We start from the raw sequence: 57,671 nt of genomic DNA, 5'->3' as shown, positions 1-57,671 counted from the left end.
GGGCACGCCTACGAGTACATCTCGGCCGACGCGCTCGCCCGCTTCAAGCGCCTGGACGGCTTCGACGTCCGGTTCCTCACCGGGACCGACGTGCACGGGCAGAAGATGCAGCAGACCGCGGCATCCGAGGGTGTTCCGACGGCGGAGTTGGCGAAGCGCAACTCCGATCGGTTCCAGACACTCCAAGAACATCTGGGCTCGAGCTTCGACCGTTTCATCCGGACCTCCGATGCCGACCACAAGGTCGCGTCCGAGGCCATCTGGCGTCGGATGACCGATGCGGGCGACATCTACCTCGACAAGTACTCCGGCTGGTACGACGTCCGCGACGAGACGTTCTACGCCGAGTCCGACACCACCGTCGACGACAACGGCAACCGCATCGCATCCGACTCCGGGCATGTCCTGACGTGGACGGAGGAGGAGACCTACTTCTTCAAGCTGTCCGCCTATCAGGAGAAGTTGCTCGACCTCTACGAGACGCAGCCCGACTTCATCGGCCCCGATGTGCGCCGCAACGAGGTCGTCAGCTTCGTCAAGGGTGGGCTCACCGATCTGTCGATCTCGCGGACCACCTTCGACTGGGGTGTCCCGGTCCCCGACCATCCCGATCACGTCATGTACGTGTGGGTCGATGCGCTCACGAACTACCTGACCGGCGTGGGGTTCCCCGACGACACGGAGACCTTCGCGAAGTACTGGCCTGCCGACCTGCACATCATCGGCAAGGACATCATCCGGTTCCACTGCGTGTACTGGCCCGCGTTCTTGCTGAGTGCAGGCATCGAACTGCCGAAACGTGTGTTCGCCCATGGCTTCCTGTTCAACAAGGGCGAGAAGATGAGCAAGTCGGTCGGCAACGTCGTCGATCCGGAGACCCTCATCGACGAGTTCGGACTCGATCCGCTGCGATATTTCTTGCTGCGTGAGGTCTCCTACGGGCAGGACGGCTCGTACTCGACCGAGGCCATCATCAGCCGGGTGAACGCCGACCTCGCCAACGAGTTCGGCAATCTCGCACAGCGCACCCTGTCGATGATCGGCAAGTACTTCGACGGCGCGGTACCCACCCCCGCCGCCTTCACCGCCGACGACGAGACCCTGCTCGACCGGGCGGCCGGCCTCCTCGACCAGGTGCGAGGCCACTTCGACACCCAGGCCATTCACCTGGGCATCGACGCCATGTGGTCGGTCCTCGCAGACACCAACCGCTACATCTCGGCGCAGGAACCGTGGAAGCTGGCGAAGACGGATCTCGACCGGACCGCCACCGTGCTGTACGTGTGCGCCGAGGTCGTCCGCACGGTCGCACTGCTCGCACAGCCGGTGATGCCCGACGCGACCAACCGCCTGCTCGATCTGCTCGCCGTCGATCCGAACCGTCGACAGTTCAGCGCCGTGGACGAACGGCTCGTCGCAGGCACCACCCTCCCCAAGCCGTCGCCGGTCTTCCCCCGCCACGAGGCGTGACCACTTCCGCGCTCGACGTCCTGCGCGCACTGCGCGCGCACACCACCGCGGCCGGGTTGCCCGGCCCGGCGGCCCTGGTGGGCGACTGGTGGGGCGCCGACGCGGTGATCGCGCCGTCGGTGCAGTTGCGCCCGGGCTTCGCCCCACCCGACGATCCGGATCGTTTCTGGATCGGCTATCTCGGGTTCCCGGTGCGCGCCGACGAATCGCGGATGCCGCCCGCCGTGGGTGGGCTCACCGGGGCGATCCTCACCCTGCGCGACGGGCGCTGGGAGTACGAGGACGTCGACGGCGCACCGTGTCCGGCCTGGATCGTCGAGGCGTTGGACACGCAGGAATCCACATCCGAGACCGGTTGGTCGGCGGACTGGGAGGCTCCTCGACGGGAGCCCCACGAGGACGCGATCGCACAGTGCCTCGACGCGATCCGAGCCGGCGAGGTCTACCAGGCGTGCGTGTGCACGCGGTTCACCGGAACCGTCTCCGGTGATCCACTGGAGTTCTACGCGTCGATCACGGCGAACACCATGCCGGCGAAATCTGCTTACCTGCACGGCGATTGGGGCACGGTGGCCAGTTTTTCACCGGAGACCTTCCTGCGGCGCACGGGCAACCTGATCTCGTCGTCACCGATCAAGGGCACCGTCGGCGCGGATGCCGACCCGGACACGTTGTCGTCGTCGGCCAAAGACGTGGCCGAGAACGTGATGATCGTGGACCTGGTACGCAACGATCTCGGACGCGTCGCCGTCACCGGCACGGTTCGAGTACCCGAGTTGCTCTCCGTGGTCCGCGCCCCCGGGGTGTGGCATCTGGTGTCGCGGGTGGAGGCGATCCTGGATCCGGCCGTCGGCACCAACGAGCTGTTGCGCGCCACGTTCCCGCCGGCGTCGGTCACCGGCACCCCCAAGATCCGCGCCGCCGAATTGTTGGGATCGTGGGAGACCGATCCGCGTGGTGTCTATTGCGGCGCAGTCGGGATGACAGGCCCGGGCCGTGGCCTCGACCTCAATGTGGCCATCCGGACGGTCGCGATCACCCCGGACGGCATGGCCGCCCTGGGGGTGGGCGGCGGCATCACCATCGACTCGGATCCGGCGCTCGAATGGCAAGAGTGCCTGGACAAAGCGGCAAGCATCGTCGGTGTTCACGGGTCCGCCGACAACTGACGACCGTTCGTCGTACCAAACCGTCCGCTCGTCGCGTCACACGGCACATTCACCGCACAAACCGGCCGAGTTCCCGGTCAATCGTCAACCGAGCCTCCCCCGCCCCGGAAGCGCTGGGGTAGCATTTCCCGTATGCGCCGAACCATACTGCCAGGTACGGAAGGTGCGGGGGTTGTCGGCCCGCGTGAACGCGTCGCCGCAGAGATGACGGTGGACCTGCCGGCGCACAGCTCCCGCGCCGAAGTCGTCGCGTCCTGGCAGCGCGCCCTGGACGCAGGCGTCGACACCGACCGCCACGCTCCGTACCAGATCCGATCGGCCGAGACCGACGATCGTCGCAGGCTCAGCCCCCTCGGTGACGGGGCACAGCGTCTGCAGAAGGTCTTCGCCGAGACCACCGACGATTCCGACCTGATGATGGGCGTCTTCGACGCCGACGGCGTCCTGCTCTGGCGTGGGGGTACGTCGCGCTGGCTGGGTGTGGCCGATCGACTCGGTCTGGTCGAGGGCAGCCGATGGGACGAGTCGTCCACCGCGACCACCGCGGTCGGCCTGGTGATGCACGACCATCGCCCCACCCGTGTGGTGGGTACCGAACACTTCAGCCGGGCGCTGCACGCGCTGTACTGCGCCGCGGCGCCGATCCACGACCCACGGACCGGTTCGATGATCGGCATGGTCGGCCTCTCCGGACCGGTCAAACGACTCCAGGCATCGTCGACGGCGTTCGCGGCGAGCATGGCCGCGCTCGGCGAACACGAGATCGCAGCCGCTCATGCCCGCTCGCTCATCGACCTCCGCAACAGCGCAGGGGCCAGCCTCACGGGCATCCGCGGGCCTGCCATCCTCGTCGACGCGAACGGCTGGGTTGCCGACAGCCGCGGTTGCACCCCTCCCAACTCGGTCGCCGCGCCGAGCACCAACGCCAGCCAGTTCGTGCCCGGGATCGGCACCTGCGTGGCCGAACCGATGGGCTCCGGCTGGCTGCTGCGGCGCGTCGGACCGTCGAATCCGATTGTCGCCGAACTGGATCTGCGAGGCGAGCCGTCACTGACGGTCGCCGGCGACGGCGACGAGTGGCGCACCGTCCTCACCCGCCGTCACGCCCAGATCCTGCTGTTGCTCGCCGAGGCCTCCGACTCGGGCCTGACCTCGTCACGACTGAGCCGACGGATCTTCGGCGACCCCGGTCACGTGGTCACCGTGCGCGCCGAGATGTCCCGGTTGCGCCGCGCCGTCGGCGCGCTGATCACCAGCCGTCCCTATCGGATGGCGCCCGGCGTCACCCTGCACGTCGCCGCCGACACGTCGTCAACCGATCTCGCGGTGACCGCCGACCTCACGGAGACTGCGGATCTTCTCGCCGCCGACGTTCCAGGACAGCCTGATACAGATCACGCCGGGAAGCACCGCCGGCCTGCGTGACCGCCGCGCATGCGTCCTTCAGGCGCATGCCGTCGGCGACCAGGGCCACCACATCGTCGACGAGTTCGTCCATACCCTTCTGTTCGGCGGATCCGCCCTCGACCACGACGGTGATCTCCCCGCGGACCCCGTCGGCCGCCCACTCCGACAGTTCGGCGAGCGAACCCCGACGGACCTCCTCGTAGGTCTTGGTCAATTCGCGGCACACCGCGGCCCGACGGTCCCCGCCGAGGACGTCGACCGCGTCCGCCAGTGTGTCCGCGAGCCGGTGTGGTGATTCGAAGAACACCGTGGTGCGTGACTGGTCGATCAGGCCGGCCAACCACTCCCGCCGCGGTCCGGGACGGCGCGGGGCGAATCCGTCGAAACAGAACCGTTCGGACGGCAACGCCGACACGGCCAGCGCCGTGGTGACCGCGGACGGGCCAGGCAGACAGGTGACCCGCAAGCCGGCCTCGGCGCAGGCTGCCACGAGTTTGAATCCGGGATCGCTGACCGACGGCATGCCGGCATCGGTGATCAACAGCACTGTCGATCCCTCGGCGATCGAGGAGACGAGGCCGGGGGTACGTGCCGCCTCCACCTGGTCGTAGTAGCTGAGCAGCGTGCCGCCGATGGTCACGTCGAGGGCCGAGGCGAGGTTGCGGGCGCGGCGGGTGTCCTCGGCGGCAACGATGTCCGCGGACTCGAGTGCCATGCGCAGTCGCGGCGACGCGTCGTCGGCCTGTCCCATCGGGGTGGCCGCGAGGATCAGACAACCGGCCGGTTCAGGAGAAGTCATCGGTGATCAGCTTACGAGCGCACGCCCACTACCATCGGACGGGTGACCAATGCCGCCGTCCTGGATCGCCGATTCGACGACGAGAACGGCGGCACCGCCGGGCCGTTCGACCGGGGGCGAGCCGAGGATCTGGGCAACCGTCCGGGGCCCGCGATCCCGGCGCCGCTCTTCGGCGCCCCGGACCGCATGCGTGGCCTGCTGGTCGGGGCGGTCATCGCCATCGTCGCCGCCGTGACCCGATTCTGGGACCTGAGCCATCCCACTGATCAGGGCACCCCGGTGTTCGACGAGAAGCACTATGTGCCGCAAGGCTGGCAGGTGCTGACCGGCGGCAACTGGATCGAGGACAACCCCGCCTACGGGCTGGTGGTCCATCCGCCGGTGGGTAAATGGCTGCTCGCGGCGAGCGAGTCGGTCTTCGGCTACGGGCCGCTCGGCTGGCGGGTGGCACCCGCGATCGCCGGGATCGCGATCGTCGTGCTCGTCTACTGCACCGTCCGGCGACTGTCCCGGTCGACGTTGATCGGCGCCATCGCGGGAGTGTTCGCCATCTGCGACGGCGTCCTGTTCGTCCAATCCCGGATGGGCATGCTGGACATCTTCCAGGCCGCATTCGTGGTCGCGGCGTTCGCCGCGCTGGTCGCCGACCGCGATCAGGTGCGGGCCCGGATGCATCGCGTGTACCTCGAGGGCCGCATGGGCGACAGCCCCTACGGACCGCGGCTGGGCTTTCGCTGGTATCGCTTCACCGCGGGCGTGATGCTCGGTCTGACCTGCGGCACCAAGTGGTCGGGCATCTATTTCGTGATCGCGTTCACGCTCCTCGCGATCGGGTTCGACGTGGCCAACCGCAAGGCTTATCACGTCGAACGCCCGTGGCGCGGGGTGCTGCGCCGCGACTTCTTCCCGGCCGGCATGAGCCTGGCCGTGATGCCGGTGGTCATCTACCTCGCCACGTTCATCCCGTGGTTCAACAGCGAGACCGCGGTGTACCGATACGAGGTGGGCAACCAGATCGGGACGGGTGGACCGTTCTCCTGGGTGCCCGGGGCATGGCGTTCACTGTGGTTCTACGAGGCAGGGATCCTCGAGTTCCATGCGGGCCTGACCAACTCGGCGGGCAATCACCACCCGTGGGAATCCAAACCGTGGACGTGGCCGATGAGCCTGCGCCCCATGCTGTACGCGATCGAGAACGGCCCCGACCAGTGCGGTGGCGGGGAGTGCGTGCGCGCGCAGATGTTGATCGGCTCCCCCGCACTCTGGTGGGTGGCGCTACCCATGGTGGCGTGGGGGCTGTGGCGGTGGCTGGTGCGACGCGATTGGCGGTACGCCGCCGTGCTCACCGCCTACGGCGCAGCCCTGCTGCCGTGGTTCGGCGACCTCGATCGCCAGATGTACTTCTTCTATGCGACGGCGATGGCGCCGTTCTTGGTGATGGGCGTGGCGCTGTGTTGCGGAGATCTTCTCCGCAGCGGCGCGGCCGCCGCCCGACGCAGACCCGAACGCCGGACCCTGACGATCCTGGTGGTCGCGATCTACGTCGGGCTGGTGGTCACCAATTTCATCTGGCTGTGGCCGATCCTCACCGCGAGTCCGATCTCTCCGGAGGAGTGGCATCAACAGATCTGGTTGCCGAGTTGGGGCTGACCGGCTCGCTGCCGTTCGGGCCACCATCCAGGTAACCGCCGACCGACGAGAACTCGCTCGTCGCGATCTCACTCGCCTGCTGCCGGATGTGTTCGTCGATTTCCTCGCGCAGTTCCAGACGGGCGACGATCAGCGGATCGTTGCGGAGGTCGCGATAGAGCGACACACACATCGCGATCATCACCACCACGAACGGCAAGGCAGCGATGATCGCCATCTGTTGCAGGCCGTTCAGGCCGTCGTCACCGCTGATCGCCAGCAACAACGCCGCCACCGCACCGGTCAGGACACCCCAGAAGACAGTCACCAGGCGCGATGGCTCGTGCGCTCCCCGCTGTGAGAGCGAACCCATCACGATCGACGCCGAGTCGGCCCCGGACACGAAGAAGATCGCCACCAACAGCATCACGAGCGCCGACGCGATCGCCGTCCAGGGCAGGTTTGCCAGCACGTCGAACAGCGTGGCCTCGCTGTCGTCCAACGGCAGATTCTTGCCGTCGGTCTCCTGCCGGATCGCGGTGCCACCGAACACGCAGAACCACACCAGCGACACCGAGGTCGGCACCAGCATCACACCGATGACGAACTCGCGGATGGTGCGCCCCTTGCTGATCTTCGCCAGGAACAACCCGACAAACGGCGTCCAGGAAACCCACCAGGCCCAGTAGAAGATCGTCCACGAGGCCAGCCACTCCTCACCGTCGGCATCGACGGTGGCACCCGATCGCGCGGAGAACATCGGGATGTCGTTGAGGTAGGCGCCGATGGTCGTGGGCATCAGGTTGAGGATGAACACGGTGGGGCCGACGACGAACACGAACACCGCCAGGATCAGGGCGAGCACCATGTTGATGTTCGACAGCCACTGGATGCCGCGTGCGATCCCGGACACCGCCGACGCGACGAACGCGGCGGTCAACACCGCGATCACGGCCACCAGCAGCATCGTGGACGGCTCGTCCACCCAACCGACCTTCGACAGACCCGAACCGATCTGCAGTGCGCCGAGGCCCAGCGACGCGACCGTGCCGAACAAGGTCGCGAAGATGGCGAGGATGTCGATCACCTTGCCGATCGGCCCGTTCTCACGACCACCGAGCAGCGGCGCGAACACCGCGCTGATCAGCTGCCCGCGTCCACACCGGTAGGTGCTGTAGGCGATCGCCAGTCCCACCACGGCGTACATGGCCCACGGATGGAATCCCCAGTGGAACATGGTGGTCGCCATGGCGGTCTGCACATCGTGCGCGTCGTATCCGGGCGGAGCATTGACGAAGTGGAACAACGGCTCATACGAACCGAAGAACATGAGACCGATGCCCATACCGGCGCTGAACATCATCGCGATCCAGCTGATCGTCCGGTACTGCGGCTTGTCGCCATCGTGTCCGAGAGGTATGCGGCCGTACTTGCTGGCCGCCAGGTAGACGGCGAAGACGACGAAGAACGTCGCGGACAGGATGAACAGCCATCCCATGTTGTCGGTGATCCAGCCCAGTGCGTTGGAGCTGGAGGTGTTGAGGCTGTCGGAGTCGACAAGACCCCAGATGACGAAGGCCAGGACTATCGCCGCGGTGACGCCGAAGACCCACGGATCAGTATCGGTGAGTCGGGCGCCGCGTCGAGGGTCCGACCGGGTTCCTTTCGTTCCATGTTCCGTTGTCACTCGTTCACACAATCAAATATTCATTCGCGTGGCTACACGAATCACCCCTGTCGCGTGGCTTGTGTCACCAACGTGACAATCGTCGCGTCGTCGATGCCGAGCGCCCGCAGGGCCTGCACATGGTCGACGGTCGCTCGTTGTGCCTGGTCCATCGCCGCGTCCGGACCTGCCTTGATGAACGACCCGTTGCGTCCCCGGGTCTCGATCACGCCTGCCGATTCCAGCTCCCGATAGCTGCGTGCCACCGTGTTGGGCGCCAGGTCGAGGTCGGCGGCCAGGGTGCGGACGGTGGGGATCCGCTCGCCGACCAGCAGTTCGCCCTTGCTCACCAACTCGATGACACCCGCCCGTACCTGTTCGAACGGCGGAACCGCACCGTCGTGGTCGATGGTCAGCATCGCAGCCAGATCCACGCTCATCGTTCTGCTCGTCCTCCGAATTCTGTGGTCGTCGCTCAGACGGGGTCGCGGGCGATCGGGCAGGACATACAGCGTGGCCCGCCGCGCCCCGACCCCAGCTCGCGGCCCTCGATCTCGAGGACCTCGATCCCCGCATCGCGCAACCGGCGGTTGGTCTCCACGTTGCGGTTGTAGGAGACGACGACGCCCGGCTCGAGCGCCAGGGTGTTGTTGCCGTCGTCCCATTGTTCGCGCTCGGCCGTGACCGGGTCGAGCCCGGTGTCGATGACCCGGAGTTTCTCGATCTGCATCGCCTCCGCCGCGGCCTCGACGAACGGGCGCGCACCGGTCACGCTGACCATGTCGTCGACGTGATGCAGCGTGAACGCCGACATCGACTCCGCGATGTTCGGGTACATCACCACCGCATCCACGTCGACCATCGTGCACACCGTGTCCAGATGCATGAACGCCCGCTCTTGCTGGATCGGCACAGCCAGCACCGTGTGCGCGAGACCGTCGTCGAACAGGCTGCGCGCCAACGCTTCAGCACCGGCCGGCGTGGTCCGCTCCCCCACACCGACCGCGACCACCCCGGGGGTCAGCAGCAACACGTCACCGCCTTCGACCGGGGCCACCTGCGACTCGTAGGCACGTCGGGCCCCGATGAACCGCGGATGGTGCGCGTAGATGAGATCGGTCAACGACGCCTCCCGGGCCCGGGCGGGCAGGGCCAGCGACGTGATCGCGAACCGCGGTCCGATCCAGAACGAGCTGTCCCGGGTGAACAGCAGGTTGGGCAGCGGCTCGATCGCGAACTCGGGACCGTGATGCATCCGCCGGACCAACGACGACCGCGCCGCCGACGGGGTCACGGGCAGTTCGTCGAAGGTCATCCCCGCGGTCAGCACATGAGCGAGTTCGGCGGCAGGTAGACCGCGCAGATGACTTGCGAGGTCGTCGGCGAGATGGGTCCCGAGCCTGCGGGCGCTGACCGCGGCGGCGATCCCCTGGATCCGAGCGGCACCGCTGTGCTCGATCGTCTCGGCGAGCAGGGTGCCGAGCAGGAAGACATCGACCCCGCGGGCACGCAACAGCGCGGCGAACGCGTCGTGATCCTCCTGCGCCCGGTCCACCCACGGCAGCCCGTCGAACAACAGCTGATCGTTGTTTCGTGGTGTGAGACGGCGGAGTTCGTCGCCGGGACGATGCAGCATCACCGCGCGCAACCGGCCCACCTCGGAGGTCGAGCCCAGGGGATAATCGGCCGCCGCGCTGCTCATCCACCAACCGTAGAGGTTCGTCGGCGTCCGCACCGGATTACCCGGTCGCGTCGGGGTCCGGGTCTGGTTCCGGGTCGGTCACATGAGCCCTGCTACCCACCACGGCGGGTGCGGTCTCCGCGGCCAGCGACCACAACACGAAGGCCACGGCGGTGACGACGCCGGTCAGGACGAACGCCGGGCCGAAACCTGCACTGTCGGCGACGAAGCCGACCACGACGGGTCCGCTCACCGCCCCGAGGTCCGACGACATGCCATAGGCGGCCAGCGCCGAACCGCCCTGCTGACGATTGCCGAGGACGTCGGCGAGCGCTGCCTGATGTGTCGGCGCGAACAGGCCGGACCCGGCTCCGGCTGCCGCGCACAGCAACAGCGCGACCACCAGGTTCGGCGCGAAGCCCAGTGCCGCGGTGCCCGCGGTGGCGATTGCCAGCCCGGGCAGCATGATCGGGCGTCGTCCGAAGGTGTCCGACAGTCGCCCGGCGACGACGATGGCCGCGACATTGCCGACCGCGAAGGCCGCCAAGGCCACCCCGGCCATGCTGGCCGACTCGTCGAGGGCATCGGTGATGAACAGCGGCACCACCGCCACCCGCACACCCATCGACGACCAGCCCTGCGCGAAGTTGGAGGCCAGCACGGCCCGATAGGTCCTGTCGCGCAACGCGGTCCGGAATCGGATCACACCCTCGGAGCTCTGTGTCCCCGGTTCGGGACGATCCCCGTGGTCACGCAGTTGGGTGGCCACCACGATGGCCGCGATCACCAGCGCGATCGCGTACACGACGAACGGCATCCGCAACCCGAAACCCAGCAGCGCGCTACCGATCAACGGGCCGGTGATGTTGCCGATCAGAAAACCCGCGGAGAAGAACCCCGACACCCGGCCGCGGATGTCCCCCGGTGACATCCGGATCAGCAATGCCATGGCCGACACGGTGAACATCGTGGAGCCGATTCCGCCGGCCGCACGGAAGATCAGCAGTTGCCAATAGCCCTGCGCGAACGCACAGGCGAACGTGCTCAACGCGACGATGAGCAGACCGATGAGGTAGATGCGCCGCTCACCGAACACGGTGACCAGGCGCCCGGTCGTCGGTGCGAACACCAACCGCATGACCGCGAATGCGGAGACCACCGCCGATGCGGCGGTCAGGCTCACGTTGAAGGTGCGGGCGAAGGCGGGCAGGGCGGGAGCGATGAGCCCGTACCCGAGCGCGATCACGACGTTGGCGGCCAACAGGACCCAGATCCCGCGGGGAATCTGTCTCACCGCGTCCCCTTCGTGTCCGTCGGCGCCAGCATGATGCACACCCTAGCCAGCCGCCCCGGGCATCTCGTCACCGAGACCGGCAGCCGGGCCGCGCACCTCAGGTGTCAGTCGCGCATCAGTCGACGTGGACCGGGACCGAGCTTGTTCATCTCGTCACCGGGGTTGAGCAGGTGACATTCCCCCAGCGACAGGCATCCACATCCGACGCAGGAACCGATCATGTCGCGCATGTTCTCCAACAGGGCGATCCGGTGGTTGATGTCGTCGATCCAGCGTTTGGACGCCGCCTCCCACATGGATTTCGGTGGCGACTCGTGATTGCCGAGTTCGGACAGGACATCCGCGATCACCGCGAGCGGGATTCCCGCAGACTGGGAGGCGCGGATGAACGCCACCCGCCGCAACATCGCCCGGTGGTAACGACGTTGATTGCCGGAGGTTCGGCGGCTGAAGATCAGGCCCTGATCCTCGTAGAACCGGACCGCCGACGGGGCGATGCCGGCGCGCTGCGCCAGCTCACCCACCGAGAGCTCGAGCTTTTTCAGCGTCACGGGCCCATCGTAGGCGACTTCAAGCGAACTTGAAGTCGCCTACGACCGGCGGGTCCGTCAGGTACGGACGACCATCACCGGCACATCGGACTGGTGCAGGATCTTCTGGCTGGTCGAGCCGAGCAGGAGCCCCTTGAAGCCGCCGCGGCCACGACTGCCCACCACGATGACCTGCGCGTCGGCACCGGCGGTGTCGAGCACCGCCTTGGCGGGCTCCTCCGGGATCACCACCCGCTCGACCACGACATCGGGATAGTTCTCGCTGTACCCCGCCAGCCGTTCGGCGACGGCCTGCACCGCCTCTTCGGACATCCGGGCGATCTCGTCGGGCTCGATCCCGTAACCGTGCAGCGCATCGACGTCCAACGGTGTCCAGGTGTGCACGGCGACCAGCTTGGCCTTGCGCAACGCCGCCTGACGGAACGCTTCGGCGACCGCGGCATCGCTGACCGGCGAGTCGTCGACGCCGACGACCACCGGTCCGTCTCCGCCCGGACCGGTCACCACCACGACACGGCCGTGGAAGTGCGCGGCCACCGTGACGCCGACGGAACCGAGGAACAGTCCCCGCACCGACCCGAGGCCACGGGTGCCCAGCACGATGGTGCCGGCATCCTTACCGAGTTCGAGGAGCGCGCGCGCCGCGTCGCCCTCGACGATGGACGACTGCACCGAGACACCGGGCGCGGCCTGCTCGGCCAGCGCGGCCGCGGCCTTCACCGCATCTGCGGCGTCTTGCTTGATCGCGTCGACGACGTCCTGCGGGATGATGAGGCCAGGCGCGTAGTTGCTGGTACTGATGTCGTAGACACCGACCAGCCGGAGTTCGACCTCCTCCACGGCAGCGGCCTTCGCAGCCCACTGCACGGCGGCGTTGGACGCATCCGACCCATCAACACCGACCAGTATCGCACTCATCTCGGGCCTCATCTCCTCACGTGGACAACATTGACCTCTCCTATCCATCCTGCCCCGCCGACGCCTCCTCGGCAATGGCAAAAGGTCCCGGTCACAGGACTTTTCACAGCAGGGTAGGCTCAAAGAAGCCATGCGTACACATACCGAATCCGAGACGAACACAGTGGACGACGAACCCAACAGACCCGCACCGACCGGTGACGAGATGCGCCAGGCCGTCGTACACGGCTGTGTCACAGTCGGTTTCGCCATCGCTGCACTGTTGGTCGCGGCCGCATCGAGCGACGGAGTCCGAACCGCGCTGATCATCGCCGCACCGGTCATCATGCTGGTGGGCGCGCTCACAGCCCTGTGGCGGACCTACCGGAACTGGAAGCGCGGCGGGAAATGGCAGGTCTGGCAAGGCGCATCATGGTTCCTGCTCGCCACTTTCGTCATCTTCCTCTTCGGCACCGGTCCGGTTCTGGTGTCCTGAGCGGGACACCGAAATGAAAACCGTTGTTCACCCGACCATTACGCTCGGCCGTGGTTCGGGTACCGACGCCGGAACCGCTCCACGCGGCCCGCGACGTCGGCCACCCGCGCCACCCCGGTGTAGAACGGGTGCGATTCGCTGGTGACGTCCACGGTGATTCGCGGATAGCGGTTGCCGTCGATCCAGTCGACCATGTCCGTGGAGGTCGCAGTGGACCGGGTGAGGAACTCATGCCCGGTCGATGCGTCCGCGATCACCACCGGCTGATAGTCGGGATGAATGTCTCGCTTCACAGGTAATCCTCTCGGGTCTCGTTGATCTCGATGCCACCGAACACTTCGGCGGTCGGTGTGGTCGACTGGTCGAGGTCGTCGCAGGGATCACTGTGGAAGGCGCCGAACGGATCCTCGTAGGTGCGCCAAAAATCGGGCCCCGCAGCGAATTCCACCTCATTCAGGCAGGCGCCCCGCAAGGTCTCGGCAATCGCGGTCGGGTCGGCGCGGTGCACCAGCACCACCAGTGACGTGTGCCGGTCACCGTAGGTGTCGTCCCAGCGCAGCGCCGCCATCGCGCGACGCTCCGGATCGACTCGTTCGCGGTCGGCCTCGTCCATCGCCGCGACCCACCGACCCCCGGGCGCCACCTGTAGCGCGCCACCGGCCGATTCGAGCCACAACGCGTGGTCGGGGTCGGCCGCCGACCACAGCCGTCCGCGCGCACAGACGACACCGTCGAGCAGCGAGTCGATGGCCTCGTGCAGCCGACCCGGGTGCATCGGCCTATCGGAGTGGAACTCCATCCACGTGACGCCGCAGTCGTCGGTCAGCGGCGGTTCTCCCCGCAGCAGCGGGTCATGTGGGCCGTCGACACGACCGCGTCGCGCCGTGGGGCCCACCGACGCCACGAGCCGCTCGGCCAGCAGCGGGGTGAGCCGGCGTTGTGGGAGCTCCATCATTATGGGCGCACCCGGAGCGAGACGTTTGAGCACTGCCGCGAGCCGGGCCGACTCCCACGCGTCGCGCATGGCCGGGTCGCACCCTGCCACCACGATGGCGTCGGCGAACGCCACCTGCCCCACCGCCAGCTGCGCGAGGGTCCGGTCATCATCGGCGACGTTTCCCAGGCCCACCTCCGACACCGCCAGATCTCCGGTGGCCGCCTCCAGCCAGTCGAACTCGGCGACGCAGGCGAGGGTCGCCTCGATCCGCACGTCACGGGCAGCCGGCCCGTCCACGAAGCCCGGCATGTCGGCCACCAGCACGTTCTCGATCGACCAGCAGATGCGTTCCGGCTCGAGAACCGGGTCCAACGCCACGACGATCCGGCGCACCGACGACCGGCGGTGCAGACGACGCAGCAACGGCAACAGATCCTCGCGCAGGGTGCACGAGACGCACCCGTGGGCGAGTTCGATCTCGGTCTCCCGGTCGCGGTACTGCCCGGAACGTTCGACCCACCGCAGACGGCGCCGCACATGTCCGTCGTCGACCCGGTCGAGATCGTGGTGAACCAGGACGTCACCACCAGATCCCGTCGGGTCGACGAGCGCTTCGGCCGCCCGGATGACGGCGGCCCGGTCCAGCCCGGTCACCAGGATGATCGGTGTGCGATGGTCACTGCCGCCCCGACTTCGCACGCCCGCCGCCAGTTCGTCCTCCACAAACCCTCCTTATTGGAAACAATTTCCATTTATGCGTCGCCGACGCTACCGTGAGTCGAGCCTTAACGCCAATCGTTTTCAACAAGAGGAGGTCGTCGTGTCTCGACGATGCCAGGTGACCGGACGCGAACCCGGGTTCGGCAAACAGGTCTCGCACTCGCATCGGCGGACATCGCGGCGGTGGAACCCCAACGTGATGCGCCGCCGCTTCTACGTGCCGAGCGAGGGCCGATACGTGACGCTGCGCGTGAGCGCCAAGGGCATCTCGACCATCGACAAACACGGAATCGAGTCGGTACTGGCCACGATGCGTGCCCGGGGAGAGAAGATCTGATGGCCCGCAACGAGATTCGCCCGATCGTCAAGCTTCGCTCCACGGCCGGCACCGGATACACCTACGTCACCCGCAAGAACCGCCGCAGCGACCCGGATCGACTGGTGCTGCGCAAGTACGACCCCGTGGTCCGACGCCACGTGGAGTTCCGAGAGGACCGCTGATGGCCAAGAAGTCCAAGATCGTTCGCGACCGACAACGCCGTGAGACGGTGGCGCGCCACGCGCAGACACGGGCCGAACTCAAACGCGTGATCGCCGCGCCGACCACGAACATCGACGACAGGCTCGACGCGCAGCGCCGTCTGGCACGTCTACCCCGCGACGCGAGCCCCACCCGTCTACGCAACCGTGACGCGGTCGACGGCCGACCACGCGGTCACATCCGCAAGGCCGGGTTGTCGCGAGTTCGTTTCCGCGAGCTCGCACACCGCGGCGAGTTGCCCGGGATCCGTAAATCGAGCTGGTGACCGGACCGGGCCACAGGAGTACACCCAACAGGAGGAAACCTTGTCACGCAAGAACATCGGGCGACCGTCGGACCCACCGGTGAAGCGGGCCCGCAATCTGCTGACAGCTGCGGGTGTGCACCCGGACGGCCGCAACCCGGTCGACTACAAGAATGTCGCACTGCTCCGCCAGTTCGTCTCCGACCGTGGCCGCATCCGCGGCCGGAGGGTCACCGGCCTGACACCCCAGCAGCAGCGGCAGGTGGCCACGGCCATCCGCAACGCCCGCGAGATGGCGTTGCTGCCGTATCAGTCCCGGCGCTGAACCCGGCGTCGAGGCGGTCAGTCCTCGGCCCGCAGGTCGAGACTGATCTCCTCGGCGTCGAGTTGTCGCAGCTCCTGCTCGAGCAACGCGGAATGGTAGGTGCCCTGATCGCGCATCCGCAGCAATGTCGCCCGTTGCGCGGCGATGATCTCGCGGCGAGCCTGCTCAAAAGCGCTGCGGAACTTCATGTTCACCCCGACCAGATAGTCCTCGGTGTCGGCGCCCCTGGTGAGTTGCTCCACACGCTTGCGCAGCGCGGGATAACGCTTCGTGAGGTCCGAGCCGGCGAGTGTCCGCTGGGCGGTCGTGGACAGTTGGGCACGAAGCCGCGCATGCTCCTTGGCCCGGTCCTCCGAGTCGTCGGTGATGCGCAGCGCCCTGATCAGCCATGCGAGGGTACCGCCCTGGCACAGCAGCGACGCGGCCGCGACGACGAAGGCAATGAGCACCAACAGCGACCGCGACGGCGTGTCCGAGGGAAGGGTCTGGGCGGCGGCCAGCGTCACCACACCGCGCAGACCCGCCCACACCACGATGGTCGCTTCCTTCGGTCCCAGCGGCGCCGATCGGTAGTAGTCGATGTCGGCGATCTGCCGGGTCAGCTTGTGGCTGACCATCCGAGCGGTTTCCGGGGAGGTCGGCGGTAGATCCTCGACCCCGGTCCAGTGATGCGGTTCCATCCGTCGTCGCAAGCGTTGCCATTCGCGACGGACCGCCGATCGCGCGCGTCGATCGGGCCGATCGGCACGGGAGCGTCGCAGCGGTCTGGTGACGGCGTCGCCCTGCCGTTCGCGCATCGTGGCGTTGATGTCGGCCAAGACGGGCCTCATCTCGGTGCCGCGCCGTGCCGAACGATCCAGCGCCCAGACCAGCGGAGCGACATACAGCGACCGCACGATGACGGTCAACACGAGCGCGACGATGCCGATCCAGACGGCGGTACCGACGCCGTCGTGATCGTTGTGCACGTCGACGATCAATCCCCAGAGCTCCAGCCCCATCAGCAGGAAGACGCCACCTTCGGCGATCAGCTCCACCGTTCGCCAGTTCTGCGAATCGGACAATCGATGCTGCGGGGTCAGGAAGCGGACCGCGCCTGCGCCGGTGATCAGGCCGGCGGTGACCGCTGCGACCAGACCCGACGCGCCGAGCTCCTCGGCGGGCAGATAGGCGAGGTACGGGACGGTGAACGAGATCGCCGTGTTGACGGTCGCGTCCTGCACGCGGGCCCGAACGGCCAGGTTGAGCCATCCCACGATCGTGCCGATCACCACGGCGATGACGACGGCGAGCACGAAATCCAGCGCGACGTTCGCAAACGAGATCCCGGCGGCAATCGCGGCGATCGCCGACCGCAACACGACCAGCGCGGTCGCATCGTTGAGCAGGCTCTCTCCCTCGAGCACCGAGGTGACGCGGTGGGGCACCCCCAGGCGTTTGGCTATCTGCGTCGCCACCGCGTCGGTGGGGCTGACGATCGCACCCAACGCGATGCCGGTCGCCAGGTCGAGGTCGGGGATCACCGCCGCGAAGAACAGACCCAGCACGACCGAGCTGATCAGCACCAACAGCACCGACAGAGCGCTGATCGCGCCGAAGTCCCGACGGAAGTCCATCGTCGGCATGGACACGGCCGCCGAATAGAGCAGCGGCGGCAACACACCGATGAGAATCCATTCGGGGTCCAGGTCGACGGCCGGGACGAACGGCATCACGCCGATCACCGCACCCACGACGACCAGGATCAGCGGTGGTGCGACACGAACGCGCGGGCCGATGACCTGCGCCGCCGCGATACCCAACACCGCGATCACGACGATGAGGATCTTCTCCATGCCGTCCATCTTCTCCCCACCGCGTCACGGCGACCGGCCACGGCACGCCCGCGCACCCCGTGCCATCCGAAACCGTGACATTGAGTGTTGACAAATGGACCCGATTCGAACTACCTTCGGCGACATCACCGACCGCCGATCGTGCGGCACCGGCCCGCAACGGCAGGGCCCGGACGACGACAAGAAGGGTCGTTCACGATGAGCAACGCACTGACGTACACGCCCGAGCACGACAAGACGGGCTCCGACGACGACTACACCCAGGTTCTCGACGATCTGTCGGCTGCGTCCGTCCACCGTAACTTCGACCCGTACGTCGACATCGACTGGGATGCGCCGCACATGGCGATCGTCCCCGACGACGAGCGCTGGGTGCTGTCGAAGGAGGTCGATCCGGTCGGTCGCCACCCGTGGTACCAGCAGCAGCCGGTCGACAAGCAGATCGAGATCGGCATGTGGCGGCAGGCCAACGTCGCCAAGGTCGGCCTGCAGTTCGAGTCCATCCTGATCCGCGGCCTGATGCAGTACAGCTTCAAGTTGCCCAACGGCGCCAAGGAGTTCCGCTACACCACGCACGAATCCAAGGAGGAGTGCAACCACACCCTGATGTTCCAGGAGTTCGTCAACCGAACCGGCATGGACGTCCCGGGTGCCAAGGTGGGCTACCGACTCATCTCGCCGCTGGTGCCGTTGGCCGCCACCATCTTCCCGTCGATCTTCTTCTTCGGCGTGCTCGGCGGCGAAGAGCCGATCGACCACATCCAGAAGGACTTCCTGCGAACCCGCGCCGATCTCCACCCGACGATGGCCGCAGTGATGCAGCTGCACGTCGCCGAAGAGGCACGCCACATCTCCTTCGCGCATCATCTGCTGCGCGAGACCATTCCGCGCAAGGGCCGCATGCAGCGCTTCGCCCTCTCGCTGATGTTCCCGATCGTCATGCGTGTCCTGTGCGGCGCGATCGTGGTGCCGCCCAAGAAGTTCAAAAAGCGTTTCGACATCCCCGATGAGGTCATGCGCGACATATTCTGGCGGTCCGACGAGTCGAAGCGCTTCCTGCGCAACGTGTTCGGCGATGTCCGGATGCTCGGCGAGCAGTGCGGCCTGATGAACCCGATCTCGCGGATGCTGTGGAAGATCCTCGGTATCGGTGGACGCCCGTCGCGGTTCCGCAGCGAGCCGACCTACACGGCAGCCTGATCCCGGCTGGCCCCGGCCGGCTCCCCTCTCACCTCACGTTCGGACCTGAAATGCCCCACGTAGTCACGCAGGCGTGCTGCGGCGACGCCTCGTGCGTCTACGCGTGCCCGGTCAACTGCATCCATCCCACCCCCGAGGAACCGGGTTTCGGCACCTCGGAGATGCTCTACATCGACCCGTCGACGTGCGTCGACTGCGGCGCATGTGTGAGCGCCTGCCCGGTCGGCGCCATCGTGCCCGGACATCGCCTCCCCGATGATCAGGCACGGTTCACAGACGTCAACGCTGCGCACTACGACGTCACCGCCACCGGCGATGCGCGCTTCCCGGTCGATCCGGCCCGCCGACTCCCGTTGGCGCCCATCGACAAACCACGCCGCCTGGAAGTCGATGCACCGTTGTCGGTCGGCATCGTCGGCTCCGGACCGTCGGCCATGTACGCCGCAGACGAACTGCTGCGCCACCCGCAGGTCTCCGTGACGATCTACGAGCGTCTGCGCCGCCCGTTCGGTCTGGCTCGCTATGGGGTCGCCCCGGATCACCTGGCAACGCGTTCTGTGATGCGCCTGTTCGACGACATCGCAGGCAATACCCGCTGCGAGATCCGGCTGGGCACCTCGATCGGTCGCGACCTGTCACTGTCGGATCTGCGTGATCGGCATCAAGCGGTCATCTGGGCGGGCGGCGCCCCCACCGACCGACGCCTCGACATCCCCGGCGCCGATGCATCCGGCGTCCTGAGCGCAACGGCTCTCGTCGGTTGGTACAACGACCACCCCGACCACGATCACCTCACCGTCGATCTCGCGACGTCGCGCGCCGTGGTCATCGGCAACGGCAACGTCGCGCTGGACGTCGCACGCATCCTCACCGCGGACCCGGAGTCGCTCGCGGACACCACGATCTCTCGGCATGCGCTGGCCACGCTCCGCACCTCCGAGGTCGAGGAAGTCGTCGTCCTCGGTCGACGCGGTCCGTTACACGCCGCATTCACCCTGCCCGAGCTGATCGGACTCGCCGACAAGGGCATCCCCGTCGTCGTCGATCCCGCCGACCTCACCGACGTCGCCGAACTCGAGGTCGACGATCCGACGACACGCGCCAAGCTCGATCTCCTGGCCGAGATAGCCGCGCGGCCCATACCGTCGGGTCGTCGCATCCGCCTGGCCTTCCACCGCTCCCCGTCCGCCGTCGAGACCGACGCCGACGGTACCGTCACCGGTCTCACCGTCACGCACAACCGGGTCGGCGCCGACGGCACCCTCGAACCGACGGGCGTCACCGAGACCATCGAGACCTCGTTGGTGCTGACCTCCATCGGTTATCGGGGTGTCGCGGTGCCGGGTCTCCCCTTCGACGAGGCCCGCGGGGTCATCCCGCATCAGGCCGGCCGCGTCCTCGACGACGGTGAGCCGTTGCCCGGCACGTATGTCACGGGCTGGATCAAGCGCGGTCCGTCGGGGTTCATCGGCACCAACAAGACCGATTCGTCCGAGACGGTCACCTCGTTGCTCAGCGACTTCGAAGCCGGACTCCTGCCGCAGTCGGCGCGTCCCGGACGCCGCCGCCTGCTCGGCCTGTTCGCCTGATCGCGTCCGACACCGGGGTCGCCCGACACCAAGCCACTGCATCTCATGACATTCCGTGTCCGGGTCACCTCGCGTCGGAGTGTCCACCTTCGCGCGGGAAGAACTGCACACCTCGACATGAGGTGAATGCCTCGGATGCGCCACGACCGGTCGATTCGGCGTCCCGACTCCGGCACGTCGGCGACGGCAAATGTCGTTGTTCACAATTGAATACACGACAGCAACGTTGAGAACAGTTGGGTCACGACCCTCGCCGACGACGTCCCCGCGGTTTATTCTGAGGCCCAGTCATTGTGGGGGTGGCCACGTTGAGGGTGATGTTCTCGCGGTTCGACTACATCGACACCGCACGCGAAACCGGGGCACGGTTCGTCGAACTCGTGCGTGGCGCCGCCGACCCCGAGACACGATTGTCGAGCACTCCGGGATGGACGGTTGCCGATTGCCTCGGCCACGTCGCGTGCGCGCCGAGCCGTTACCTCGCCCTGGCCGGCGGACAGGGGTCGTTCTCCCGCCTGGTGCGTGACCTCCCGGACTTCAACGCCAAGCAGATCGCCAATCTGAGCACCCGGGACGTCACCGTTCTCACCACGCAACTGCTCGACGATCTCGATGAACTCCTCGACACCGTCTGTCACTTCGGCGCGCAGGTGCCGTTGATGACCTTCGACGGCGGTCGTCGGATCCGCTCCGACGCCGCTCTGGGCATCCTCATCGGCGAGTTCGTGGTGCACGGCCACGACATCGCCCGGGTGCTGGGCGCACCGTGGCAGATCGATCCGGCCGTCGCCCCGCTGATCGCACGCGGACGCCACCAAGTGCTGCCCAGCTGGGTCGACCAGACCTCCGACCACACCGCGACCTACGACATCCGGCTGCGCGGTTGCACCGAGCGGTTCGTGTACGAGTTCACCGACGGACAGTTGGAGATCGACCCCGCCCGACCGCGGCACCCCGACGTGCACATCAGCGTGGATCCGGTCACCGCCCTGTTGACCGCATACGGTCGGATGTCGCCGACCTGGGCGGCAGTCACCGGGCGAGCCTTCGCCTGGGGCGCCAAACCCTGGCTCGCAGCCGGCCTCAGCGGCCGGTTCCTCCCCGCGTGAGACCGCGTGTCCTCCGAAACTAGCCCGATTCGCTGATCAACACCGCAACGGTTCCGGGAACCAGCGCGGCGAAGACGTGTTCCACATCGCCTGCATACGTCACGTAATCACCGGGGCCCAACTCGACCGCCTCGTCGACCGGCCCCACCCGTGCCCGCCCGGCACTGATCACGACGTGTTCGACGATTCCCCGCGAGTGTGGCGCCGAGACGCGCGGCTCCCCCGGCTCGCCCTTGATCAGATACAGGTCTCGTCGCGTGCCCGGCCGCGCGGTCGACAACAACGTCGCCGAATAGTCGGCGGCGGCTGCCGGGATGATCGGCCCCTGACCGAATCTGATCACCTCGACCGGCTGGGTCGGCGTGTCCAGGAGCGCGGAGAACTGCAATCCGAGAGCCGTCGACAACGCCCACAGGGTCTCCACACTCGGGTTCCCCTCACCTGATTCCAGTTGAGAGAGAGTCGATTTGCCGATCCCGGCGCGTCGTGCCAATTCCCCGATGGACAGCCCTGCCCGAGCCCGCTCACGCTTGAGCGCAGCAGCCACCAGTTTCTTGGGATCGGGCGCAGAGTCACCAGCGTCCCGTTTACCGAACGATTGACCATCTTGACGAACACCGACCATATGTCCATCATAGTGGCCATGCGTTCGTCTTGGAGAACACTCGGTGCCGACAGGGTCCGCGCCATCCTGGTGATGAGTGCATCCGTGCTCGTCATCGGCATGTCCTACGGGGTAGCCGCGCACACAGCCGGGCTGCCCTGGTGGCAGATCGTGCTCGTGGCAACAGTCGTTCTCGCCGGATCATCGGAGTTCGTCTTCGTCGGAGTGATCGCCGCAGGCGGCGCGCCCCTCGTCGGCGCGCTGGCCGGCCTGCTGGTCAACACCCGCAATTTCGGCTACGGACTGGCCGTCGGACGGCATCTCGGACGCGGCCTGCCGATGCTGTTCGGCGCGCATCTGATCAACGACGAGACCGCGGCGATCACCACCGGCGAGAACGACGCACGCCGGGCAAGGATGGCGTTCTTCCTGTGCGGCGCAGGGGTTCTGCTCAGTTGGCCGTTCGGCTCGTTGCTCGGTTCGGCCATCGGCGGCGTGGTCGCCGACCCCGAGATGCTCGGCCTGGACGCGGCTTTCCCTGCACTACTGGCAGCCCTGGCGCTGCCCGCGCTGAAGGATCGCCGCACCCTGGCCGCGGCGCTGCTGGGCGCGATCGTCGCCGTCGCCGCGTCCCCGTTCCTGCCTGCCGGACTCCCCATCCTCACAGCCCTCGTCGGGCTGGCCTGCGTGGAACTGATCCGGCGGCGCACTCCCCCGGCCCATCGCACCTCGGCGCGGGCCGAGGCGCGGACGCCGGAGCACGCGCGATGAGTACTGCTGGAGTGTTCATCGGCGCCGCGGTGCTCGCCGTCGGCACCTATCTGATCCGGATCGCCGGACCGATCCTCGTCAACAAGGTCGAGATGTCCCCACGGACCTCGGCACTCCTCGACCGTGCCGCCATCGTGCTGCTGGTGGGCGTGGCGATGACGGGAGCCCTGTTCGCCGGTCACGAGTTCGTCGGATGGGCCCGACCCGCGGGCGTCGCCGTGGGCATCATCGCGGCCCTGTGTCGCGCCCCCTTGGTTCTCGTCATCATCCTGGCGGCCGCGGTGGCCGCGGGCCTGCGCATCGTCGGCGTGGCTTAGCGAACGAGTCCGTAGCGAGCTGACGAATCCGACAATACTGACGGCTACGCGCCGGTCATTGTCTCTGCAGCGCGAGCGTGATCAGGTCGCCCAACGCCGTGGCACGCGCGGCGCGTTCGGTGTCGCCGGATTGGACAGCGACGAACAGGAAGTCCAGCATCATCGCCTCGATGCCGGCGGCCACCCGCTCCCGGTCGATGTCGGTACGCACTCGTCCGACCTCTTGTCCCTTGCGTAACGAGATCGACACCGCCGCACGAAGACGTTGCGAGATCTCCCCGGAGACGACGCGTCCGGTCAACTCGGACTCCTGCCCGCGAAAGACCCGTTGGACGAGGGGAAACTCGGGCAGGGTGTCGAGCACCCGGTCCAGGATGCCCAGCCAGTAGCCCTCGCCCGGGGCGTCCGGCCCGGCACCGATCACGGCATCGCCGAGTCGACCGACCTCATGGTCGAAGGCAGCGAGAAAGAGCTCCTCCTTGCCCGCGAAGTGGAAGTAGACGGCCGACGGGGTGATGTCGAGCCCACGCGCGACCGCGGAGACCGATGTCTGTCGAAAACCTTTCTCCGCGAACTGCTCTGCCGAGACCCGGAGGAGCTTCTCACGAGTGGTCAGCGGCGCCTGCTCTGCCCGATCGGCACACCGGGACGCCTGCTCGCCGGATTCGACCGATTTCGTCATGCCTGAACGGTAGCCGACTCCGGCCACCTCACACACGACGTCGCAAACGAGTTGAGCGCCGGATGATTCCACTCTTGCCAAACTGAACGATTTCGTGATTCATTAAGTCGATTCGTCGACCCCTGCAGAGCGGAGATGTCATCATGCTGTTCGAGCGCCGAACGTTGCGGAGACGGCTGACGGGAGTCGGGGCCGGCGCGGTCGCCGGCCTCACGGCCGCGGGCATGGTCGCCGCGACGCCTGCGGATGCCGACCGTCTCCCGACCCTGCCGATCGGCACCGCCGACTACACCGTTCACGTCAATGCCCCCGGCGGATCCGACGGCAAGATCTTCTACACGACCGGTATGGCTGCGGCGGTTCCGTTCGCGGTCAATGTCCCCGGGCTCGACCAGTTCGGCCAATCCAACGTGATCGCCGACAAGAGCGGCAAGGTCCTGTGGAAGTACACACCGCCCAAGGGACAATCCGTCGCCAACTTCCGGACCCAGGCCTACCAGGGGCGCAAGGTGCTCACCTGGTGGCAGGGCACTGGTGGCGGCGGGCACGGCGCCGGAACCGACATCATCGCCGATGTTCACGGACGGGTGATCAAACGGGTGACACTCGGCGGGAGCATTCACCCCGACGTCCACGAGTTCCGCCTCACACCCGACGGACGGGCCCTCATCACCTCGTATGTACCCGTCAAGGCCGATCTGTCATCGGTCGGCGGCCCACGGGACGGGACAATGCTCGATTGCGTGGCCTCCGTCGTCGACGTTGCGAGCAACAAGGTCCTGATGCAGTGGTCGGCACGAGATCACATCCCGATCACCGACTCCGGGACGCGCCCCAGTGTCGTGGACGCCAGTGGGCTGACGAGTTCGTCGATCTACGACCCGTTCCACATGAACTCGATCGTGCTCGACCCGTCGGGTGACCTGCTGATGTCGTTCCGCAATCTCAACGCGATCTACAACGTCGATCTTCAGACCGGAAAGGTGAAGTGGCGGTTGGGCGGTACACGGCCCGATTTCGCCATGGGTTCGGGCACCGCCACATTCGGCCAGCACGACGCAGAGTACGTCGACGCCTCGACGATCCGTGTCTTCGACAACAACATCATCGGCACGCGTCAGCAAGGCACGTCGTCGATCAAATGGATCCGGCTCGACAGCGACAAACGCACGGCCACTCTCGTCCGCGAGCAGCAGCACTCGGCCGGAATCGCCAGCGCCGCAATGGGTAACGCACAAGCCCTTCCGGACGGCAACACGTTCGGCAGCTGGGGGTTCGCACCCCACATCGCCGAGTTCTCACGCTCGGGCAAGCTCGTCTACGACGCGACTCTGCCTGTCGGGACCTACCGGGCGTATCTGAACGACTGGCCGTGACGCCGGGTCGGCGTCACGGCACCGGGCGCCGTCGTCAGGCCCGCGCGGCCTGACGACGCTGCGTGCTCCGCCCGCCACGGGCGCGATCGCGGTTGTCGGTCGCCGCACCGGAGTGCGATCGATTGGACGAACGACGGGCACCGCCCCTCGCCTCGCCCGTCGAGCGATTCCGGTCGCCCCCGGCGGATCGTCCCCGACCGTTCGCCGGGCGTCGACCACGCGCCGGCTGCGAGGACGATTGAGCCTTCGGCTGCACCGGCTGCGGCGCAACATGTTCGGCGCGCGGACCGACGAGCGCGTCCACCTGCTCGGACTGCGCATTCACCCGTACCGGGGTGACCTTGATGTTGGCCTTGCGCAGCAGCCCGCCCAGGTCGCGTCGCTGATCGGGCAGGCACACGGTGACCACGTCACCTGCGCTGCCCGCGCGGGCGGTCCGACCGGAACGGTGCAGGTACGCCTTGTGCTCGGCAGGCGGGTCCACGTGGACGACGAGCTCGACACCGTCGACGTGCACTCCGCGCGCCGCGACGTCGGTGGCCACGAGCACACGGACGCCTTCGCCGCCGAACGCCTTGAGGTTCCGATCACGTTGGGCCTGGCTGAGATTGCCGTGCAGATCGACAGCCGGGATACCGGTCTCGGTCAGCTTCTTGGCCAGTTTCTTGGCCTGATGCTTGGTGCGGGTGAACAGAATCCGTCGACCACGACCCGCGGCCAGCTCACGCACCAGGGCATTCTTCTCGGTCGGCGAGACCTCGTAGACGTGGTGGGTCATCTGCACCGGCGCGGTGGTCTCCTCGGTGGAGTGCACGGTGGGATTGTCCAGGAAGCGCTTCGCGACCTTGTCGACACCGTTGTCGAGGGTGGCGGTGAACAGCATCCGCTGACCGTCGGCAGGGGTGGCGGTCAGAATGCGGGTGACGCCCGGCAGGAAGCCGAGGTCGGCCATGTGGTCGGCCTCGTCGAGGACGGTGATCTCGACGTCGTCGAGGCGCACGATGCCCTGGCGCATCAGGTCTTCGAGTCGGCCCGGGCAGGCGACGACGATGTCGACGCCGCGGCGAAACGCCTCTTCCTGACGGTTCTGACGCACACCGCCGAAGACGGTGGTGACGGTGAGGTTCATGGCGCGCGCGAGCGGGGTGACCACACCCGCGATCTGGGTTGCGAGCTCACGCGTGGGAGCGAGGATGAGGCCGGTGGGAGCACCCGGCTTGCGGGTGACGCCCATCTCGGCGAGACCCGCGACGAGCGGAAGCGCGAAGGCGAGGGTCTTTCCGGAACCGGTCTTGCCGGAACCGATCACGTCGTCGCCGGCCAGCGTGTCGGCGAGCGTTTCCGCCTGAATCCGGAAGGGTTCGGTCTTACCTTCGGCGGCAAGGACTTTCACGAGTTCGGCGGGCACGCCGAGGGAAGCAAAGGTGGTGGACAAGGTCCGTGTCTTTCTCTGGTGGACTCCTCACGCAGCACGGTGTGGCCCGCGAGGTGTCGGATGGCGAAGACGCATCTGTGCGTGTTCGTTCGCCGTATGAAGTCAAAGAGCAGGCATCTGGTGGCCTGTCGAAGAAGCGTTCTACGACGCTTGACGGCGCTCATCGAGCGCATCAATGCCATCGACAGTACGCGAGAGTCGAGATCACGGCCAAATCCGGTGATCGAGGTCATAGGAGGTCATGTCGACGGGAAACGGGTTTGACGGAACCGGATGGTGGCGGCACCATGCCGAGTGTGTACTCGCACCTGTTGTCGCCCCGTGGGCGTGAGGAGGTCGTCGGCGTGATCGCCGGCGACAACTGACCGCCCCGCCCCGCCGGCGCGTGTGTCCCGATCCGGGCCCGCGCCGGTTGCCTCATGCCATCGGCCGGGGTCGCCGGCCATCTGCGACAACAACCACAGGTGATCACTCATGCATGCACTCTCCGAACAACAGATCCGCTCGTCCCTCGTGAATGCCACGGTCCGCGAACGCAAGTCGCTGACCCTGCCACCCGACTTCGGCGACCTCGATTGGGACCGACTGGATTTCCTGGGCTGGCGCGATCCGAAACTCGCACTCGTCGGGTACATGGTCGTCCCGGTCGACGACGATCTCGTCGGCATCACCATGCGACTCGGCGGACGCCAACCCCGCACCCGACCGCAATGCTCGTTCTGCGCCGACGTCCAGCTCCCCAACGAGGTCGCCTTCTACAGCGCCAAGCTGGCCGGGCCGGCCGGACGAAAGGGCGACACCGTCGGCACGCTGGTGTGCTCGGCGTTCGAGTGCAACGCGAACGTTCGGGTCCGACCGTCGAAGATCTTCTCCGGCGGCGATCCCGAGTTCGTCCGCCAGCAGCGGATCGAGGCGCTGCGCACGCACCTCGACGGTTTCGCACGTCGGGTGCTCGCCGGGCAGTCCTGATGCGCCAAGGCCCAGGTCAGCGGACCTGGGCCTTTCGCTCGCCGGCCATATGTGACATTCGTCGCACCCCCATGGCGTCACGAAGGCTGAGCGATCGATGGCATCGTCACCGACGACGATGTGTGGCGTACTCCGCGCAGCGGCCGCAGCCGGTGAGTGAGTCGTGGTCGCCGTCGACGAGGAACTGGTCTCTCGTGACCTGAAGCCTTAGCGTGATCGCATGTCCGCACCCCTGCCGCTACCGGAGCCGACCGATGTGGAAATCGACGGCGCAGTCATCGCGACTCGCGTTCTCGAACCGACCGCAACGCCGGTGGGCGACGTCGTCCTCTGTCACGGGACACCGTGGTCGTCTCGTGTCTGGTCACGTGTGGCGCACGACCTGAGCCGCGGCTACCGCGTCTTTCTCTGGGATATGCCGGGCTACGGTCAGTCCACCAAGGATCCTGCGGTGCTCGTCGACCTTCGCTCCCAGATGAAGCGGCTGACCGAACTTCTCGCGCAGTGGGATGTGGACAGACCTCACATGGTCGCGCATGACGTCGGCGGTGCGGTCGCACTCGGTGCGCACCTTCTACACGGAGTCGAGTACCGAGATGTGTTCCTCTGGGACATCGTGACACTGGACCCCTGGGGGTCGTCGTTCTTCCGTCTTGTCGCCGACAACCCGCAGGTGTTCGCCGCGCTCCCGCCCGCGCTCCACGCGGCACTCGTGACCGAGTACATCGCCGGCGCGGTCAATCACAACCTGCCGGCGTCCGACGTGGCTGCGTTGGCGCAGCCGTGGCTGGATGCCGTCGGCCAGGCTGCGTTCTATCGGCAGATCGCCTCGCTCAGTCCGGCCGACACCCGCCCGGTCGCGCAGCACCTCGGCGAGATGCGGTGCCCGGTGCGCATCGGCTGGGGATCGCGCGACCCGTGGATTCCGGTCCAGCAGGCCTACGAGCTACAGGCAGCGCTACCCGGCACGCCCTCGGTGATCGAGCTCGACGACGTCGGCCACCTGGCTCCCGTCGAGTCCTCATCCGCTGTCTCGCAAGCGCTTCGGGACTGGTTCTCCGACGGTTCGCAGTAACCTGGCGATATGCCCGGTGTTGCACAGTGGCGTGAAGACCTGACACGGCTTGACCCTGCAGCATGGCCGGAGTTTCTCGACACCCATTCGGGTCTTCCCGGGCCGCGCGGCAACATCGAGCTCGCGATGGCGCTTGCCGAGCTGGCCGCCGACGACCTGGTCGAGGCACTGATCGCCAGCGGCGATGAGTACCGGGTCTTCTGTGGGGTGGTGGCTCTCGGCCCGAGAGCCACCGAACCTGATGTGGCGGCACGGCTGCGGATACTGGCCGCCGATGCGCGGTGGCGGGTACGCGAGGCGGTCGCGATCGGACTCCAACGCCTTGGTGACAACGACTTCGATGGTCTGGCGTCAGTGGTGTCGAAGTGGGCAAAGGACGCCGATCCGTTGGTTCAGCGCGCGGCGGCCGCAGCGATCTGCGAGCCGCGCCTGCTGCGTACACCTGAAGCTGCCGGTGTCGCCATCGAGACCTGCCGCCGCGCCACCGCCGATCTGGCCGCTCGCCCGGCGTCGACACGGCGCGAGCCGGGTGTGCGCACGCTACGCCAGGGGCTCGGCTACTGCTGGAGCGTGGCGGTGGCCGCCGACCCCGAACCTGGTTTGATCGCCTTCGAGGCACTCGACGATCGTGACCCTGACGTCGCGTGGATCATCAACCATAACTTGCGCAAGGCCCGCCTGGCGCGCCTCGTTCCTCCGGCGAAGACCAATACCGGCGATGGTCAACGCAACGAGTAGATCGTGATCGGTGGGTCAAGGCCGAGTGCGTCGGTTCCGCGCGCACGGCCGGCGGGGCGAAACGATGAGAACAGGCAGGGTTTGCACAGCATCGTCGTGGATAACGCTGCGATTCGTGAGACACGGATTCGCAACACCAGTGACGTCCGCCACAGTGGAAAATGGTCCTCCCGACGATCTCCGGGAGGACCTTTCACCTGCGAACTTGTGTGGAGCTAAGGGGAATCGAACCCCTGACCTACTCGATGCGAACGAGTCGCGCTACCAACTGCGCCATAGCCCCTGGTGGTCATCGACTGACCGGCCTTGGCCACTTTAGCAGTCCCGGAGCGGTAACTCACAAACGCCACCCCCGATCCCCCGGGACAACGAGAACCGCCTCAGATCTCGGGCCCAGGACGGCTGCCGACGGCGGATACGCCGACGCACAGTCCCGTGTGGGCGGAGAGCTGAGGCGGTTCTGACGAGCGGTGATCAGCCGGCGACACGACGCAGTTCGTCGTCTTCGCGCATCATCCGACGACGCTGGAACGGCGGCAGGTGGTCGAACACCGGGTCCTCGTCGTCGATCTCCAGGACGGTGGCCCCACCGGGGCGGCGCAGGCGCGGCGGTGGCGGTGCGGCAGCGAACTCGGGAATCGCCTCCTCGCGCCGACGACGCTCCGTGCGCTCCCGTTGCGCCCGACGAGCCCGAGCTGCACGCTGAGCGCGGATTCGGGCCTCGGTCGCTGCGGTCCGCCGCAGGTACGCCAGGTAGCCGATCAGCAAGAATCCGGCAACGCCGGTCAACGCCCATCCGACCATGCCGAGGAAGATCCCCGACGCCGCAGCCGCGATGACCAAGATCACCAGTCCGATGAGAACACGTTGGCGCTCGCGGTATCGCAGGGCGGTGCGCTGGTCGTCGGGCGATGTCGACGTGGGCCGCCGACGACGGACCGGAGGTTCGACGATCTCGTCCTCGAGGTCGTCGACGTGCTCGTCCGTCACATCGTCGTCGTAGTCGGAATCGTCCTCGTCGTCGTACTCCGCGTCCTCGTCGTACTCCGAATCGTCGTAGTCAGACTGGTCGTCGTACTCGGCTTCGTCCTCGTACTCGGAATCGTCAAAGTCGTCGTAGTCGGAGTCGTCGTACTCGGCGTCCTCGTCGTGATCTGAGTCATCGCGGTCGTCGTCGTACTCCGAATCCTCGGCGTCCTGACCCTCCGCGTCCTCGTACTCGGCCATGTCGTCCTCGGCCTCATACTCCGCAGTGTCGTCCTCTGCCTCGTCGTCGGTGTCGATGTCCGTGTCGTCGATGTCGGTGACCGACGCGATCTCCACGTCCACGACGTCGTCATCGACGTCGCTGTCCTCGTCGTCGCGTTCGGGGTCGACGAACTCACCATCGACGGTCGCGGTCTCGTCCTCGGAGTAGCCGTCGTCATCCGAGTCGTCGTCGACGGAACCGTCGGCCTCGGCGTCCGATGCCGTGTCGTCGATCAGGCCTGCATCGCCGGTGTCCGAGTCCGCGTCGTCGGCTTCGGACACCACGTCGAGATCGTCGTCGTCCGCCAAGTCATCGGTGTCATCGGACTCGTCGACGACCGGAGCCTGCACCTTCGCGCCGGTCGCGCGACGCATGCGGCTCTTCGTCACGGTGTCCTCGTCATCCGAATCCGTTGCCGTCTCGGCATCTTCGTCATCGAGCACGGCGGTGGCGCTTCGGGTCGGGCGCGTGGATCGCGCCGACCGCCAGGACGGATCATGTGGGTGCGCACCCGACGCGCGCCTACGGGTGGTCCGCGCACGCGTGCCACCACGGTGCAGCAGACGCGTCTCCTTCGCGGCGTCCGTCGTCTTGCGCATCTGAGGTCGCCCCTTGATGACCATCGGAACCAGCACGAAAAGCCAAACGGCCACAAGGCAGACCCACAGCACGGAGTTCGACATGACTCTCCCTTCTTTCACTCTGGTTACACGAGGTCACCCCACAATCTATGTGCGTCCATCGCGTTGCCAGCGCAGACGCGCCGGGTGACACCGACATTCACCGATTCACAGGTTTCTCACACACGCAGCTATTCGGCGACGAATCGGGCGTCCACGGCGACAGAGAGCTCGATGTCCTCGGGTCGGAGCTCGAGCTCGGGCTCGGGAGGCTGGGCCGCGACGAACTTTGCGGCGGGCGCGGCCCGCACCATGGGCGCAGGTCGCGACTCCGACAACATGTTCGGGTCGGCCAAGTGGGTGGCCACCACCGTCCCCCGGCCGACGGCATCGGCGTAGGACTGCGCTTTGGCGACCGCGTCGGCGACGGCTTCCTGGCGTAACTCGGCGGCGTAGGTACGTCGATTGTCGTCGCGGACATTCCAATCGACCGCACCCACGGTCACACCCTCCGTGGTGGCCCATCGGTCGATGTACTGCGAGAGCGCCTCGAAATCGACGAACTCAGCCTCGATCGGAATGCGCGTGGAGTAGATGGGCTCCCGACGACGCCCTTTGGCATCGACGGGCCGATATCCGAAGACCCGCACCGATTCGCTGGACCATCGGCTCACCGCGCCACCGGCCTCGAGGTCGGCCAGCGCCTCGGTGAGTGCGCCGTGCAGCGCGACCGCATCTCGGTAGACGGACTCGCGAGAGGGACCTTCGAGATTGATCGAGACCCCCAGCACCCCTTGCTCTGGCCGGAAACGACGACGAGCGACTCCACGGACCGATATCTCCACAGCTGACATGCCGGCAGAATACGTCGCGCACACCCGCATCCGACGACGATCGGCCCCTCAGGGCCTCAGGTGAACGATGCCCGTCCCGACCGCACCAGCGTCTCCGCCGCCCCTCCGACGACCTCCTCGGTGGTGATCGCGAACAGGATGTGATCGCGCCACCGACGGTTCACGTCCATATAGCGCTCCAGCAGCCCCTCACGACGGAAACCGACCTTGGTGAGCACCGCCTGCGATGCCGCGTTGGATGGCTGCACCGTGGCGTCGAGCCGATGCAGACCGACCGGGCCGAAGCAGTGGTCGACGCCCAAAGCGACTGCTGCCGTGGCAATTCCCTGGCCGAAATGCTGCGCATCCACCCAGTAACCGATCCACGCGGTACGCACCGCGCCGCGCTGGATGTTGCCGATCGTGAGTTGGCCGACGTAGCGGCCGTCGAGCTCGATCACGAACGGCAGGACCACTCCCCGCTTGGCCTCGGACCGCAGCACCGAGTAGAGCGGCGGCCAGGCGCTCGGGTGATGACGCTCGGCCCAGGAACCGATGCCGGTCGGTTCCCAGGGCAGCAGCGAGTTCTGATTCCGGATACGCAGTTCACTCCACGCCTTCGCGTCCCGCAGGCGCACCGGCCGCAGAACCACCGCGCCCGCCGGAGTCCGCAACGGCCCCAGGGTCGCGGGCCAGCCGGGATTGGTCTGCGTCCCGGTCAACCAACTCCACACCATTGTGATTTTAGTTGCCCCGTCTTGTCCTCACCCTCGCTGCGCGAGGAATGCCACCTCTACCTCGTCACCGGTGCTCAACTCCTCCACGTCGGGTTCGACGAGGATCAGACAGTTGGCCTCGGCGAGCTCGGCGAGCAGGTGCGAACTCCCGGTCGGCGACGCCCCGATGACCTGCACCAGGTATTCGCCCGACCGCTCGTCGCGCATCAACTGCCCGCGCAGATAGCCCTTACGGCCCTGCACCGATGCGATGGGACCGATGGTGCGGGCCTTGATGATCCGACGCATCGGCTGTCGTTTGCCCAGCGCGATTCGGATCAGCGGCCGCACCATGACCTCGAACGTCACCAGAGCGCTGACCGGGTTCGACGGCAACAGGAAGGTCGGCACCTCGTCACGCCCGAGCCGTCCGAAACCCTGCACCGAACCCGGATGCATGGCGACACGGACGATCTCCAGTTCGCCCAGATCGCTCAGTGCCTCGGCAACCGCCCGCGACGCACTGCCGCCGACGGCACCGCAGATCACCACGATCTCCGACCGGATCAGCTGCGCCTCGACCACTTCACGCATGCGTGAGGTCTCACGCTCGGTGAGCCCGACGCGATTGACGTCAGCGCCGGCGTCGCGGGCGGCCGCGGCGAGCGCGTAACTGTTGACGTCGTAGATCTGTCCGGGACCGGGAGACCGGTCGATGTCGACGAGTTCACTGCCGATCGAGACAACCGACAGCCTCGGTCGCGGGTGCACCATCACCCGCGCCTGCCCGACTGCGGCCAGCAACCCGACCTGCGCGGGCCCGATGATCGAACCGGCTCGAACGGCGACGTCACCCGGCTGCACGTCGTCGCCGACGCGCCGCACGTAGGCGCTGCTCTCCACTGCGTGGCCGACCCGCACCTTCGATTCGCCGCCATCGGTCCAGCGCACCGGGACGACCGCATCGGCGAGGGTGGGCATCGGCGCACCCGTCTCCACCCGCACGGCCTGACGGGGTTGCAACCGGATGGGAGTACGGGCGCCCGGCCCGACTTCACCGACGACCGGCAACTGCACCACCATCGGCTCCCCCGCGGTGAGACCGACCAGCTCGGCCCCACCGGAGTCGAAACCCTCGATGTCCTCGGGCGCGAGCGCACCGGCCAGATCGACGTCGACGGCGCGAACCGCGTAACCGTCGATGGCTGCCTGATCGAAACCGGGCATCGGCCGCTCGGTCACCACTTCCTCGGCGCACATCAGGCCCTGTGCCTCGGAGATCGCGACCCGTACCGGTCGCGGCGCGACCGCGGCCGCGGTCACTCGGGTCAGATGATCTTCGACGGAACGCATCTCACCTCATTGCCCTCTCGGCCGACACTCTGCGGGTTCCAGACCGTCTCCGATTCACCGCACCTCGACGGGCACGGAGACGAACTGCCCACCAGACGTTAGTCGGAGGCCGTCGTCGGGTGTCCGAGGCGCGCTGACCCCGGTGTCAGCCTTCGGCGAGACGCTTTTCGAGCCACTGCCGCAACTCGGGTCCGTAATCCTCCCGATCCAGGGCAAAATCGACCGCAGCCTTCAGATACCCACCCGGATTGCCCAGGTCGTGGCGCGTGCCGTGGTGCACCACGACATGCACGGGTTCGCCTTCTTCGATGAGCAGGGCGATCGCATCGGTCAGCTGCAACTCGCCACCGGCGCCGGGTTCGATACGACGCAACGCGTCGAAGATCTTGCGGTCGAGGATGTATCGGCCTGCCGCGGCCAGGTTCGACGGCGCCTTGTCGGCGTCCGGCTTCTCCACCATGCCCTTGAGGCGCTTCACGTTGGGGTTGTTCGCGTCCGGCAGTTCCTCGACGTCGAAGACGCCGTAGGCGCTGATCTTGTCCGACGGCACCTCGATCGCACACAGCACCGAACCGCCACGACGCTGACGGGTGCGGGCCATCACCTCGAGGACGCCGCCCGGCAGCACCAGGTCGTCGGGCAACAACACGGCGACCGCGTCCTCGTCGTCGTCGAGGTACTGCTCGACGCACCCGACCGCATGTCCGAGCCCGAGCGGTTTCTCCTGGATCACCGATGCGACCTCGAGCAGCGACGGCGCCTTGCGCACCTTCGCCAGCATCGACGCCTTACCCCGCATGGCGAGTGTGTTCTCCAGGACGAGGTCTTCGACGAAGTGTGCGACCACGCCGTCCTTGCCGGGTGAGGTGATGATCAGCAGGCGCTCGGCTCCTGCGGACTTCGCCTCCTCGGCGACGAGTTCGATGCCCGGTGTGTCCACCACCGGCAACAATTCCTTGGGCACGGTCTTGGTGGCAGGCAGGAAGCGGGTGCCGAGTCCGGCCGCGGGCACAACAGCGGTCCGCGGGATCGGCGGCGTGTTCGGCACGTGGTCGTATTCGGTGAACGCGCCGGCGGCCTTGCTCACGTCACTGGTGGTCATGCAAATACCCTAGTGTCGATTTCTGCGAGGATCCTGTCGAGTGGCCCTCGACCATCGGTATGCGACGGCTCTCACAACCATGCCCTGTGACCAGAAGGTGGCCTGAGTGCAGACCACGAAGAAGCAGCTCCGCGCCCGGTTCGAGCAGCGACGATCGGCGCGCTCGGCCCGGGTTCGACAGCAGGCGGCCCTCGATCTCGCGGCCTGGGTCGCGGCGGCACCGTTTCGTCTGGAATACGACGTCACGGTAGCGGCCTACGTGCCGTTCGGCACCGAACCCGGCTCCACGGCCATCCTCGACGCGCTCGGCGACCGCGGGGTCATCGTGCTCCTCCCCGTGGTCGGTGAGGGGGCACCGCGTCGAATGAACTGGGTGCGATACGACGGTCCGGACTCGCTCGTCGAAGGTCGGTGGGGATTGTCCGAGCCGACCGGTGAACAGCTCGGTGAAGACGCGATCGAGGCTGCATCGCTGATCCTGGTGCCCGCGTATGCGGTGGATGCGACGGGGACCCGGCTCGGCCGCGGTGCGGGATACTACGACCGCACGCTGCCCGGGGCGACCGCCCCTATCGTGGCGGTCGTCTACGACGACGAGGTGCTCGACGACGCGCTACCCGCCGACGAGCACGATGTGCGGGTCGGCTGGGTACTCACCCCCGAGGGTGGATTTCGCGAACTCGGCCGGTGATCCCGGTCGGGGATCAGGCGGAGGCGGCCGAGGCGCTCGAGGTCGTCGACGAGGAGCTCTCCGACTTGGTCGAGGTGCTCGACGACGTGCTCGAGTTGCTTTCCGACTTCGACGACGAGCTGTCCGACGAGGACGCGCTCTCGCTCGCCGTCGAGCCGGAGCGGGAATCGGTGCGGTAGAAGCCACTGCCCTTGAAGACGATGCCGACCGAGTTGAACAGCTTGCGCAGACGGCCCGAGCACTGCGGGCACTCGGTGAGGGAATCATCGGTGAACGACTGCACGATGTCGAACTTGTTGTCGCACTCCGTGCATGCATACGAGTAAGTGGGCACCGAAAACCTCCGAAGAATTGTGATCGCTGCACATGATAACCGAAGTTGGCACTCCGACATTCCGAGTGCCAACCGATGGCCGGTCAGCGGGGTGTTGTCACCAAGAGATCGAACCGATCAGTCCCCGATTCGTTCGGTGGCCACATCGTCGACACCGTCGCAGTTCATGTCCCGATCCCGGACGCGACGAGCATCCCACCGCAGCAATGCGCCGGCGCACACCGCCGCGACGACGCTGCCCGCCAGGATGGCCGCCTTGGCCGCTGCGGCGTGATCGTCGGAGCCACCCTCGAACGAGAGTTCCGCGATCAGTAGCGCGACCGTGAAACCGACACCGGTCAGCATCCCGATCGGGAGGAGGTCACGGATACCGATCGAGTCCGGCAGCCGCAGGGGGGTCAGTTTCGTCATGAGCGCCGTCGCGCCGAGCACGCCGACGACCTTTCCGAGGACCAGACCGAGGAAGATGCCCACCGAGACCGGCTGCACGATCGCCGAGTCACCGCCGACCACGGCAACACCCGCCGAGAGGAACGCGAAGATCGGCAAGGCGACGGCCGACGACGTGGGCCGCACGGCCACGTCGAATTGGTGCGTACGAGACGACGACTCCCCATGGATCAGAACCGCGGGTACGACGAAACCGAGCAGGACGCCTGCGACCGTCGAATGCACGCCGGATGCGTGCATCAGCGCCCACGCCACGACGGCGAGCGCGATCAGGACGATGGGGACCAGTGGACGCCACCGCGGCCGACGCAACCGCACGATCACCCCGAACACCGCGATGATGACCAGAGCCGCGGCCAGCATCACGAAGTCGATGGATTCGGTGTAGACGCTGGCGATCACGATGATGCCGAGCAGATCGTCGACGACCGCGAGGGTCAGCAGGAACGTCCGAAGGGCCAGCGGCAGGCCACGGCCGAAGATCGCGAGCACGGCGAGCGCGAACGCGATGTCGGTCGCGGTGGGGATCGCCCAACCTCGAAGGGCCTCCGGGTCGCCGACGGCGACCACCGCCACGTAACACAGCGCGGGAACCGCCATGCCGCCGATGGCCGCGACGATGGGCACGCCTGCCAGGCGCAGGTCCCGAAGACTGCCCGCCACGAACTCCTGTTTGAGTTCCACACCGACGACGAAGAAGAAGATCGCCAACAGCCCGTCGGCCGCCCACTCGGCCACCGACAGATGCAGGTGCAGTTGCTCGGGACCGAACTCGAAAGCGGTCAGGGATGCGTAGGAATCGCGCCACGGCGAGTTCGCCCAGACGACCGCGGCGACCGCCGCGATGAGCAGCAGCACACCGCTCGTGGTGTCGAGTGAGACCCAGCGGCGGAATCGTTGCCGCGGGGAGGCCTGACGAGGCGTGGTCGAGGACATGAGCGCGGAGCTCCTTCGTGGTCGGGCGGGCTCACGGCACCACCGAATTATCTCCCCGTCCGTCCGACGGGGGCCGACCAGACTTCCCGGCACACCGCGGACCATTCTCCCCTGAGAGCGACCGCACACCTCGAAGAGGGGCGTCGCGACACGCGTAGACGCTGGTCGGACCAGCGGCGTTGCCCGGACCCGGACGCCATCGCGCAGTCCACATGGCCCTCATCGCATCGGGTTGTCCACAGATGTGACGACGAGACGTTCCGATGTGGGCAAGCGCATTACCGTCGCCGACCATGCGCCTGATCTCCCACGACGAGTTGTCGCCTCGCATCGTCGACCGCATCCGCCACACCCTTCGCCCAGGTTGGTCACGGTCGGTGCTGGCCCGCCGCACAGCGTCGGTGTGTCTCGTGGTCGCCGCCGTCGTGGTCGCGGTGGCGGGTCACCGTGGGTCGGCGGAGCGCACCGTGGTGGTCACCACCACGGACCTGATGCCGGGTCATGCGGTGGCGGCAACCGACCTGGCGGTTCGTGAGATCCCGGGCGGACTGATCCCGACCGGTGCGCTGCGGATGACCGCGGACGCCGTCGGACGCACCGTCGCCGGTTCGGTGCGGTCCGGTGAGATCCTCACCGACTCCCGACTGCTGTCGACCCGACTTCCCGCTCGCCTCGTCGGGCGATCGGACGCCCGGTTGGTCCCGGTCGAGCTCGCCGAGCAGACGGTGACGTCGTTGCTGCGTGAGGGTGACGTGGTGGACGTGCTGGCCGCCGACGACACCGCGGACGGGAGCGTAGATGATCACGAGCGCTCGACCGCGGTGCTCGCTCGAGGAGCCGTCGTGGCCCTCACGAGGGTCGACGGGGAGGACGGACTGCTCTCCGGTGGCAGAGCCGGGCCTCACCCGATCCTGCTCGCCATGGCCGAGGCCTCCGCGCATCGTGTCGCGGCCGCGGGACTCGACACCGCGTTGGCCGTGGTCGTGCATTGATCACAGCACCTGCCGACCCGCAACCAGACAGCGATGAACTCGGCCCGGCGTTGCCGGGGATTCAGCAAAACACTGCAACGGTCGTTTACGATCCTGGATAGGGTTTGCGAGACGGCGTTGACAACCGTGCTCAGGGGATTCCCCACACCCACCGGAATTACCTGGACAAGAGCGGGATACCGATGAGGAGAGGACCGCACACCGTGCTCAAGGGATTCAAGGACTTCATACTCAAGGGCAACGTCGTCGAGTTGGCCACCGCGGTCATCATCGGTGCGGCTTTCACCGCAATCGTCACCGCCTTCACCGACAAGATCATCCAGCCGCTGATCAATGCCATCCCGGTCGGGACAGATGCGACACAGGGGCTCGGTTTCCAGATCACCGACAGCCCGTCGACCTACGTCGACATCGGGGCGGTGATCACTGCGATCATCAACTTCCTGATCATCGCCGCGGTCGTGTACTTCATCATCATCGTGCCGTACAACAAACTCTCCGAGCTCGGCGGTTTCGGCAAGAAGGCCGAGGCCACAGAGGTGTCGCTGCTCGCCGAGATCCGCGATCTGCTCGACCCTGAGGGCACGTCGAAGGCGAAAGAGGCTGCCGAAGAGGAGCTTCCGGATCACCTCAAGGATCCGGGCGCCCCCAGCGGTCCCGATGCCGGCGCGACTCAGCGGCTCACCACCCCACCGCCCGCGGAAGCCGTTCAGCCGCAGCAGGTCCCGCCGGGCGGTGGTCAGCCCTATGCCACACCGCAGCCGGCGCCGGGGTCCTATCCCCCGCCGGGCAACTATCCTCCGGGTGACTATCCCCCCGGCTCGTACCCTCCGGGTAATTACCCGCCCCAGCCCGGCGGGGCCTACCCGCCGCCCGGACAGTATCCCGGCGACTATCCGCCGCCGGATGCTCCGGGACGTCACTCCCGCTGACACGACGAGAAACGGACCGCACCCATCGGGCGCGGTCCGTTTCTCGTAGGAGTTATCCGGTCCGTTCGCCCAGCGATGCCCCCAGACGCTCGTGCACCCTCGGGATCACCTCTGTGGCAAAGCGTTCCATTTCCGATTCGAATGGCTGGAACTGCAGCATGAACGTCTCGATGCCGGCCCGGTGGAAGGCCACGACACGGTCAGCGACCTGATCGTAGGAGCCCACCAGACCCGCCGAGGTGCCACCGTTGGTGCCGATGGCCGGGTACTTCGCGAACGTGTGGAACATGACCGCCTTCTCGTCGGCGCCGGCGATGACGTGCTCGAGACCGGCCCGGTCGAGATCGTTCAGTCGCCATTGGTCAGCCAGTTCGGCCCGTGCCGCGGCCTCGTCGGGCCGCGTGATCACGTAGGCCGCGAGCCCATATCGGACCGGCGGTCCCAGCCGGCGGCGAGCATCGACACTGCCGATCAGCGCACGGACGTTCTCGATCGGCTGACCGTTGATGAACCAGACGTCCCCTTGGTCGGCAACCAGGTCGCGCGCCTGATCTGACTCGCCCCCGACATAGATCACTGGTCGTTCCCGGAACCGCCCGGCTGGTCGGAGCCGGTAGCCGTCCACACTGAAGTACCGGCCCTCATGCGAGACCACTTCCCCATTGAGCAGTCGCCGCACGATCGACAGCCATTCGGCCCCGTACCCGTATCGGTCGTCATGCTCCGGGAACTCGATTCCGGCACGCTCGATCTCGGGTCGGTACCAAGCGTTGACGACGTTCAGCGACAACCGCCCCTGTGAGATCTCCTCGATGTTGGCCGCTTGTTTGGCCAGCACCACGGGGTGAAACAGTAGTGGCTTGATCGCTGCGATCAGTTCGATACGGCTCGTCGAGGCCGCCAATGCGGCGGCCGCTGTCCAGGTCTCGAGCTGATCGCGATCGTGATCCGACGGGTTCATGATGTGCTGCGCGATCAGCGTGGAGTCGTAGCCGAGTTCTTCGGCACGCACCACGAGGTCCCGGTTGCGTTCCCACGAAGCATCGATCGGGTCGTCGGGGTGATGAGCCGACGCCCATGTTCCGTAGACGTTGGCCCAGACCCCGAACCGGGGAGATGTGGTGGCAGTCATCGTGGTTCGACCTCTCGCGTCGTAATCCGTTGAGATGCAATCGATGCCCGCTCCGTGAGGCGAGGGGGCAGATCTCCGTGCGGGATCGGCGGTCCGACGGCCGTACGTGCGCCCGGACGTCGACCTCTTCCCCATCCGATCCGGTCGCGATAACTGCCGATCAGATCGGCGGGGACATCGTCGGCGACCAGCCCTTCCGGCGTGGCATCCGGGCCCACGTACAGCGCATCGGTCGGGCAGTATGCCTCACACATGAAGCAGGTCTGACAATCATCCTGGCGTGCGATCACCGGGATTCCTGACGGTGTGGTGTCGAAAACATCTGTGGGACAGACGACCACGCATTTGTCACAGCCGATGCAGGCGTCGGCGAGCACCAGCTCGATCACGCGGCACCGACCCGCTCCGAGTGCACACCGGCGGGACGAACCCAGATCTCGTCGAGGCCCCCGGTCAGCTGACTTCGGCGCTGCGAGTCGTCGAGAGCAGGAAAATCCTCCCGTTTGCTCATACCGCGCGATTCGGTGCGGGCCAACGCGGCCGTGTAGACCCAGCGACCTACCGCAGTCATCGCCGCGGCCTGCCGGGCGCGTACCTGAGCGAGCGGGTCGGGAGCCCCGAATCGGTCACCGGAGATGCTCTCCCACAACAGGTTCAGTTCGTGCAGCGCCGACGACATCCGATCCCCGCTACGCAGGAAGTTCTTGTCGAACGGCAACAGCTCGGACTGCGCCGCGGCCACCACGTCGCGTGCCGCCGGACCACCGGCACCGTCGCCGAGTCCCACACGCCCGGCTCCGGAGACATCGGGCTCCGGCACCGACCCGGATGTGCGAGCGCAGCGGGCCGCCGCGGCGCCCGCGAAACTGCCCGATGACATCGCCCACGCCGAATTATGGCTGCCGCCACCGGTGAAACCACCACAGATCCGCTCTCTGGTCGCCACATCACCCGCCGCGTAGAGGCCGGGTACACCGGTCCAGCAATCATCGTTCACGATGTGCACTCCGCCGGTACCCCGGACCGTACCTTCGGCGAGCAGATCCACCTCGAACCGCTGGTTGAAGGGATCTATTCCGCGCCGGTCGAACTGGAGGAAGAAGTTGGGCTGGCCGAGCCGCATCTGCGCCGCGACCTTCTCGTCGGCCCGGTCGAGCTGTGCGAACACCTTCTCCGACAACAGGGTTTGAGCGATCACCGAGCGCCCCTTGCTCGAACCGGCGCCCTCCACGACCCGCCCGTCCTCGTGGAAGAAGGTGGCGTAGCCGTAGTAGGCCGTCTTCGTGATCGTCGATCCCTTCGGCACGATGCCGTAGGCATTCCCGAACTCCATGCCGGAGAACTCGGCTCCGACCTCGGCGGCCATCAATGCACCGTCCCCGGTGTCGACATTGGTGCCCAACGCCCGGGACAGGAACGCGCAACCGCCGGTGGCCAGCACCACCGCACCGGCGGTGATCCGGTATCCGCGCCCGTCCCGCCTTCGCCCGGCCACTCCACGCACGCCACCGTCCCGGTCGACGAGCAGTTCCACCGCGGGCGAATGGTCGTGGATGGTGACACCCCTCCGCTGCAGCCATGCCCGCATTCGGCGCATGTACTCGGGTCCCTGCACCCCGGTCCGGACCGGTTCTCCTGTCCGGGGGTCCGCGGGAAAGGGGTAGCGCCCCTCTGTTCCGAGTCGATGCATGTTCGAATAGGTCTGTTCCAGAACACGATCCATCCACGGGTGCTCGGCCAGATGACCCCCGAGAGCCTCCCGACTCGCCTTGGCTGCAGCGCGGGCACCGGGGTCTGGCGCCACGTACCAGACCCCCGTGCCCGCCGGGGCCGTCGTTCCGGACGTCCCGCAATAGCCCTTGTCGACGACGATGACGTCGGCGCCGCCGTCGCGTGCCGCAATCGCCGCCCACGCGGCCGCCGGTCCCCCGCCGACGACCAGTACGTCCGTGGTCGAGGTGAGGTCATCGTCGATCATCAATCCGCCTCCTGATCACCCTGCGCGCAGTACCGGGCCGTGGCACACACCGGGGAATGCCGGGCGCTGTTCACCGCGATGGTGCAAACCCCAGTGCAGACCCTATGGACGTCGATCCCCTCCGCACAGGTTTGCGCTCACCGCGAATCTTTGCCCGATGGCATAGGGCATCCGCGAAGCCTGCAGGCATATCGGAGCGTTGCTTCGTTCGCGTGTGCTCGCAGGGTCCGCGTATGGGCCGCGCGGTCGACCGACGCCGGTCTGCCCTTCTCCCAGGCGATTACCAGCTCGACGCGCAGCTGATCGCAAGGTTGCGTCCCTACTGTCACTGATGTCGGTCGAGGACATCGGCCGACGAGCAGAAGTAGATCAACACGGAGGTTGCACAGCATGCCGCAGAAGCCACACCAGCAAGGCCGTCCGCTGGGCCATACCAACGAGCGCCCCGGCCCGAGCCGTGGACAGCGTCCGGCACCGCGCCCGCGTCCTCGCCCCTTCTTCCCGTTCTTCGGGAGCTGACGCGGGTCATCTGACCCGACAACGACGACGCGAACCCTTCCCCGGGGGTTCGCGTCGTCGCATTGTGTTCATTGCGACTATTCGCACAAATGACACCACCGGCCATCACAAGGCCCTTCTTCACGACGCCCCGTCGACCACGGAGCATCATTCACAGGAAACTGGTAACTTTCTCACAGAAACCGCCGGTCGTCACCAGAACCGCCTGCTCACAGGGAATTTCATCGACCAATAGCGTTGCCGCAGTGGAACGTTACATTCGCCGTATGTCGGATTGATCACGACCGGTCTGTCGACTTTCTCGTTGAATCGCTGTGATTCGCTTTGTTAATGTCGCTCTCGGCAGGGCCCGCAATCGCGTGGGTCCATGGTGCCGGTCTGATACGACCGCACCAGATCTGAGGGAGGAATCACATGCCACGAGGACATCACCCGCAGCCCCGGGGACATCGCGGACCAGGACCGCGTCACGGTCGGCCGCCGCACGGACGTCCGGTTCCGCCGCCGCCGCACCGCCGTCCGCGGCGTCGTCCGCTGCCGCCGTTCTTCTTCTTCGGCAGCTGAGCTGAGACCTCGACGATCCCGTCACTCCTCGAGTGACGGGATCGTCTGTGTCAGAGGCTCTCTCAGCTCTGCCGGCCGTGCCGTACCAGCCGCCGGCCGGACACGGTCAGCGTGTAGTCGGCGACGGCGGCGATCTCCGGATCGTGGGTGATCAGGATGGTCGTGCGCGTGCGCGCGAGACGTACCAGTGGCGTCAGCACCCGCTGCGTGGTCGAGGCGTCGAGACCCGTCGTCGGTTCGTCCAGGATCAACAGCGGAGTGTTGCGCAGAAACGCTCTGGCCAACCCGATCCGCTGCCGCTGACCGCCGGAGAGGTTCGCACCGCTGTCACGCAGGATGGTGTCGAAACCCTCGGGCAGTTCGGCGATGAACCGGGTCGCGTCGGCGGCCGCTGCGGCCGAGACGACCTGCTCGTCGGTGGCATCGGGACTGCCGAACCGGATGTTGTCGGCGACCGTCCCGTGGAAGATCGCCAGGCGCTGCGGCAACATCGCGATCTGCGACCGCAGATCGTGCAGGCGCATCGTCCGAATGTCCCTGTCGTCGAGGCGAATCTCGCCCGACACCGGATCGTAGAACCGCAGCAGCAGATACATCAGGGTGCTCTTGCCCGCACCACTGTCGCCGAGTAGCGCCACGAAATCGCCGGGCGCGATGTGGACCGACGCATCTTCCAGCACGGGATGGTCGGCGTCCGGGTACCCGAAGACCACATTGTCGAAGTCGATGGCCGCGGGTGTCGATGCGGCACCGGTGATGTCGTGGCGACCGGTGTCCTGCGCCGCGACGCCCGAGAGCTCCTCGTCGTGGTCGGCCGCGAGCGCGAGGTACTCGGGCTGCTCTGCGTCGTCGGGGTCGGAGACGCCGATGGGCTGGTCGAGGATCTCGGCGACCCGCTCGGCACTGGCGGTCGCCGATGTGACCGACACGGCGAGCTCACCGAGCGACTGGATCTGGGGGTACATGTAGCCGAGGTATCCGGTCAGGGCGATCAGCGTACCGATGGTGGCCGCGCCCTCGGAGATCTGCCACGCACCGACGACGATGACGGCCATGATGCACAGCATCTCGACGATGGCGACGGTCTCGGAGAACGCGGCATTGGCCTTGATCTCCGACACCCGGGCATCCCGCCAGATCCGGGCCTCGCGCAATACTTTCCGACGGTCGTTGTCCGACTGGTTGTCGGCCTGGATGGACAGCGCGTTGGAGATACCCTCCTGGATACGCGAGGTGATGCGGCCGTTGGCTTTTCGTTCGCGTCGCGCCGCACGTTTGACCACTTCGCCGAACCGCCGGGAGACCACCCACAGCAGCGGGGCGAGGATGAAGGCGACCAGCGACAGCTGCCAGCTGGTCACGAATGCCGCGATCGCGTAGATCACCGCGCTGCCGATGGCCACCGCGGCCTGCACGACCCCCGACGACACCAGATACTCGATCTCGTCGACGTCGCTGCTGTGCCGGGCGATCAGATCGCCGGTCTCGAAGTGTCGTCGGGTGTGCGGGGCCAACCGCTGGGTGTGACCGTAGAGCCGATCCCGCAGTCGGAGCAGGATCCGTTCGGTGACCACACCGCTGACCATGGTCGCGGTGAACGAGAACGCCGACCCCACAAGGGTGATCGCCACCCACAGCCCCAACGGCGCCCACAGCGCGGACAGATCACCGGTCACCAGCACCGAGTCGGTGATGTGCGCGAACAGCGCGACGGTGATGACGCTGGTACCGACCTCGAGGAAGTTCAGCGCGATGACGAGCGCCAGTTTCCATCGTTGACCGTGCATCACCGGCAGGAAACGCCGGATGGCGGCCATCACGTTGAGTGCCGGCGGATGTTCGTCGAGCACGTCCGTATCGTCGGCCCGATCCGGGTCGTCGACATCGACGCCATCGATTGCCCGCACCACTCACACTCCTCTCGGCGGTCGGTCACTCCCGCAACCGCCCTCAGTGAGGGTAGTCGCGCTGTCTGTGACCCGTTCACAGCAACGGGGCGGGATCGGATGATTCCGATCCCGCCCCGTGCGGAGTGTTCAGTTGTCGGACCCCTCCGAGTCCGGACAGGCGATCAGCCCAGGCTGAACGGCTTGCCGTAGAGCGTCACGACGCCCTTCACCGAATCGGTGTCGACCGACACGGTCACCTTGGCCTTGGCCGAGGCGTAACCGGCGCAACCATCGAGGCCGAACTTCTCCTGGCTGTAGGCGACGCCGCCCTTGTTGCCCTTGAACTTGTACGAGTGGACCTCGTAGTTCTTGTAGGCGGTGTCGTCACCGGAGGTGGTGTCGATGACCGGGACGTACTTGGCCTGGCCGGGTCCGAGGGTGAAGCCACCGGTGGCCTCGCCGCTGCCGGAGACGCCGCCGTCGGCGCTCGGCTCGGCCTTCACGCCGCCGTCGGCGCTGGCACCGAAGTTGACCTGGCAACCCACCAGGTAGCCGGCGTTGACCTTGCCGCCCTCGGCCTTGCCGCCGACGGTGACCTTGACCTTTCCCGACAGCCACACCTCGCGGCTCGTCTGGACATTGGTCACGGCCTTCTGCACGTTCACGAACTCGTCGGACAGGCGAACGGTCACCGGAGTGCCGTCGACCAGCGTCTTGGAGACGAAACCGCCGGGCAGCGGACCGGCCACGGCACCGCCGGCGCCGAGGCTGGTCAGGCCCATCACGGCGGCACCTGCGAGGCCGACGCCTGCGGCCACGCGAGTGTTGATCTTCTTCATGATTCCCCTTTGTGGAATTTCAATCTGCTCGGGGCAGATAAATCAGAGTTGGCTGAGTTGTCTGCGCCGGATCAGTTGAGGCTGAAGGGCTTTCCGTAGAGGGTCGACTGGATGTAGGAGCCCTCACCGCTGACGGTGCCGTCGTCGGTGCTGTAGCCCTTGGCGCCGACGGTCGTCACGATGGTGCGCGCCGAGGCGTAACCGCCGCACTGCTGCACGTCGACGGCGAAGCGGTCGAGCTGAACCGAAGCCGCGCCGCCTTCCTTGATGTCCTTGTCGGTCACGTCAGCGACGACGACCTCGCCCGGCTTCAGCGGAACACTCAGCGAGCCGCTCAGCGACGGGCTGGCCGAGATGGTGCCCGAGATCCCACCTTCGAGGCCCGTGATGTCCACCTGGCAACCGATGAGAACCTTCACCGCGATGTTGCCGCTCACGCCCTTGCTCGCCTTGGCGGTGTAGGTACCCGACACCACCGCTGCACGGCCGGCGCCGTTGTTCGCCACCGACGGAGCAGGCAGTGCCGACTCGCCCTTGCGCCAGGTCTGGATGGACTCGCCATCGACGCCGACGGCCTTCTTGTAGCCATTCGGCAGGCCGACAGCCGCCGCGTCGCCGGCCCCCATGCCGGCCAGGCCGATTGCCGCCACCGCGGCAACGGCGCCCGCACCGATCACGCGGCGCAGCCCGAGCTTGCTGAACTTGCTCATTCGTTCCCTCTCACAGGATTCGGTTGTTATCCCATGACGCGCGCACGCACGCGCCACGAGGCGACCCTTCTTGGTGGGTTGCGGACCCCCGCTCCGCATCCGAGATGTCGGCTCCGGTTAGGCAGAAGTCGCCTTCCGCACACCCCTGGTCACTGCTGCGCCAGTCGTCGCGACAGATCGCAGGACTCCCCGTCGGTCCTTGTCACAAGCACCGAAGCTTCGTCGGAGCAGAACGTTATCGGAGCGAGATCGAGGCCAGCAACAGATGGAATCACCCGTGTCTCCACCATTGTCGTCAATATTGCAAAGCGCACATTTGCGATACGCAGACTTGAGAATGTTAACGGAAGGAAAACATGCTGGCTCGGGCGCGACGACCGCGCCCTCGGCTACTCGTAATGCGGCGGACGATTGGCCTCGAACCAACCCTTCCCGAGCCCCTTGTGACCTTCCTCACACTCATCTGACGTCACCTCTGGGAGGTCGTCGCCGAACACATCGGCGAGCCGCCGCTTGGCCCGCCAATCCTTCGAACGGCGTGCGACATCGGCAGATTCACTGGTCACCGGGGATGTTTCGGAGTGATCCGGGCTACTGGTCATGACGATTCCGGGTTCTCGAGAGGGCGCGATCAGAACTCGCTGATCGCCTCGATGACATGCTGGGCCAGCGGTGCCACGGTGGCCATGCCGTCACGTACCGCCGCACGAGAGTTGGCGAGATTGACCACCAGGGTCTGACCGGAGATTCCCGCGAGGCCACGGGACAGGCCGCCGTCGGTGGCGCCCGCCGCCAATCCCGAGCTGCGCACAGCCTCTTCGATACCGCGCAGCCGGCGATCGAGCAGGGGCTCGGTCGCCTCCGGCGTCACATCGCGCGCTCCGACGCCGACACCACCCACCGACACCACCAAGTCGACGCCACCGATCACCGCGGTGTTGAGGGCGTTGCGGATCTCCACTTCGTCGCCGGACACCGCGACGGTTGCGTCGACGTGAAATCCGGCCTCACCGAGCAACTCCCCCACGAGCGCCCCGAGCAGGGTCTGGTCCTCCCCATGCGCCGCGCGATCGTCGACGACGACCACCAGCGCTCGGCCGATCTCCGAGTCTCCGATCGTCACGCGATCGTCGTCGTCGCTGTGGCGCGCGACGAACTCACGTGCGGCCGCATCGGCGGCAACGATGTCGTCGGGGTCGATGGCGGTGGAACCGGTGTCGCTCATGGTCAACCTTTCTACTCCCCGGAGAGATCCTCTCCGGGCCTAATTCACGTGCAGTGTCTCCAACGTGACCGGGGCTGTTTTCGTTTGGCCGTTGACGACGTAGGTGATGGTGACGGTGTCTCCCGGCGCATGGGAGCGCACCGCGGCGACGAGGGCGTCACCGGTGGTGATGTTGCGATCGTCGACCTTGGTGACTACCGCGCCCTTCGGGATCCCCGCCTTGTCGGCGGGACCGCCGGCCGTCACGTCGGAGATGAGCGCGCCTGCCTGGTCGGTGTCGGCGTTCGCCCGCACCGAGACACCGAGGCCGGCCTGGGTGGCCTTCCCGCTGTCGCGCAACTCGTTGGCCACCCGGATCGCCTGATCGATCGGGATGGCGAAACCCAGTCCGATGCTGCCGCTCTGTTGTTCGGCCGAGGCTCCCAGCGTCGCGATCGCCGTGTTCACCCCGATGAGGGCACCGCGCGCGTTGACCAGCGCGCCGCCCGAATTGCCCGGATTGATGGCCGCATCGGTCTGGATGGCGTCGATGACCGACGTCGTACCGGATTCGCGCGAGGTCGACACCGGACGATTGAGGGCGCTGATGATGCCCGTGGTGACGGTGCCCTCGAGGCCGAGCGGTGCACCGACCGCGATGACGTCCTGGCCCACCGCGAGGTTCTCCGAGGTGCCGACGGTGATCGGTTTGAGTCCGTTCTTGTCGACCTTGATGACCGCGATGTCGGAGATCGGGTCGGCACCCAGTACGCGCGCCGGTGCCCGCGAGCCGTCGTGGAAGTTCACCACCACCTGGCTGGCCATCGCATTGCCCGCCTCGGAGACGACGTGATTGTTCGTCATGATGACGCCGTCGTCGGACAGGATCACCCCGGAACCACCGCCCTCGGCGTTGCCCGAGCGCACCACGATGGAGACCACCGACGGCAGGACGTTGGCCGCGACCTGCTGCACGGACCCCTCCGGAGCCGCCACAGCTCCCTGCGAATCGCTCTTCGGGTCACCCCCGAGTGGACCGCTGTGCGACGACGAGTCACCGTCGGAGACGTTGGCCCCGATCACACCGCCGACACCGCCCGCGACGAGGGCCAGGACGACGGCCCCGACCGCCAGCGCGGCCTTGGCGCCGCCACCCGACTTCTTCTTGGTCGCAGGTGCGCCACCGTACGGCGGCAGACCACCCGGGCCGCCGGGCGCTGCGCCGTACTGCGGTTGTGTCGGAAACGCCGACGACGACGGCGCCGATCCGGGCGGGGCGTAGGGATCGGCGAATTGCTGCGTCGACGCGGCATGATGGCCGTAAGTGCTCGCATCCGGTTCGGACGTCGGAGCACCGGGCGGATACGGGCCGGGGGGCGGATTCGAGCCGGGGGCGCCGTAGGGATTCGGCGCACCGCCGTAGGGACTCTGCCCACCCCCGGTGCCGTAGGGGCTCTGCCCCCCGGGGCCGTACGGATCGCCTTGCGAACCGCCACTCGTCATGTCGTTGTCCTTAGCTCTTCACGTCGCCGTCACGGCGAGGGTCCCGACTGTCCGACCGGCCCGGCTCGTGGCACCGATCCCGCTCTCCAACCCTAGGGCATCGTGCCCCGTCGGCCCGCCGCTTCTCGGCGGGCCTCCGGCGTGGATCTTCACCCTATTGACGAACGACCTGAGGAGAAGGTTCCGTCGCCGCCGGACGGCCCGGCAGGGTCAGCGTGATCAGTGCACCCCCGAGTTCGGACTGCTCGGCACGCACCGCTCCGCCATGCCGGGTGACCACCTGACGGACGATCGCAAGACCCAGTCCCGAGCCGGGCATCGATCGCGATTGCGTCGACCGATAGAACCGTTCGAACACCAGCTCGCGATCTTCCTCGGGGATGCCCGGCCCCGCATCGGCGACCGCGAGTTCTGCGGTGCCTGCACCGATCTGACGCAGGGTGACCTCCACCGGCCGCCCGCGCGGACTCCACTTCGCCGCATTGTCCAGCACATTGAGCACCGCGCGGTTGAGTCCGTGTTCTTCCCCGAACACGAACCATGGGGTCAGATTCGTCTGGAATTCGACGTCACTGCGTCGTCGCCGCACCCGTTCCAGCGATCGGCTCACCACCTCGGCGAGGTCGACCTCCTCGTGAACGACCTCGGGCGCATCCTCTCTTGCCAGGTCGACGAGATCCCCGACCAGGGTGGACAGTTCCTCGATCTGGGCCATCACGTCCGAACGCAACTCGATCATGTCCTGGGCCGGCATCGTCGGCGCCCCCGGCTCGCTCGACGCGATCAGCAATTCCAGGTTGGTGCGCAACGACGTCAATGGCGTCCGCAGTTCGTGCCCGGCATCGGCGACCAGACGCGCCTGTTGGTCGCGAGATTCGGCGAGGGCGCGCAACATGGTGTTGAAACTCTCCGTCAACCGCGCCAACTCGTCATTGCCCGACACCGGCATGGGCGTGAGATCTTGTGTCCGAGCAACCCTTTCGGCCGCACGGGTGAGGCGCGCCACCGGACGCAGACCGGCCCTCGCCACCGTGGTACCCGCCAGCGCCGCCAATGCGACACCGCCACCACCGACGACGAGCAGGACCCATGCGAGCCGTTTCAACACCCGATCGGTGTGTAACAGGCTCTGCGCCAACACAAGTGTGTTGCCGTCGTCGAGTTTGCGGGCCAGTACGCGCTGGTTGTGGATGGTGCGCAGGCTCTGGTTGCTGTTGCCCGGGCTGTTCGTCGACTGCGCGATCCGTCGTTCGACGTCCTCGAAGGGAACCGAACCGATCAGGTAGCTTCGCCCGTCCGGGCGCACCAGGGCCAACGAGATGTTGGTGGAGAACACCGTTCCGGTCACCAGCGACTCGGGTCGATCGTCGAGCAGACCGGTCTTCGCGAGCGCCGTCATGCCGTCGGCACGACTCTCCAACTGGGAATCGACCTCGTTGTACATCGCCCGGTAGACGACGAAATACGCCGCCGCGGCCATCAGACTGACCGAGACCAGCACCACGGTCGCCGACAGGAGGGTCACACGAGTCTTCAGGGACACCGCCCGGGTCAGCGGCATCGGCGCCCGCATCTCCTTGGGCTCGGTGGATCCGCGTCGACCGGGGCCGCCGCGTCGTGGCGACGGCGAGGTCCCGTCTTGAAAGGAATGCACTACGGTGGCGTCTCCCGCAGCACATAGCCGACACCGCGCACGGTGTGGATCAGCCGGGTCTCCCCGTCGGCCTCGGTTTTGCGCCGCAGATAGCCGATGTAGACCTCGAGCGCATTGCCCGAGGTCGGGAAGTCGTAACCCCAGACCTCTTCGAGGATGCGACTACGGGAGAGCACCCGGCGCGGATTGGCCATCAGCATCTCCAGCAGCGCGAACTCCGTGCGGGTGAGGCTGATGGAGCGCTCGCCGCGCGTCACGTCGCGGGTGACCGGGTCCAGCGTCAGGTCGGCAAAGGTGAGCGCCTCGGATTCGATCGAATCGTCGGGGGCGGCGCGACGCAGCAGCGCCCGCAACCGCGCGAGCAGTTCCTCGAGCGCGAAGGGTTTGGGCAGGTAGTCGTCGGCCCCGGCGTCGAGCCCCGACACCCGCTCGGACACCGAGTCACGGGCGGTGAGGACCAGGATCGGCAGGTCGTCGCCCGCCGAACGCAGCCGACGGCAGACCTCCAGCCCGTCGAGCCGGGGCATCATGACATCGAGGATCGCGACATCGGGCCGCTCCGCGACGATCTTCTCGAGTGCCTCCAGACCGTCAGCTGCCGTCTCCACCGCGTATCCGTTGAACGTGAGCGATCGACGCAGCGACTCTCGTACCGCCCGATCGTCGTCGACCACAAGGATGCGCATACGTACAGTCTTATCGCCAACTGCTGAGATGTGTCTGAGACCCGCCCGGGGCTGCGGATATTCGTGCGACTGAACCCGCAGACCGGCATGCATCCGACTTCCGCGCACTTGGACGCGGCTCGATACGGCTGGAAACCACCCCCGAACTCAACCCGGCTGGAAGATGACGAGGGCAATGTTCCCTCGGCGGCTCCCAGGGAGGTGGAGATTCGGGGCGGTTCTCATGCCGGACGTTGTCGGGACCGATTCGGCCGTCGCCGATGTCTGTCGGCCCGGACCAGAGTTTGGATGTCGGTGAGTGTGGCCTCCCAGCCGTGAAAGACCTGTGTATACGTAGCGTGCAGCGGTAGATATCCGAGTGTGACGAGTTTTCGGTCCCGGACGCGATCAGATTCGTAATTGGCGACACCCGTGTGGTGAGCTTCGCTGTCGAGCTCGAGTGCCACGAGATCACCGATCAACAGGTCAACCCAGCCGACCCCGGGGACCTCATGCTGCACCTCGACACGCATGCCCGCCGCGCGAAGTCTCAACCGGGCCGCCGTCTCTGTGCCGGAGGCGGCTCGGCGGTCGCACTTGCGAATCGCCCGCTGAATTCTGTTTGGCGCCAATCGAAATGCTGCCTCAAGATCGGCCTGTTTCACCTTCCCGTTCTGCAATGCGGAATCGCAGACAATGATGAAGTTCTCCTCCTCGTAGCACAGCGCTGCGTAGTGAAGTGCGGTCAGAACATCGTCGATCGCACCTCCGACGGGCGTCGGACGGCCATGCCTGCGGCACCGGTCGTGCGACTTCCGGCGCTCATGACGAGTCACACGCGAGTGCGTTCCATCGGTGCCCTCGGGGATCCAGAGAGACCGTGTCTTCGCAGCGCATCGACGCATGACACCACGCAACCATCACGGACGACCTCGACCACGTCGGCGTCTGCATCCTTGGTCGCGTACCACCCGTGGCGAATGTGATCGATCGCACCGGACTCTGCTGCCGCGCGAATCGTCACGGCACTTTCGCCTGCGGCGATGAGCTGACGAGTCGAAATGACTCCGCCGAAACGTTCGGCGATCTCCTGGTAGTCCATGAACCCAAGTTTCAGAGGTTCCCGAGGCTGTTCGACGTGGTCGGACGTCTCGCGACGAAATCTGTGGAGGAATCCGACGTTGTGCGTTGTCGCCACGGGGACACCCAATTCCTCCCCACCAGCAACTTCTTCCCGAGCACTTCGGCCCATCGCCCGTCGGCTGGAAACCACCCCCGACCTCAACCCGGCTGGAAGATGGCGAGGGCGATGTTCCCTCGGCGGCCCCCAGGGAGGCAGAGATTCGGGGCGGTTCTCATGCCGACGCCAAGACCGACGCGCTCACAGGCTCATCGCTCCCTCACCCGCTCTCGAGCGGCCTGTGAGGTCAAGTTGATAGCGGCGTAACCGGACCCTTTGCATCAGGAAACACGTCGCCCCGACGCTGGACATCGTGAAGGTTGTCGACACCGTGCATACCCTGTGCGCCTACTGCGGCGTGGGCTGCGGCATGGAGATGTCGGTCGGCGACGACGGTCAGGTGGTCAAGACCGTCGGCCGCAAGGATCACCCGACCAACTTCGGCCGTCTGTGTACCAAGGGCTCGACCACCGCCGACATGCTCAACGCGGGCGGCCGATTGACGGCGCCGATGCTCCGTGACGAACGCGGCGCTCCCGCCCGGACCGCGGACCTGGATCAGACGATCACCGAGACGGCGGGCCGGCTGCGCTCGATCATCGACGAACACGGACCGGACGCCGTCGCGCTCTACGTCTCCGGTCAGATGTCGATGGAAGCGCAGTACCTGTCCAACAAACTGGCCAAGGGTTTCATCGGCACCAACCAGATCGAGTCCAACTCGCGGCTGTGCATGGCCAGCGCGGGCACCGGGTACAAACAATCCCTCGGCGCCGACGGTCCACCCGGCTCCTACCAGGACTTCGACCATGCGGACGTCTTCTTCGTGATCGGCGCGAACATGGCCGACTGTCACCCCATCCTGCATCTGCGCATGATGGATCGGATCAAGGCAGGCGCGAAGCTCATCGTCGTCGACCCGCGACGCACCGCGACCGCCGACAAGGCCGATCTGTTCCTGCAGATCGCACCGGGTACCGATCTGGCACTGCTCAACGGGCTGCTGCACCTGATCATCCTCAACGGGCACACCGACGACGGCTTCATCGCCGATCACACCGACGGCTTCGACCAGATGCCGGAGTTCGCCGCGCAGTACCCGCCCGAACTCGTCAGCGACATCACCGGCATCGCCGTCGCCGATCTGCATCGCGCGGCCGAACTGATCGGCACCGCCGACAACTGGATGAGTTGTTGGACGATGGGTCTCAACCAATCCACGCACGGCACCTGGAACACCAACTCGCTGATCAACCTCCACCTCGCTACCGGGGCGATCTGTCGGCTCGGCTCCGGCCCGTTCTCGCTCACCGGCCAGCCGAATGCCATGGGCGGCCGCGAGATGGGCTACATGGGTCCGGGTCTCCCCGGCCAGCGTGCGGTGCTCGCCGACGACGACCGCACCTTCGTCGAGGAGAAGTGGGGGCTGGCGCCGGGCACCCTGCGCACCGATGTCGGCGGCGGCACCATCGACATGTTCTCCCGGATGGCCGACGGCGACATCAAGGCGTGCTGGATCATCTGCACCAATCCCGTGGCATCGGTGGCCAATCGCTCCACGGTCATCGAGGGCCTCGAGCGCGCCGAGCTCGTCATCACCCAGGACGCCTTCGCCGACACCGAGACCAACGCCTACGCCGATGTCGCATTGCCCGCGGCGCTGTGGTCGGAATCGACTGGCACCATGGTCAATTCGGAACGTAACGTCACGCTGTTCGAGCCCGCACTCGGCGCCCCCGGCCAGGCCCTGCCGGACTGGGAGATCATCGCCCGGATCGCGCGCGCGATGGGCTATGTCGATGCTTTCGACTACGGCAGCGCGGAGGAGATCTTCGACGAGATCCGCGAGTTCGCGAATCCCAAGACCGGCTATGACCTGCGGGGCATCACCTACGGCGGGCTCCGTAGCACGCCGATGCAATGGCCGTGCCCGCCCGCCGGCGCAACGATCGAGCCGGACACCAACGGCCGCAACCCGATTCGATACATCAACGACGGAATCAGCCAGACCCTGCACCGCACCGAGAACGGGACGGTGCCTGCGCTGGCGTTCGCGACACCGAGTCGGCGGGCCCAGTTCTTCGCGCGTCCGCACGTCGATCCGGCCGAGATGCCCGACGACGCCTACCCGATCCTGCTCAACACCGGCCGACTGCCGCATCAGTGGCACACGCTGACCAAGACCGGCCGCGTCGGCAAACTGAACAAACTGAATCCGGGGCCCTTCGTCGAGATCCATCCCGACGATGCGGATCGCCTGGGGATCGAGGCGACGGATCAGGTCGAGGTGGCCTCCCGGCGGGGGCGAGCGGTGCTCCCCGCCGAGATCTCCGATCGTGTCCGTCCCGGCAACTGTTTCGTGCCGTTCCACTGGAACGACATGTTCGGCGAACATCTGGCCATCAACGCGGTCACCTCCGACGCGATCGATCCGCTGTCCCAGCAACCGGAGTTCAAGGTCTGCGCGGTGACCCTGCACCGCGTCGCCGCCGCACCCGCGCCCACGGTCGAGATGATCGAAGGAGTGTCCGTGATCGACGCCCTCGCCGGGCTTCTCGGAGTAGCCGATCTCCCCGGCCCGTCCACCACCGACGCCGAAAAGCTCTACCTCGCCGGCATCGTCGGTGGTCTGCGGGCCAATCCTCCCGACGGCGGCACCCTCCCGGTGCTGCCTGCCGACGCACCGGTGAGCCCGGACACCCGCACCTGGGTCACCGGGCTGCTCGCCGGCATGTTCTCCCGCCAGAGCGTGGCCTGTACCCCGGTCGACAGCGGGGCGGTCGCGGCCATCGATGCCCCGGGCGGGACCGTGACCGTCCTGTGGGCATCACAGATGGGCAATGCCGAGGAGTTCGCCACCCAGTGCGCCGAACGTGTCGCCGGGACGGGCCGACGGGTGACCACCGCGCCGATGGACGATCTGAAGCTCGAGCAGTTGGTCGGCGACACCGACGCCGTGCTGTTCGTCACCTCCACCACCGGCGACGGAGATCCGCCCGACAACGGATCCGCCTTCTGGGACGCGCTCAACAGCGACAGCGCGCCCGACCTGTCCGGCCTGCGGTATGCGGTCCTCGCGTTCGGCGATTCGAACTACGACGACTTCTGCGGTCACGGGCGCAAACTCGATGCCCGGATCGACGAGCTCGGCGGTCGACGACTGATCGATCGTGTCGACTGCGAACCCGAGTTCGAGGAGGCCGCCGGGGGCTGGCTCGAACGCGTCGTCGGGCTGCTCGACTCCGACGAACGCACCGATACCGAACCCGACCGCTCGCCGGTCACCGTCGTCGACCGGGCAGAACCCGACACATCTGGGCCACAAGCCTATTCACGCAAAAACCCGTTCGTCACCTCCCTCGCCCGCAACGTCAGGCTCAACAGCGCGGGTTCCCAGAAGGACGTACGCAACGTCGGGTTCCATCTGCCCGCCGATTCCCTCCGCTACTGCACCGGTGATGCGCTCGGTGTGTGGCCGCGCAACAATCCCGCTCTCATCGACGAATGGCTCACGGTCACCGGACTCGACGGCGACGAGGTGGTACACCTGCCGGACGCAGGCGACATGACGTTACGCCGCGCTCTGCGGGAACGTCTCGAGTTCGCCAGGGTCAACCCGGATCTCGTCCGTTTCATCGCCGACCGGACCGGTGACGACGACCTGCGTGGTCTGGTGGCGGCCGGGAACAAGGACCAGTTCGCCGAGTGGAGTTGGGGCCGTCAGTCCGTCGACGTGCTCGCTGCGCATCCGCTCAAAGCCAGCGCCGCCGACTGGGTCGCGATGATGAAACCGTTGGCACCCCGGTCGTATTCGATCTCGTCGAGCCCGCTGGACAGCCCCGACGAGGTCGAGCTGACCGTCTCGACGGTCCGCTACAACGTGCACGGCACCCCGCGTGGCGGCGTGTGCTCGACGTTCCTCGCCGACCACGCCGACGGCGAGGACATCGGAATATTCGTCAACTCCACCAACCACTTCCGTCCGCCTGCCGATCCGGACACGCCGATGATCATGATCGGCCCGGGCACCGGCATCGCACCCTTCCGCGCATTTCTGCGCGAACGCAAGGCGCTCGGCCACACCGGGCCGAACTGGTTGT

53 protein-coding genes and 1 tRNA gene (2 of these 54 cut by a window edge) are annotated in these 57,671 nt (G+C 66.8%); 22 read left to right on the top strand and 32 right to left on the bottom strand.

All coding sequences use genetic code 11. The annotated features are described in order from the left end of the window. From metG to AAFP35_RS20585, 3 genes are all read left to right on the top strand, one after another. Positions 1 to 1,470, top strand: partial view of a methionine--tRNA ligase gene (gene metG, locus AAFP35_RS20595; RefSeq protein WP_419223505.1) — the 3' portion only. The gene continues 90 nt to the left of window position 1, outside the view; the window shows 1,470 of its 1,560 coding nt (coding positions 91-1,560); its start codon lies beyond the left edge, outside the window; the stop codon is at positions 1,468 to 1,470. Next, positions 1,467 to 2,639 carry an aminodeoxychorismate synthase component I gene (locus AAFP35_RS20590; protein WP_419223504.1) on the top strand — a complete coding sequence of 391 codons (1,173 nt, stop codon included), beginning with the start codon at positions 1,467 to 1,469 and terminating at the stop codon, positions 2,637 to 2,639. Before metG ends, AAFP35_RS20590 begins: the two co-directional genes overlap by 4 nt. Before the next feature lie 132 nt (positions 2,640 to 2,771). Next, positions 2,772 to 4,064: a transcriptional regulator gene (locus AAFP35_RS20585; RefSeq protein ID WP_419223503.1), complete on the top strand. Its 1,293-nt coding sequence runs from the start codon at positions 2,772 to 2,774 to the stop codon at positions 4,062 to 4,064. Here AAFP35_RS20585 and rsmI read toward each other — a convergent pair. Continuing rightward, positions 3,979 to 4,845: a 16S rRNA (cytidine(1402)-2'-O)-methyltransferase gene (rsmI, locus tag AAFP35_RS20580; protein WP_419223502.1), complete on the bottom strand. Its 867-nt coding sequence runs from the start codon at positions 4,843 to 4,845 to the stop codon at positions 3,979 to 3,981. The two genes, AAFP35_RS20585 and rsmI, sit on opposite strands and share 86 nt — an antisense overlap. 129 nt (positions 4,846 to 4,974) lie before the next feature. Between rsmI and AAFP35_RS20575 the strand changes: the two genes are divergently transcribed. Next, the gene (locus AAFP35_RS20575; RefSeq protein ID WP_419223552.1) at positions 4,975 to 6,495 is read left to right on the top strand and encodes a dolichyl-phosphate-mannose--protein mannosyltransferase; all 1,521 of its coding nucleotides are present in this window, start codon (positions 4,975 to 4,977) and stop codon (positions 6,493 to 6,495) included. On the opposite strand, the gene AAFP35_RS20570 is transcribed toward AAFP35_RS20575, so the two are convergent. The 6 genes from AAFP35_RS20570 to AAFP35_RS20545 form a co-directional block, all read right to left on the bottom strand. Next, the gene (locus AAFP35_RS20570) at positions 6,431 to 8,062 is read right to left on the bottom strand and encodes a BCCT family transporter (protein WP_419223551.1); all 1,632 of its coding nucleotides are present in this window, start codon (positions 8,060 to 8,062) and stop codon (positions 6,431 to 6,433) included. The two genes, AAFP35_RS20575 and AAFP35_RS20570, sit on opposite strands and share 65 nt — an antisense overlap. Before the next feature lie 140 nt (positions 8,063 to 8,202). Then, positions 8,203 to 8,580 carry a GntR family transcriptional regulator gene (locus AAFP35_RS20565; protein ID WP_419223501.1) on the bottom strand — a complete coding sequence of 126 codons (378 nt, stop codon included), beginning with the start codon at positions 8,578 to 8,580 and terminating at the stop codon, positions 8,203 to 8,205. Between the two features lie 35 nt (positions 8,581 to 8,615). Beyond that, the gene (locus tag AAFP35_RS20560) at positions 8,616 to 9,842 is read right to left on the bottom strand and encodes an arginine deiminase (protein WP_419223500.1); all 1,227 of its coding nucleotides are present in this window, start codon (positions 9,840 to 9,842) and stop codon (positions 8,616 to 8,618) included. Between the two features lie 37 nt (positions 9,843 to 9,879). Continuing rightward, positions 9,880 to 11,115 carry an MFS transporter gene (locus AAFP35_RS20555; RefSeq protein WP_419223499.1) on the bottom strand — a complete coding sequence of 412 codons (1,236 nt, stop codon included), beginning with the start codon at positions 11,113 to 11,115 and terminating at the stop codon, positions 9,880 to 9,882. 104 nt (positions 11,116 to 11,219) lie between these two features. Then, positions 11,220 to 11,666, bottom strand: a complete 447-nt coding sequence (gene soxR, locus AAFP35_RS20550; protein WP_419223498.1) for a redox-sensitive transcriptional activator SoxR — start codon at positions 11,664 to 11,666, stop codon at positions 11,220 to 11,222. 57 nt (positions 11,667 to 11,723) lie between these two features. Further along, positions 11,724 to 12,584, bottom strand: a complete 861-nt coding sequence (locus tag AAFP35_RS20545; RefSeq protein WP_419223497.1) for a universal stress protein — start codon at positions 12,582 to 12,584, stop codon at positions 11,724 to 11,726. A 130-nt stretch (positions 12,585 to 12,714) separates the two neighbouring features. Here AAFP35_RS20545 and AAFP35_RS20540 point away from each other — a divergent pair, with 130 nt between their 5' ends. Continuing rightward, positions 12,715 to 13,059 (top strand): hypothetical protein, encoded by a 345-nt coding sequence (locus tag AAFP35_RS20540; protein WP_419223496.1) that lies wholly within the window; start codon positions 12,715 to 12,717, stop codon positions 13,057 to 13,059. Between the two features lie 38 nt (positions 13,060 to 13,097). Here the strand turns inward: AAFP35_RS20540 and AAFP35_RS20535 are convergent, their stop codons facing one another. Next, positions 13,098 to 13,352: a type B 50S ribosomal protein L31 gene (locus AAFP35_RS20535; protein WP_419223495.1), complete on the bottom strand. Its 255-nt coding sequence runs from the start codon at positions 13,350 to 13,352 to the stop codon at positions 13,098 to 13,100. After that, positions 13,349 to 14,719 carry a ribosome hibernation factor-recruiting GTPase MRF gene (gene mrf / locus AAFP35_RS20530; protein ID WP_419223494.1) on the bottom strand — a complete coding sequence of 457 codons (1,371 nt, stop codon included), beginning with the start codon at positions 14,717 to 14,719 and terminating at the stop codon, positions 13,349 to 13,351. The genes AAFP35_RS20535 and mrf overlap by 4 nt, the downstream gene beginning before the upstream one ends. A 97-nt stretch (positions 14,720 to 14,816) precedes the next feature. Between mrf and rpmB the strand changes: the two genes are divergently transcribed. Genes rpmB through rpsR form a run of 4 tightly spaced genes read left to right on the top strand, consistent with a single transcriptional unit; the run spans position 14,817 to position 15,826 of the window. Next, a complete protein-coding gene (rpmB, locus tag AAFP35_RS20525) occupies positions 14,817 to 15,053 on the top strand; it encodes a 50S ribosomal protein L28 (RefSeq protein WP_419223493.1) in 237 nt (78 codons plus the stop codon). Continuing rightward, positions 15,053 to 15,217 carry a 50S ribosomal protein L33 gene (rpmG, locus tag AAFP35_RS20520; protein WP_419223492.1) on the top strand — a complete coding sequence of 55 codons (165 nt, stop codon included), beginning with the start codon at positions 15,053 to 15,055 and terminating at the stop codon, positions 15,215 to 15,217. The genes rpmB and rpmG overlap by 1 nt, the downstream gene beginning before the upstream one ends. Continuing rightward, on the top strand, positions 15,217 to 15,522 hold the full coding sequence (gene rpsN, locus AAFP35_RS20515) for a 30S ribosomal protein S14 (RefSeq protein WP_419223491.1): 306 nt from the start codon (positions 15,217 to 15,219) through the stop codon (positions 15,520 to 15,522). Before rpmG ends, rpsN begins: the two co-directional genes overlap by 1 nt. Before the next feature lie 40 nt (positions 15,523 to 15,562). Continuing rightward, the gene (gene rpsR / locus AAFP35_RS20510) at positions 15,563 to 15,826 is read left to right on the top strand and encodes a 30S ribosomal protein S18 (RefSeq protein ID WP_419223490.1); all 264 of its coding nucleotides are present in this window, start codon (positions 15,563 to 15,565) and stop codon (positions 15,824 to 15,826) included. A 17-nt stretch (positions 15,827 to 15,843) separates the two neighbouring features. Here the strand turns inward: rpsR and AAFP35_RS20505 are convergent, their stop codons facing one another. Beyond that, positions 15,844 to 17,661, bottom strand: a complete 1,818-nt coding sequence (locus AAFP35_RS20505; protein ID WP_419223550.1) for a cation:proton antiporter — start codon at positions 17,659 to 17,661, stop codon at positions 15,844 to 15,846. Positions 17,662 to 17,859: 198 nt separating this feature from the next. Here AAFP35_RS20505 and AAFP35_RS20500 point away from each other — a divergent pair, with 198 nt between their 5' ends. From AAFP35_RS20500 to AAFP35_RS20490, 3 genes are all read left to right on the top strand, one after another. Then, positions 17,860 to 18,861 carry an AurF N-oxygenase family protein gene (locus AAFP35_RS20500; RefSeq protein ID WP_419223489.1) on the top strand — a complete coding sequence of 334 codons (1,002 nt, stop codon included), beginning with the start codon at positions 17,860 to 17,862 and terminating at the stop codon, positions 18,859 to 18,861. A 50-nt stretch (positions 18,862 to 18,911) separates the two neighbouring features. After that, on the top strand, positions 18,912 to 20,450 hold the full coding sequence (locus AAFP35_RS20495; protein WP_419223488.1) for a 4Fe-4S binding protein: 1,539 nt from the start codon (positions 18,912 to 18,914) through the stop codon (positions 20,448 to 20,450). 317 nt (positions 20,451 to 20,767) lie between these two features. Then, positions 20,768 to 21,559 carry a maleylpyruvate isomerase family mycothiol-dependent enzyme gene (locus tag AAFP35_RS20490; RefSeq protein ID WP_419223487.1) on the top strand — a complete coding sequence of 264 codons (792 nt, stop codon included), beginning with the start codon at positions 20,768 to 20,770 and terminating at the stop codon, positions 21,557 to 21,559. Positions 21,560 to 21,578: 19 nt separating this feature from the next. Here the strand turns inward: AAFP35_RS20490 and AAFP35_RS20485 are convergent, their stop codons facing one another. Continuing rightward, the gene (locus AAFP35_RS20485) at positions 21,579 to 22,184 is read right to left on the bottom strand and encodes a helix-turn-helix domain-containing protein (protein ID WP_419223486.1); all 606 of its coding nucleotides are present in this window, start codon (positions 22,182 to 22,184) and stop codon (positions 21,579 to 21,581) included. Between the two features lie 18 nt (positions 22,185 to 22,202). On the opposite strand from AAFP35_RS20485, the gene AAFP35_RS20480 reads away from it, so the two are divergent. Together AAFP35_RS20480 and AAFP35_RS20475 are read left to right on the top strand one after the other, a co-directional pair. Further along, positions 22,203 to 22,934, top strand: coding sequence for an AzlC family ABC transporter permease (locus AAFP35_RS20480; protein WP_419223485.1), 732 nt, complete (start codon positions 22,203 to 22,205; stop codon positions 22,932 to 22,934). After that, positions 22,931 to 23,251: an AzlD domain-containing protein gene (locus AAFP35_RS20475; RefSeq protein ID WP_419223484.1), complete on the top strand. Its 321-nt coding sequence runs from the start codon at positions 22,931 to 22,933 to the stop codon at positions 23,249 to 23,251. The genes AAFP35_RS20480 and AAFP35_RS20475 overlap by 4 nt, the downstream gene beginning before the upstream one ends. Before the next feature lie 55 nt (positions 23,252 to 23,306). Here AAFP35_RS20475 and AAFP35_RS20470 read toward each other — a convergent pair whose 3' ends face one another. Beyond that, a complete protein-coding gene (locus tag AAFP35_RS20470; protein WP_419223483.1) occupies positions 23,307 to 23,933 on the bottom strand; it encodes a TetR/AcrR family transcriptional regulator in 627 nt (208 codons plus the stop codon). A gap of 143 nt (positions 23,934 to 24,076) precedes the next feature. On the opposite strand from AAFP35_RS20470, the gene AAFP35_RS20465 reads away from it, so the two are divergent. Then, a complete protein-coding gene (locus AAFP35_RS20465; RefSeq protein WP_419223482.1) occupies positions 24,077 to 25,309 on the top strand; it encodes an arylsulfotransferase family protein in 1,233 nt (410 codons plus the stop codon). Between the two features lie 34 nt (positions 25,310 to 25,343). Here the strand turns inward: AAFP35_RS20465 and AAFP35_RS20460 are convergent, their stop codons facing one another. Beyond that, positions 25,344 to 26,744 carry a DEAD/DEAH box helicase gene (locus AAFP35_RS20460; protein ID WP_419223481.1) on the bottom strand — a complete coding sequence of 467 codons (1,401 nt, stop codon included), beginning with the start codon at positions 26,742 to 26,744 and terminating at the stop codon, positions 25,344 to 25,346. Positions 26,745 to 27,218: 474 nt separating this feature from the next. Here AAFP35_RS20460 and AAFP35_RS20455 point away from each other — a divergent pair, with 474 nt between their 5' ends. The 3 genes from AAFP35_RS20455 (at position 27,219) to AAFP35_RS20445 (ending at position 29,526) form a co-directional block, all read left to right on the top strand. Then, complete coding sequence (locus AAFP35_RS20455; protein ID WP_419223480.1) at positions 27,219 to 27,713, top strand: FBP domain-containing protein; 495 nt, start codon at positions 27,219 to 27,221, stop codon at positions 27,711 to 27,713. A gap of 220 nt (positions 27,714 to 27,933) precedes the next feature. Further along, positions 27,934 to 28,788 (top strand): alpha/beta fold hydrolase, encoded by an 855-nt coding sequence (locus tag AAFP35_RS20450; RefSeq protein ID WP_419223479.1) that lies wholly within the window; start codon positions 27,934 to 27,936, stop codon positions 28,786 to 28,788. A 9-nt stretch (positions 28,789 to 28,797) separates the two neighbouring features. After that, positions 28,798 to 29,526, top strand: coding sequence for a HEAT repeat domain-containing protein (locus AAFP35_RS20445; protein ID WP_419223478.1), 729 nt, complete (start codon positions 28,798 to 28,800; stop codon positions 29,524 to 29,526). A gap of 210 nt (positions 29,527 to 29,736) precedes the next feature. Here the strand turns inward: AAFP35_RS20445 and AAFP35_RS20440 are convergent. From AAFP35_RS20440 to AAFP35_RS20415, 6 genes are all read right to left on the bottom strand, one after another. Then, positions 29,737 to 29,809, bottom strand: a tRNA-Ala gene (locus tag AAFP35_RS20440). Positions 29,810 to 30,000: 191 nt separating this feature from the next. Then, entirely contained in the window at positions 30,001 to 31,458 is a 1,458-nt protein-coding gene (gene glpR, locus AAFP35_RS20435) for a gephyrin-like molybdotransferase receptor GlpR (protein WP_419223477.1), read from the bottom strand. Between the two features lie 128 nt (positions 31,459 to 31,586). Further along, positions 31,587 to 32,249, bottom strand: a complete 663-nt coding sequence (locus AAFP35_RS20430) for an SIMPL domain-containing protein (protein WP_419223476.1) — start codon at positions 32,247 to 32,249, stop codon at positions 31,587 to 31,589. 56 nt (positions 32,250 to 32,305) lie between these two features. Then, positions 32,306 to 32,962 (bottom strand): GNAT family N-acetyltransferase, encoded by a 657-nt coding sequence (locus tag AAFP35_RS20425; RefSeq protein ID WP_419223475.1) that lies wholly within the window; start codon positions 32,960 to 32,962, stop codon positions 32,306 to 32,308. 30 nt (positions 32,963 to 32,992) lie between these two features. Then, entirely contained in the window at positions 32,993 to 34,297 is a 1,305-nt protein-coding gene (gene glp / locus AAFP35_RS20420) for a gephyrin-like molybdotransferase Glp (RefSeq protein WP_419223474.1), read from the bottom strand. A 145-nt stretch (positions 34,298 to 34,442) separates the two neighbouring features. Beyond that, entirely contained in the window at positions 34,443 to 35,399 is a 957-nt protein-coding gene (locus AAFP35_RS20415; protein ID WP_419223473.1) for a UTP--glucose-1-phosphate uridylyltransferase, read from the bottom strand. Positions 35,400 to 35,505: 106 nt separating this feature from the next. On the opposite strand from AAFP35_RS20415, the gene AAFP35_RS20410 reads away from it, so the two are divergent. Beyond that, on the top strand, positions 35,506 to 36,090 hold the full coding sequence (locus AAFP35_RS20410; protein ID WP_419223472.1) for a 5-formyltetrahydrofolate cyclo-ligase: 585 nt from the start codon (positions 35,506 to 35,508) through the stop codon (positions 36,088 to 36,090). 13 nt (positions 36,091 to 36,103) lie between these two features. On the opposite strand, the gene AAFP35_RS20405 is transcribed toward AAFP35_RS20410, so the two are convergent. After that, positions 36,104 to 36,424, bottom strand: a complete 321-nt coding sequence (locus AAFP35_RS20405) for an FmdB family zinc ribbon protein (RefSeq protein ID WP_419223471.1) — start codon at positions 36,422 to 36,424, stop codon at positions 36,104 to 36,106. Positions 36,425 to 36,541: 117 nt separating this feature from the next. Further along, on the bottom strand, positions 36,542 to 37,810 hold the full coding sequence (gene nhaA / locus AAFP35_RS20400) for a Na+/H+ antiporter NhaA (RefSeq protein ID WP_419223470.1): 1,269 nt from the start codon (positions 37,808 to 37,810) through the stop codon (positions 36,542 to 36,544). A 293-nt stretch (positions 37,811 to 38,103) separates the two neighbouring features. Between nhaA and AAFP35_RS20395 the strand changes: the two genes are divergently transcribed. Continuing rightward, positions 38,104 to 38,802 (top strand): SAF domain-containing protein, encoded by a 699-nt coding sequence (locus AAFP35_RS20395; RefSeq protein WP_419223469.1) that lies wholly within the window; start codon positions 38,104 to 38,106, stop codon positions 38,800 to 38,802. Positions 38,803 to 39,005: 203 nt separating this feature from the next. Further along, the gene (mscL, locus tag AAFP35_RS20390; RefSeq protein ID WP_419223549.1) at positions 39,006 to 39,734 is read left to right on the top strand and encodes a large-conductance mechanosensitive channel protein MscL; all 729 of its coding nucleotides are present in this window, start codon (positions 39,006 to 39,008) and stop codon (positions 39,732 to 39,734) included. Between the two features lie 52 nt (positions 39,735 to 39,786). On the opposite strand, the gene AAFP35_RS20385 is transcribed toward mscL, so the two are convergent. The 11 genes from AAFP35_RS20385 to AAFP35_RS20335 form a co-directional block, all read right to left on the bottom strand. Next, a complete protein-coding gene (locus AAFP35_RS20385; RefSeq protein ID WP_419223468.1) occupies positions 39,787 to 40,866 on the bottom strand; it encodes an LLM class flavin-dependent oxidoreductase in 1,080 nt (359 codons plus the stop codon). After that, complete coding sequence (locus AAFP35_RS20380) at positions 40,863 to 41,255, bottom strand: 4Fe-4S binding protein (RefSeq protein ID WP_419223467.1); 393 nt, start codon at positions 41,253 to 41,255, stop codon at positions 40,863 to 40,865. Before AAFP35_RS20380 ends, AAFP35_RS20385 begins: the two co-directional genes overlap by 4 nt. Then, positions 41,252 to 42,844: an FAD-binding protein gene (locus AAFP35_RS20375; RefSeq protein WP_419223466.1), complete on the bottom strand. Its 1,593-nt coding sequence runs from the start codon at positions 42,842 to 42,844 to the stop codon at positions 41,252 to 41,254. The genes AAFP35_RS20380 and AAFP35_RS20375 overlap by 4 nt, the downstream gene beginning before the upstream one ends. Before the next feature lie 1,145 nt (positions 42,845 to 43,989). Further along, positions 43,990 to 45,834 carry an ABC transporter ATP-binding protein gene (locus AAFP35_RS20370; RefSeq protein WP_419223465.1) on the bottom strand — a complete coding sequence of 615 codons (1,845 nt, stop codon included), beginning with the start codon at positions 45,832 to 45,834 and terminating at the stop codon, positions 43,990 to 43,992. A gap of 164 nt (positions 45,835 to 45,998) precedes the next feature. Continuing rightward, positions 45,999 to 46,655, bottom strand: a complete 657-nt coding sequence (locus AAFP35_RS20365) for an MspA family porin (protein WP_419223464.1) — start codon at positions 46,653 to 46,655, stop codon at positions 45,999 to 46,001. Positions 46,656 to 46,726: 71 nt separating this feature from the next. Then, a complete protein-coding gene (locus AAFP35_RS20360; RefSeq protein ID WP_419223463.1) occupies positions 46,727 to 47,365 on the bottom strand; it encodes an MspA family porin in 639 nt (212 codons plus the stop codon). Positions 47,366 to 47,754: 389 nt separating this feature from the next. Continuing rightward, on the bottom strand, positions 47,755 to 47,931 hold the full coding sequence (locus tag AAFP35_RS20355) for a hypothetical protein (protein ID WP_419223462.1): 177 nt from the start codon (positions 47,929 to 47,931) through the stop codon (positions 47,755 to 47,757). 65 nt (positions 47,932 to 47,996) lie between these two features. Beyond that, a complete protein-coding gene (locus tag AAFP35_RS20350; RefSeq protein ID WP_419223461.1) occupies positions 47,997 to 48,590 on the bottom strand; it encodes a MogA/MoaB family molybdenum cofactor biosynthesis protein in 594 nt (197 codons plus the stop codon). 39 nt (positions 48,591 to 48,629) lie between these two features. After that, complete coding sequence (locus AAFP35_RS20345) at positions 48,630 to 50,072, bottom strand: S1C family serine protease (protein ID WP_419223460.1); 1,443 nt, start codon at positions 50,070 to 50,072, stop codon at positions 48,630 to 48,632. A gap of 154 nt (positions 50,073 to 50,226) precedes the next feature. After that, positions 50,227 to 51,645: an ATP-binding protein gene (locus tag AAFP35_RS20340; RefSeq protein ID WP_419223548.1), complete on the bottom strand. Its 1,419-nt coding sequence runs from the start codon at positions 51,643 to 51,645 to the stop codon at positions 50,227 to 50,229. 80 nt (positions 51,646 to 51,725) lie between these two features. Next, the gene (locus AAFP35_RS20335) at positions 51,726 to 52,412 is read right to left on the bottom strand and encodes a response regulator transcription factor (RefSeq protein ID WP_419223459.1); all 687 of its coding nucleotides are present in this window, start codon (positions 52,410 to 52,412) and stop codon (positions 51,726 to 51,728) included. Between the two features lie 1,529 nt (positions 52,413 to 53,941). On the opposite strand from AAFP35_RS20335, the gene AAFP35_RS20330 reads away from it, so the two are divergent. Continuing rightward, positions 53,942 to 57,671: the 5' portion of a molybdopterin-dependent oxidoreductase gene (locus AAFP35_RS20330; RefSeq protein ID WP_419223547.1), read on the top strand. It continues 344 nt past the right edge of the window; only the first 3,730 of its 4,074 coding nucleotides appear in the window; the start codon lies at positions 53,942 to 53,944; the stop codon falls past the right edge of the window.

The organism is Gordonia sp. CPCC 206044, from assembly GCF_048537895.1.
Classification (GTDB): Bacteria; Actinomycetota; Actinomycetes; order Mycobacteriales; family Mycobacteriaceae; genus Gordonia.
The sequence above is the reverse complement of the archived record's forward strand: the minus strand, read 5'-3'. Positions and strand labels throughout refer to the sequence as shown.

What these genes read in the sequence shown, in the direction of transcription:
- AAFP35_RS20505 (WP_419223550.1), bottom strand. Translation starts at nt 17,661, where the DNA reads ATGGAGAAGATCCTCATCGTCGTGATCGCGGTGTTGGGTATCGCGGCG.
- AAFP35_RS20395 (WP_419223469.1), top strand. Translation starts at nt 38,104, where the DNA reads ATGCGCCTGATCTCCCACGACGAGTTGTCGCCTCGCATCGTCGACCGC.
- AAFP35_RS20585 (WP_419223503.1), top strand. Translation starts at nt 2,772, where the DNA reads ATGCGCCGAACCATACTGCCAGGTACGGAAGGTGCGGGGGTTGTCGGC.
- AAFP35_RS20430 (WP_419223476.1), bottom strand. Translation starts at nt 32,249, where the DNA reads ATGTCAGCTGTGGAGATATCGGTCCGTGGAGTCGCTCGTCGTCGTTTC.
- AAFP35_RS20345 (WP_419223460.1), bottom strand. Translation starts at nt 50,072, where the DNA reads ATGACGAGTGGCGGTTCGCAAGGCGATCCGTACGGCCCCGGGGGGCAG.
- rpsN (WP_419223491.1), top strand. Translation starts at nt 15,217, where the DNA reads ATGGCCAAGAAGTCCAAGATCGTTCGCGACCGACAACGCCGTGAGACG.
- AAFP35_RS20375 (WP_419223466.1), bottom strand. Translation starts at nt 42,844, where the DNA reads ATGATCGACGATGACCTCACCTCGACCACGGACGTACTGGTCGTCGGC.
- AAFP35_RS20415 (WP_419223473.1), bottom strand. Translation starts at nt 35,399, where the DNA reads ATGACCACCAGTGACGTGAGCAAGGCCGCCGGCGCGTTCACCGAATAC.
- AAFP35_RS20565 (WP_419223501.1), bottom strand. Translation starts at nt 8,580, where the DNA reads ATGAGCGTGGATCTGGCTGCGATGCTGACCATCGACCACGACGGTGCG.
- AAFP35_RS20495 (WP_419223488.1), top strand. Translation starts at nt 18,912, where the DNA reads ATGCCCCACGTAGTCACGCAGGCGTGCTGCGGCGACGCCTCGTGCGTC.
- AAFP35_RS20445 (WP_419223478.1), top strand. Translation starts at nt 28,798, where the DNA reads ATGCCCGGTGTTGCACAGTGGCGTGAAGACCTGACACGGCTTGACCCT.
- AAFP35_RS20365 (WP_419223464.1), bottom strand. Translation starts at nt 46,655, where the DNA reads ATGAAGAAGATCAACACTCGCGTGGCCGCAGGCGTCGGCCTCGCAGGT.
- nhaA (WP_419223470.1), bottom strand. Translation starts at nt 37,810, where the DNA reads ATGTCCTCGACCACGCCTCGTCAGGCCTCCCCGCGGCAACGATTCCGC.
- AAFP35_RS20340 (WP_419223548.1), bottom strand. Translation starts at nt 51,645, where the DNA reads ATGCGGGCGCCGATGCCGCTGACCCGGGCGGTGTCCCTGAAGACTCGT.
- AAFP35_RS20560 (WP_419223500.1), bottom strand. Translation starts at nt 9,842, where the DNA reads ATGAGCAGCGCGGCGGCCGATTATCCCCTGGGCTCGACCTCCGAGGTG.
- AAFP35_RS20475 (WP_419223484.1), top strand. Translation starts at nt 22,931, where the DNA reads ATGAGTACTGCTGGAGTGTTCATCGGCGCCGCGGTGCTCGCCGTCGGC.
- glpR (WP_419223477.1), bottom strand. Translation starts at nt 31,458, where the DNA reads ATGTCGAACTCCGTGCTGTGGGTCTGCCTTGTGGCCGTTTGGCTTTTC.
- AAFP35_RS20470 (WP_419223483.1), bottom strand. Translation starts at nt 23,933, where the DNA reads ATGACGAAATCGGTCGAATCCGGCGAGCAGGCGTCCCGGTGTGCCGAT.
- AAFP35_RS20500 (WP_419223489.1), top strand. Translation starts at nt 17,860, where the DNA reads ATGAGCAACGCACTGACGTACACGCCCGAGCACGACAAGACGGGCTCC.
- AAFP35_RS20540 (WP_419223496.1), top strand. Translation starts at nt 12,715, where the DNA reads ATGCGTACACATACCGAATCCGAGACGAACACAGTGGACGACGAACCC.
- AAFP35_RS20360 (WP_419223463.1), bottom strand. Translation starts at nt 47,365, where the DNA reads ATGAGCAAGTTCAGCAAGCTCGGGCTGCGCCGCGTGATCGGTGCGGGC.
- AAFP35_RS20450 (WP_419223479.1), top strand. Translation starts at nt 27,934, where the DNA reads ATGTCCGCACCCCTGCCGCTACCGGAGCCGACCGATGTGGAAATCGAC.
- rpmG (WP_419223492.1), top strand. Translation starts at nt 15,053, where the DNA reads ATGGCCCGCAACGAGATTCGCCCGATCGTCAAGCTTCGCTCCACGGCC.
- AAFP35_RS20455 (WP_419223480.1), top strand. Translation starts at nt 27,219, where the DNA reads ATGCATGCACTCTCCGAACAACAGATCCGCTCGTCCCTCGTGAATGCC.
- AAFP35_RS20335 (WP_419223459.1), bottom strand. Translation starts at nt 52,412, where the DNA reads ATGCGCATCCTTGTGGTCGACGACGATCGGGCGGTACGAGAGTCGCTG.
- glp (WP_419223474.1), bottom strand. Translation starts at nt 34,297, where the DNA reads ATGCGTTCCGTCGAAGATCATCTGACCCGAGTGACCGCGGCCGCGGTC.
- AAFP35_RS20490 (WP_419223487.1), top strand. Translation starts at nt 20,768, where the DNA reads ATGTTCTCGCGGTTCGACTACATCGACACCGCACGCGAAACCGGGGCA.
- AAFP35_RS20350 (WP_419223461.1), bottom strand. Translation starts at nt 48,590, where the DNA reads ATGAGCGACACCGGTTCCACCGCCATCGACCCCGACGACATCGTTGCC.
- AAFP35_RS20485 (WP_419223486.1), bottom strand. Translation starts at nt 22,184, where the DNA reads ATGGTCGGTGTTCGTCAAGATGGTCAATCGTTCGGTAAACGGGACGCT.
- AAFP35_RS20385 (WP_419223468.1), bottom strand. Translation starts at nt 40,866, where the DNA reads ATGACTGCCACCACATCTCCCCGGTTCGGGGTCTGGGCCAACGTCTAC.
- AAFP35_RS20480 (WP_419223485.1), top strand. Translation starts at nt 22,203, where the DNA reads ATGCGTTCGTCTTGGAGAACACTCGGTGCCGACAGGGTCCGCGCCATC.
- AAFP35_RS20465 (WP_419223482.1), top strand. Translation starts at nt 24,077, where the DNA reads ATGCTGTTCGAGCGCCGAACGTTGCGGAGACGGCTGACGGGAGTCGGG.
- rsmI (WP_419223502.1), bottom strand. Translation starts at nt 4,845, where the DNA reads ATGACTTCTCCTGAACCGGCCGGTTGTCTGATCCTCGCGGCCACCCCG.
- AAFP35_RS20545 (WP_419223497.1), bottom strand. Translation starts at nt 12,584, where the DNA reads ATGAGTGCGATACTGGTCGGTGTTGATGGGTCGGATGCGTCCAACGCC.